Here is a 57,671-nt window from a genome sequence, read left to right on the forward strand (position 1 = left end):
ACCGCTGCCGACCTGCCTGATTGAACCGGACCCAGTGACTGGCCCCTTAAACGTCACATCATTGGAACGGTTGTAGATCAGTTCACCATTGTTGGTAATCGTCCCAACGAAATTGGTTCCACCGATCCATCCAGTTGCGCCGCCATCACCAAGCTGAAGCGTGCTTCCTGTGGCAATCAAAACGTCGCCGCGGCTACTGCTGGTGCCAGTCAGGGTGAGTTTGCCGCTGCCTACATGGGCGAAGGTGCCAACGCCAGTGATGATGCCAGAATACGTCCAGTCATCCGAGCGGTCGAAGACAATCGCGCCATAATTGAGAACATTGCCAGTGATCGATCCCGACGTTCCACCATTGCCGATCTGCAAGGTTGCGCCGCTGCTGATTTGCGCAGCGCCGAACGTATTCGCACCAGTGAGAACCTGTGTTCCGCTGAGAACACCAAAAGCACCTGCTCCAGTAATTGAGCCGCCAAATGCACCAGAATTGCGGACCTGAAGCGTCTTGCTGCCGAGGACAACTTCGCCATTTCCATCCAGCGACGCTATTTGCCCAATACCATTCGAGATGTCGAAAATGCCGTTAACAGTCACACCGCTCGAACTGTTGATGTTGCCTTGGTTGGCCAGGGCAAGTGTTCCGCCAGCTTCAATGGTCGTATGCCCGGTGTAGGTGGTACGGTCTCTCAGAGTGAGAGTGCCATCCCCAGCCTTGGTAAAATCCCCGCTGCCTCCGATCGTCTGGGCTATAGTCATATCAAACCCATTGGTGTCGATTGTGCCGCCGCCCGCATCCAGCGTAATGACCCGACTCGAGGCGGGGTTGAAGCTGGCACCAAGTTGCATGGTTCCTCCGTCGAAGGTGAGGCCGCCATTGACGTCGCCAAGGTTCGCGTCACTTGAAACCAAAATAGTGCCAGCTGAGAAATTTGTGCCGCCGCTATAGGTGTTTACCCCCGATAGTGACATGACGCCCGTGCCTTCCATGGCAACGGACCCCGTGCCAGTGATCACGTTTGCTACCTCGAATGAATCCGAACGTTTGAAGGCCAAATCGCCATAATTCGCTACTGTACCAGAGCCGAGGGCACCAGAAGTGCCTCCGTTGCCTATCTGAAGACGACCCTGAGAAATCTTAGTCGTTCCGTCGAAACCGACGAGGTCGCGAGCCAAAACAATACCTTCAACTCCGGTATAGGATTGGATCTTGACCTCGATTTCCCCGGAAATAGAAGAATTCCAACTTGACGCAACTGAATAATATTCAAGCAATGGATCCAGAACGGCCACAATCACAGGGTTAGGAGCACCTGAATATACATGCAACCCAGCGTTCGGATTCGACGGGTCATAACTACCTTGATACAGCTGACCGTATGCATTGAAAGAGGCGTCAGCAGTCGTGTCAATATAGGTTAGTCCGTTACCGACGACCGAGAAAGGAAGCTGAATATAGCTGCTCGGCCCTCCGAAAAGACCTTGGTGTAGTGGCTGGCCAGTTGTGTCGCCAGTAAAAGAAATACTGACTGCCTGCGCAAAGGCGGGGGCTGCGACCAATATACAAGTGCTAGCCAGCAACATTGCTGAAATACGTGCAGTTGTGGTTGCGAGATTGCGCGGCTTCGAAAGCGGACTCATTATACCCCCAGTAAAACTCCTATAAAAACCTGACAAAAATCATGGCGTCAACCAAAAACATGATCGGTGACTAATCTTTACACGTCTAATATATTAGGTATTTCGAACATAATGCTATGCATACACCTCACAGAGATACTCGGCGTGTCATCATGTCGACGCTGCCAACCGTCCCGAACGGGATCGGTTCGCATGCGTCTCTTGCGGCTTTGCCGCCGATCATGTTGCGGCGCAGTTTCTCTATCTAGGTCGAAAAACCGAGCCGGAGGACTTCCGGGGATGGCCTGTGAATCGACCGGGAGACTGGTCAGGAAACAAGAAGAAGCCCTGTCCTTCAGGGCCGGGCGAAGTCACTTGACCCAGCCAGAGATACGTAACCTCGTTGTCAGCGGCGTCCACGATCGTGGGCTGGAAAAATACTTCTTGGATAGTGCAGAGAGCCTCAAACCAGAAGATAGCGATTGGAGCCAGCTATTCAGATGGCTTTATGGACGAGGAAATGGAAGTCGAGATGCTGCTGCGGCTGGAACATTGGATCGCGACACATCCCGTCCCAGCCTTCAAAGGCGATCCCTATCGATCAGGCAAGCCATCAAGTTCTTGGTGAATGGGCACTTCCCATACTGTGAATGGCTCAATGATGACCTCGCAGGCTTGTCCGCGAGGACGCTTCCAACCTGATCAGATGTTTGGATTACAAATACGCGCCCTGCTTTCCGACTGGATCAGTCGGAATCCGATGTCGTCGGCGGAACAGCTATCTCGCGGGGATGCTCTTAGACTTCGCAGGCTTGGTCTCTGATGCAGGCTTCCGACCGAGGCCAAATTTTTTGGCCAAATCAGAGCGGGCCGAAGCATAATTCGGAGCAACCATCGGATAGTCTGCAGGGAGACCCCACTTCACTCGATACTCCTCAGGCGTCATCCCAAGTATCGAAAGATGACGGCGTAGCGATTTGAACTTCTTGCCGTCGTCCAGGCAGATGATGAAATCGGGTGTGACCGACTTCTTGATGGGGACTGCAGGCTTCAGTGACTCTTCGGCAGGAACCACTGTGCCGCTTGAAAGCTTGCTCAAGGAGGCATGAATTTCAGAGATCAGGGATGGCAGCGTGGATTGCGGAACAGCGTTATTGGAAATGTAAGCCGCTACAACGTCCGAAGTCAGTCGGACAATGTCTTCGTTGCGTTCGCGTTCGTCGACGGTCACTGATCTCTCCATAGAAAGCGAGGTTGCTTGCCTTTATCGACCTCCCATGATTTCGCAACCTTAAAATGTAGTCGGCCTCTCCGTGAAATCCGTGGAAGCAGATCATCTGCGCTACTTTTGCGACCTGATTTGGATATAGGATGCACTTCGAAAGGGGCATTGGGTGAAGAACGAAGGTCCGATCAGGTATCCATCCGCAGCGATAAGGACATTGAGAAACGAGATAGCCGAAGCTATCTCGAAATTCAGTGCTAATGACGTCCCGGGTCTTTGCAAACGCCTCGGCTTGCGCGAAGGGGATCGAGATGAAGCTTTCCAGAGCAAGTTCAAATTTGCAGAACGACGACTTCTGGAGAAATCAGCGACCGATCTCCTGCCCATAGCCGCGAGCTTGCTCGAAGAAGTGGACTCCTACAGCCTGTCCGAAGCATTGGCGAAGATCGAAGACCATAATAAAGTTTCCATTTCCGAACTCACTCGCCGACGTATCATGGCGCTTTTCGACGGCAGACAATTGAGCACTGAGCTCGAGCACGTCGATTTTCTGAAGCGTATCTGGCCGTTGGACCGAATGCCCTCCCGCTATGCCGACAGATATCCAGAACGAAACCTGGAAGAGGATGTATTTCAGGCAACTGTTAGAAATGACGACTGGGATAATCGGGAGCTGTTGACGGTTGTCGGCCTGCTTTCGTGCTCGCAAAAGCAGTTCTTCCGCTTCCTCGAAGAGGTGACCAGTCCCCTGATCCAGTCGCAAGCAGTCCAGGCAGCACTTGCCGCCGAGATTAATGAACAACTCAGGCATGACGGGTATCGCCTCGCAACCGTGCGAAGACTGTCGGGTAGCCCCGTCTACGAGGTCCAGCCCGCTGCGATTGGTAGCCCCGCTGACCGAGCCATCTCGGAGGCGCTCACCGCCTTCGATCCGGATACCGTGCATCCCAGGTGGGAGCAGGCCCTCGATCGGCGGGACACGGATCCCGAGGGGGCGATCACCCTGGCCCGTACGTTGCTCGAGGACGTTTGCAAATGGATCATCGTCGAGGCAGGCCAGGAGTACGGGGAGAAGGACGACCTTCCAGTTCTGTACAGGAAGCTGGCGAAAATCCTGAAACTGGCCCCCGATGATCATACCGAGATTGTCTTTAAGCAGATCCTCGGGGGCTGCCAGTCGGTGGTCGAATCCCTTGGGTCATTGCGAAACAAGATTTCAGATGCCCATAGCCGCGGCCCGAAACGGGTGAAACCCGCCTCCCGTCATGCCCAGCTCGCCGTCAATCTCTCGGGGACAATGGCGACCTTCCTGGTTTCGACGTGGGACGCCAGAAAGTCTGATCCAACAAAGGAGGCGGTGGGGCTGCCTGCCGGACCCGAATGATTATCAACGTTCCCACGGCCGATGACCTGCGAACGATTAGCCTTCGCCTATATTTCAAGGCGTGGGCTGAGATCGTCGAGATCGTATCGGAATGGTATGAGTACAGCGGGTTGCTGAACCTTCCCAAATGGCTGCCAGAAGAAGGCCGATATGACGATGCACCCGAGGTCGATGAGGATAAGGCTTGGCAAGCCTATCTGGATGCCGCGCAGAGCGACTTTCAGGGCGTGTACACGATGGTTCAACAGAGCCAAGAGATCGGTCTGAAAGCTCTTGTTTGCGAGGTTAGTCCGTTCCTGCTGTTGAAGCGGCACGAGGCAAAGGCCGTCGATGCTGCAACCCACACATACGACTTTACCGATTTCCAGACCGTCGATGCTGCCGACTTGATCAGGGTCTGTAACACGTTTTGCAACAGGATCATCTCCTCCGAGTTCCAGCTCCAGTTCGAGGAAATTAGGAAAAGTCGCAACAAAATCCACCATCTCGGCATACACAACAGCCCCATCGATCCCGCCTTCATCATCGACGCGCTGCTTGTCCAATACCGCGAGCTTTACACGGGACGAAGATGGCTCGGGGACCGCCGCCATTTCGCGGCAATGCATAGATGGTCGGCGATCGACGTCGATAGCGGAGATTGGAGTGAACTGACGCAGGTTTTCCGCGAATTGTGGCACATCTTGCCGATACTGCCTGAGGCCCAATTCATGACGATCATGCGCCACGGTCCGGAGGAGCCCCGTTACATCTGCCACGCTTGTGGGGACGAAGCACATCTTGGGGAGCGTGAGCCATACCCTGGGGACATTCCGACCGCCTGCATCACAGAAGATGGAATGCAGGTTCACTGCGTCGTCTGGGACAAGGCCTATAAAATCAGGAAGGAACCATGCCCCGACGACTGTGACAGCCAGTTAGTCAGCGACGAGCCCAGATTCGACGGATGCTGCATGCTTTGCGGGTGAAGCAAGGTAGACGTCGAGTTCGATAGAAGACAGAAGACGGAACGAAGGGGACAGTGTGGAGGACATCAGGAAACCCTAATTCGCCCCCGACTTCCGCCATTTCGCAGCCAGGAAAAATTTCCTCTCCAGGGAATTGAGGACAGCGACTGTTCGCGATATGTTCTCCTTCTATGTCAGTAGCAATCACCACCCATGTCGTTCCTGTTCCAATTTCCTCGAAGGGGACAACTGTTCCCGTATCGGGCACGCTTGTGCCCGCGGGATTCCCGTCGCCTGCTGCAGACGACCTCGAGGACGAGATCGATCCCATTGGATGGATCGTCCGGCACCCGTCTGCGACCTTCTGGTGGCGAGTTTCGGGCGACAGTCTTGTCGACGAAGGCATCCATGACGGAGATCTGATCGCTGTCGATCGAGCAGGCAAAAAACGCATCGGCCGCGTCGTCCTGGCAGTCGTTGATGGCGCGGTAACACTCAAGAAGCTGGCGAAACGGGATGGACGCTACTGGCTCGACCCGAAATCCAAGGGAAGAGACTTCACGCCTATCCTGGTGACAGAAACCACCGAAATATGGGGCGTCGTCGCAGGTATAGTGAGGCGCTGCCCAGTAGACTGATGAGCGCCAGTAGGTAAGTTGGGGACGGAACAAGGGGTATTTTCATGAAATCAATATTTTATTCGGTTATTTTTATTGCAGCAACGATGACTGGTGCGCTGGCGGAATCTCAGATGTGGGTGACAGGTGATCGCGCTAATCGCCGAACGTGCCCATCAACTGAGTGCGGGGTAGTCGGGAGACTTTTCTTCCGAGAATCCGCAAAGGTCGTTGAAACCAAGGGCGGCTGGGGCCGCGTTTCGAGGTACTACGACGCTTCGTGCGTTGGTGGACGATCACAATACGTGGATTCTGGACGCGCCGATTGCACAGCTGACAACGGCATTGTCGATAGCCAGTTCGCCGAGTGGATCAAACTCGACCTCCTGTCAGAAACCCGCCCCGCGGACCCCGGTGCAAATGCCAGTGGGACAGCCAAGTTAGTCGCCCAGTCCGACGACTTCCAACGATATGAAGGCCAGTTCGTGACGGCTGCCGAAAACCTGTTGGCATCTGGCCAGTGCACAGCCAAGGACTTCACCGAAATGGGTGGCTGGGTGAAATCCACCAACAAGGGTCACGGCATTTATTTCGCATACTGCGGTGGCGGTGCGGATCGCATCTATCTGGACGTCTCCACAGGTCGGACCTACCGCTAGAAAGGCATCTATTCGATGCCCGACCCAATCGCGCTCATCGACTGCAACAATTTTTACGTCTCATGCGAGCGGGTTTTCGATCTGAAACTTGTGGGCGTGCCTGTAATCGTGCTGTCCAACAACGACGGCTGCGCCGTCGCCAGGTCCGAGGAGGCGAAGGCCCTTGGGATCAAGATGGGGGTCCCACTCTTTCATATCCGCGACAAGGTCAAGGAACATGGGATACGGACTCTCTCGAGCAATTATACCCTCTACGGGGATATGAGCCGTCGGGTCGTCGACGCCCTAAGCGGTTTCTCACCCAACATTGAAGTTTACTCAATCGACGAGTCTTTCGTGGACTTGTCGGGTTTCCAGTCGGCTGTAAAACAGGCAACCGCAATGCGCGCAACCGTACGTGAACTGACTGGGATCCCCACCTGCGTCGGGATTGCGCCGACAAAAACAATGGCGAAACTGGCCAACTATGCCGCGAAGAAGAACCCCATCTTCGGCGGCATTTGCGATTTCACCGACGCACGAGTGGCAGCATGGTCCATGGAGCGGATCGCAGTCGGCGAAGTGTGGGGCGTTGGTGCCAAAACAGAGGTCAAGCTGCGGGAGGTCGGGGTAGACACGGTCGCCAAGCTGCGAGCCATGCCGATGCCTTTGGCTCGAAAAATCGGCACCGTCGTCCTCGAGCGCATCGTTGCAGAGCTCCAAGGCGTTCGCTGTCTCGATCTCGAAGAAGTGGCCCCGCAACGCAAGGGCATGGCAGTCACTAGGTCAGCTGGGGAGCCCATGAGTACATTCGACACCCTCATGCAGGCAATGACGTCCCACGCATCCCGGGCGGCCCAGAAACTCCGGCAGCATGGCCTCGTTGCAGGCCAGGTTACGGCCTTCTTTCACACGAATTCATTTTCGGCCACGGCTCCGCAGCATTCGGCATCGAGAACCGTTCGCCTGAGGCCGATGACGAATAACACCTTCGATCTCGTCCAAGCCGTCAGCTTATGCGTTCAAAAAGCGTGGAAAGGCGACCGCAGTGGCAATGGCTACGGCTACACCAAAGCTGGCGTGATGCTTGACGACCTCATCAACGAGGAAGATGCCCCGCAGATGCTGTTCGAATTCGAGCGGCCGCGGGACGCTCGCCTGATGACAGCAATGGATGCCGTTAACGATCGCTATGGCAGGAAGACCATGGTTTTGGGTTCTGAAGGCTTCAAGCGAGGGTTCGAAGCGAAGGCTGAGATGAGGTCGCCGAGATACACGACCAGAATTTCCGAGATTCCTGTCGTGTGTGTATGACCAAAAGTAGAAACGGTGAGGGAATTTTGACATATCCCACGATTGCCGTTTATAATGATGAATTAGATCACTATGAATTGATTTATTCTTGGCCGACAGGGCACAATTGGTTTCACAACATATCTTTAGGGGAACCATATGATGCTCAAACTTATTCTAATAGCAACAACCGCGGCAATCTCAACTTCAACTGCTTTCGCAGCTGAGCCACTTTTTGTTTACCGATACAAGCCTGGCGTTATTTCGCTTACTTCGATCACACCGTCTGAACCCGAAATTCCCGAGGAACCTGAAGAGCCTTTCAATTGGTGGTCGATTACTTCGCCGCTGGAAGATGCCTTTTATGTAGATGGCAACGGAGATGGGAAAATCGGCATAGGAGATGCATTCGCTTATTCTATCAGGATAAGGAATTCCAACAAATCGACGGCCAGCAATCTAACTTTCCGAAGCAATAATATGGGAATGGAAAACGTAGTCAACTGCGGGTCTGTTGCGTATAATCAAACCTATATATGCTCTGGATCAATCGTATTTACGAAAGGTGATGTCTGTTCGATAACACTGTCATCTCGAAATGCAATGCGCGACAACGAGCAGGAGAAGGGTTATACGATCACCTTGGTAGAGGCGACTTTAAGGGGAACGAAACGCGTACTCGAAAACCATGCATCTATCACGTTGGCGAACGGTCCTGTATTTACTGACGTTGGCTGCATTGACTGAATTCTACCGTACGATGAGAGAAGCCCCCTGAACGGATCATTCAGAGGGCCTTCTGCAGGGAAAGGTGGGATCCAAACCCCTGCTTTTTTACTGGGTCATTCCATGCTGCCTTACGGCGGAATCCGAAGTTGACCCCCAATTGTCAATGAAGGCTTCAAACTTCGAATTGTCAGCATCTACCGTCTCGGCCTCGATGAGTTCCAGCCATTCGGCAATGGCAACTTCAACTCGTTCGCGCTTGTTCATGAGAACTCCCTTTTTCATGTCTCAAAGGGTAATGTATTGGGGAGGTTCAAAGGTTCCCGCGCCCGCAATAATAATTTGCGGAGGATCCAGAAACCGCTAAACGCGATCATGCTGGTGCTTACCCCCCCTCAGCTGCCTTTCGGTGAAACGGGGTCGTTTGACAGTGCTTGCAGTATTCGGCTTCCAGAACTGTTCGGCTTAAGCCGATGACGAACAACGCCTTCGATCTCGTCCAAGCCGTCAGCTTTTGCGTCCAGAAAGCTTGGAAAGTTGACCGCAGCGGGAATGGCTACGTCTACACCAAAGCTGGCGTGCTGCTTGACGACCTCATCAAAGAGGAAGACGCCCCCTCAACTCCTGTTCGAATTTAAGAAGCCGCGGGATGCCCGCCTGATGCAGGCCCTGGATGCGGTGAACGATGGCTTAGGCAAAGAAGGGCTAGTGATTGGCTCGGAGGAGGCGACCGTTTGAGGCTAAGGCCGAGACGCGCTCGCCTCGGTATAAGACCCGGCTCTCGGATTCGCCTGTGGTCAACGCGTGGGTGACGGGAACTCGAGACTGGTCTATCAGGATCGCGGGGGCATTACGTTCGGTTACTTTGGGTTTCAGGGGCTGGTTTGGTCCAACTAGCAAAAGGCAGGGCGCTGGCTGCACTCCATGACTTCCGTCCAGCTATTATTTCTGAGGGGGGAAGATGCTCGAGTGGATAGGGTTGGGAATTGGCGGCATTGCGCTCGGCTGGTTTCTGAGAGGTCGCATAGGGGCTGACCAGCCTCAAACCTTGCAGACGAACACGATCGATCTCCAGCGCAACGTTCGTGAAGCGGAGGACAGATACCTCGAAGTGCTCCGTCGGGAGATCGGAAACATGCTGATCAACCTCGACCCCGATCTGATGATAAGCAGCTACGAGAAAGGCTGGAAATACCAGAGCGAAGTGGTGAACGCCGGGAAAGAGCGTATCTCGGCCGACCTGAAATCACTGACGCTGAAACATCGGTTCTTCAGCGAGTTCGATATGCTGGGCACCAGGCACTTTGTTCCGTACGAAGAGGCGCGAAGCATGTCGAGCGACGACGATATCGTCGAGCGCTATCTTGATATTTCGAAGATGATTCTGCTCGGCCAGCTGGTCGAACCTGCACATCAGCATGCCAGACTCTTTACCGAAGAGGAATTCGACGTCCTCCGGAAAACGGTCCGCCGCTGTAAGGATCGGGCCTTCAAAGACAGGATCGAGGAAGGCGTTCAAAGGTATTACGCCTTCCGACGCGCCATCGACCGCTATGGCTCGAAAGACGCCCAAGACGGCTTCAATCCACTCGAAGAAAGAGATCTGGCGGTCTTTCGTCTTCCATCCGATGGCCCCGAAAATGTGCTTGGACTCGTTTTCAAAGGGACTGACGAATTCGCGGCATACGCCACGTTCCACGATGACGACGGCAAGATTTTCAAAACATATAACCGCTCCGACCCCACCTTCAAGAAGCGTCAGGGACTTGATGCGTGAGGGGCTAATAATCGACGCTATTGGGTCCCTTGTGGTTGCGTCGCAAAGGTTCTGGTGGCCGCTCGACGACCTCGGTAGCTAATTGAAGGGACTTAGCCGCGCATTGCTGAAAGCGGGGAAATAACGATGACGTCGTCAGCTTGCCGCTGTTTTTCCGCTTCGAAAGCCTCTCGGCCGTCCGCGCCTTGGGCTTGCGCTATAGCTTGAAAGACGTAGCGGGCCTGCGACATCGCCATACACGCGAACCTCGAAACGTCATACGGATCAATGACATCTTTACTATCTGCCATTCTGATAAGGAAATCCCTACAAGACTTCGCGACGCTTACTGGACGAGAGTCGTTGGCACACGCGAGCGGACCATTTTGAATAATGGGCGTGTCATCCTTACGGTCGATTTTCTTCCGAGCGTCTGAGACCGCCTGTAAGAGGCTCGGCTCGTTCGTTGCGTACGCCGCCCGTTCCGCCGCAAGCAGCGCCATGCGGAGGATCATCCTCCGGTCTACTCCGCGTATTTGCAGGGAAAGCTCAATCGCATCGCAGGGATCGAACGCTTTTGCCACGTCGCCTATGGTAACCAGCGTCCGAAAGTCGTTTGGATCTCTGAACCCGGAAATCAACTCGGCGTAGTTCCTCCTGAATCTTGGAGTAAGGACACCGAATGAGTCGTGCTTCGGCGCGAGAGTTTGGACCACCCGCAAGCTGACATAAAGCGGCCTATTCTGGAACTTGGCCTGCTTCACGACCGAGGCTGCCCCCGTCCCGTTGCAGGAGAAACACTTACCACCTTCTATATGCTTGTAGCGTCGTATAATTCCGGAGCCGCTACATCTGTGGCAGGAATGTTGCTCCAGTTGTGGTCTCTCATTGGAAGCTGGATTGGCAGGAGTGTTGGTTGTTCCCCGCTTGCTGTTGCGCTCCCTTGCTGCCGAGCGGGATAGCGCATCAACTACCGACACGGCATCAGCACCTGCACCGAACGTTCGCTTAAAATCGCCCATTTTTATTCCCCCACGTAGTCAGAAATCACCGCACTTCGCGTCAATAGTTAGTGATAGATGTCGACCTGATGCGCCAATTCCCAACTATATCTCTACCCCCTTGACGACTTTCACCGATGAAGACGGACATTGTGGTTCACCCATAGATCACAGAACGAAGCGGCTCGTTCTCGGATAGTCTCGTCCGGATTCAGAACCAGAAAAGTGCGGCAGCTATACGCCGTAGCCCGCACTGCAATAGTGCCAGCTCCGAGCCGACCAACCAAATGATTGACCTCAGCATCATGCCCCCCAGCTCGCCTTGTGTTGTGATGGTAGATGACGGCTGTTCTCCCCTCTGCCAGAGCCTCGGCCTCTGACAGAGGCATCTGTTTCCCGAACGCCTTCTTGCTGCGTCGTCGAGGGTTGTCATCGACCAGGCCGTTGTCAGGATCGGCGAAGACGATGTCGGCATCTGCCAGATCGGCTCGCACTCTATCAAACCATGATGTCCTCCAGGCAGGTCGAGATGCCCAGTGCATGGTGGGGGTGCTCAGCACTTCTCCCGAAAATTGGCCGTCGATCGTTCCTGTCTCTTCGAGGGCGCGAACGCTCCGCCCGTTAGCTACGACCGAGCCAAGGGCATCAAAAAGCTCTGGATCCAGATGCCGCCAGCGGGCAGGGGCCCGCAGGTAGCTGGTGTGCTTGCCGTCGGCATTGTGATTTTCGTCATCGTAGAGATACCAGGCGATGCCGAGTTTCCGACCCGCGGACAGGTGGCGGAGCAGGGCCAGCTTTACGAAATCACCGATGTCGCCTGCGTACCTGTTTTGCATCATACCTCATGGTCAACAGGATGCGCTTTGCAACGATTTCACCAGCCTCGAGACGACAGCATCAAACGCCTTGAGCTGGGCCCGATCATACTCGAGTCGGAAATATGCGGCCGCACCATTGCAGGTGGGAATCGCACGCTCGTAGAACACTCGATTGCCCTTGGTCCCCGACCAGCTCGCCCAAGCGGGGTTTTCCTTGCGGTAGGTGACTTGGAAACCGACGGTCAGGTCCTGATTTATCCGCCAATTCACTTCGCTCAGGAAATCGGCCTCGGTGATATGACCGCCCCAAACTCGCAGCGTCCCTCGACCGTCTTTTGATTTCGCAACACCTCCATCACCGTTTTCGGCTTCCGACACTTTGGAAAAACCCGGGGGTATGTCTATCCGATATCCGAAACGGGCATTCGAATAGCTATTCCACTCGGCCGCCTGCACAGTGACAATGTTCAGCAGAAGTCCAGCTATTGAGGCTCCGAATTTCCTCATTATCCCTCACGGCTGCAACGAGCTTATGCACTCGCCGTAATACGTCTGGGCGTCATGGCCCGAAGCGCTCACGGACACATTGGCAGGCGTTCTTTCGTCAAATCGAACCTGGTCGAACGGGGGCGGGAAAGTGCCTTAAAATCAGCGCCTTAGGCGTCATTGTTCCCTGAGATTGTCATTCGCCTCATGTACCTCTGAGGCTAGTCATTCTTGTACCTCGGGTCAAGCAGTGCGCATCGGTATGACGATGTGCACGACTGAACTCACGGATAATGCGTTCCTAGGATGACCGTGCCTCGCCAAATTTGACATTTGCCGAGTCGATTGCCCCCTCACCGAACGGCTAATCGCCCCCTCACCAACCAGCTAATTGACCCCTTCATCGATCGACGAATAGACTCCAGGTGAACGGGCGGGGGTGATCGTGGCACTAGACAACGGGCTGGCGAAAGCAGCGACTTCAGAAAAGACGACAGTCGCGACGCTGGTGGCTATCGCGATGGTCTTACCTGCGACAATACCCGCAGCAATTGCTGTAGCGTTGTATACCGTCGTGTTCAACTGGTTCACAGGCGGACCGTCTTTAGCTTGGATGCGGATAGTACCGTATGTGTACGAAGTCGGATCGCTATGGTTCCCGGAGCTTCTCAGGGGGATGATAGTCGGCAGCGCTGCTATTTTGACAAGTCGCTATTTTTTTCCTCGCAGTAACGTCGAAGCCGTAAAGCTCGCGACTCTTACCTTTTGGGGAGCACTTCTTATCGCGTTGCTACTATTCAGCATGATCATTCGCGGAATGACGTTCGACCTTATCGGTGTCTTGGCTTTGCTCGTTGGTTTAGGTGGCGGGCTATGGACGGGGGCTATGGACGAGCGATGAATTGTCCCTCGGCGGACGCGCAGCACGACGTAGGCGCAGTCTCGCCAAGGTTGGGCCCGCTGAGTCCTTCACCTCGCCCGTTGGTGCGACTTACATTCGGTTTCAGCACAATCCGCGCCCGCTCAGTCTCCCAGACGAGCACCGCTCGGGTCACGTTCAGGTCCCATTGGGCGCGGTGCACATCTGGGTCACCGTCTTGAGTTCCCCCGTTCGACCGCCCGCCACGCGGCCCGAGGTAGCGATGAAGGTTCCCCCTGACGTAACGCTTGAGGGCCTCTTTGGTCGCCTCCAATGCTTCCCCCGATCAGCGGCACCCGACGCCTCGACGCCACATTCTTGAGCCGTCTGCCTTCGTGCCATTCGACCTCAATGTACGGCATCTCTCCCGCGACAACCGCGTCCGCAGCACGGCGGCCTGTAACCTCGGCAAGGCGGCAGCCGGTGCCTTGCGGCATCCCACCTGAACCTGGAGAAAACCTGCCCATAAGTGAATCCGGCCCCGAAAAGCAAACTGTTTAGCGTGCCTGGATCGGCATCGAACCAGTGCATACCGGATGCCTTCCGCACCTCACGTTCGAGATATCTCTCAAGGCGACTCTCATACGAGAAGAAGCCGTATCCGATCATCGCGTCCCCCCTCCGAATCCCACCTCGGTCAAACGCTGCTCATACTGATTGCGGCAGGCAAAGCGCCAACGATGCTCTTTGAGATCGAGCGGCCAACGGATGCACGCCTGATGTCGGCCCTGGACTCGTTCAATGACCGGTGGGGGAGGAAGACGCTCGTACTTGGGTTCAGAAGGGTTCCAGAGGGGCTTTAAAGCCAAGGCAACTATGAGATCGCCAAGGTATACGACCAGGCCTTCGGAAGCTCCTACGTCATCGTGTGAGATCAGAAGTTCGCAGCTAGCCAATTGCAAACGTCATAAGCGTCTGATTTATCTTTGTTTCGTTGCGTTTGATTTCCATTCCTACACGAGGTAACGACAATTGGAGCTTCCGTCGACCGAACTGATCGAAAAGCTGGAGCAACTACTCACTGCCGAACCTGATTTTCAACGGATTGAAGATGCTCTCGATGTCTTCTGTCCCTTTGAGGCCATGGGAATGGTGCGGGCAGAAATCCGCCACGGCAATTTCCTGGCGTACATTTTGGATCCCAACAGGCCACATAGATTTGGAAGCGGCATCCTACGTCCATTCTTGATGGAAGCATTCAGGACGGGTCACACAGCTGGGCTGACCAGTGGATTAACTTCGCTGGATGCACATCTGATGGATCTCGACAGCGTGGACGTTCGTCGAGAATGGCAGAACATCGACCTTCTCATCGAGATCCCTCGGGACAAAACCGTCGTCGCTATCGAGCTGAAGATTGATGCATCCCAATCTCAGGGTCAGCTCGGCCGCTACAGAAACTGCTTAGAACGCGAGTGGCAGGGCCCTGACTGGCGGCGGGTGTTCGTCTTCCTGACGAAGAATGAAGAGAAACCAAATGACCATGCGTGGCTGTCGATGCGCATGTCAGCGGTCGTCTCCATACTTGGAAATTACCTAAGGGAACACGGCACAGGGACTTTGGCCCTACAGTCCGTCAACGCATACAAGGCAATGCTGGACAGGCATCATATGAAAGACAATGAGCTCAGGAAGTTAGCAGAGAGCATCTGGTCCCGGCATGAAGAGGCTCTCTCGTTTCTCATAAAGAACAGGCCGGATCCGCCGGATCCGCTTGGGGGTATTCTCGTTGCCATCCTAGCTGCCGGAGATGAGATCGCGGCGAAGGCCAATGAGGCATTGAAGGGCCAGCTCACAGTCATTCGAGATCACGACTCGAGCAGGATCCTGCGCTTCGCGGTCGCAAAATGGGATCCGATACCAGGAATGGTCGGAGTCAAATGGACTGCTAGCCGTCGAGCGCTTTTGTTTGAGCTAAAAGTGGAGGCTGAGGCCGTTTTTGGATATCTCTATTTGGGTCCGGGCGAAGGCCCGGAACGGGAGCGTATTTACAAAACTCTGACTGCAAGCGAGCCCAAGAAAGTTTCAAAAGGCCACATACGAATAGTACTGAGAAGCCTAGTCAACGCCGCGGATGAGTTGTCGCTCGATGACGCTGTCGAGACCATCAAGGATGGCTTCCTCGATTTTGTGGCCCGCGAAGCCCCTCGCATCGACAAGCTACTCATGCCTTTGCTAGATGAAGCGACCAATGTCTAATTGCCGGAATTCCTTCGGTGTGTGGGGTCAATGGCGTCCGAAGGGCTTCGGTTTTTCGCAGGGCCTCAGCTTCATGACCATTGTCGTGATGCTTGCCACCCCAGCGAAGGCGGAAGAAGGTGTGGTCATCGATCTAAGTTCCTCGTCGCCGGCACTGCATTTCCCAATCGGAATCGAGGGGAAGCAGGTTCACGTCATCCCAGCTTTCGAAGACTACGCCTACATGCTCTGGGACGCCTGCGACGCGATGAAGCTGTCGAGCGAAGAGTGCTTGATCTATCCGATGAACGCGGATCTCGGCGGGAATGCGATAGCAACCATTGAAAGCGGAAATAGGGTCATCGTCTATGATCGCCAACTATCTCCAAAGCTCGGATACGAGGGCGCGATGGCGGTCATCAGTCATGAGCTGGGACACCATTACTGTCGCCACATTGGAACCCCAGTGGATCCCAAGCAGGAGTTCGAGGCGGACCGTTTTGCGGGGGCCGCAATGAAGAACGCAAAGATGTCGCTCGAGGATGCTTTGGCGATGGCGACTATTTTTGATGAGCGGCCGTCACGCTCTCATCCGGCCAAGGATGAAAGAATCCAAGCTATCAAGGACGGCTGGAACGGTCCCGATGCCGCCAAGAACTGCCGACGAGGACGCTAGCGTGTTGGATCGGGGTCGCGCCGATATGCAGGTCGGACGCGAATAACAAGGCAAGATCATTGGTTGTGTTGTCGGCGTGCTGCATCGGCTTTCAGCTGGATTGGCAGCGGCAACAAAGCGCCAGACAATCAATGGGTGAGCGAAGGCAGTTAAGTGGAGGGAGAGCCACGCTTTCCTACGTGTCGTCCAGAGGCAGAGAAGCGTCAAGGACGCGGCCAACAGTGCAAGCAAAGCAATACAGTGTCCGACCCTGAGCGCGAATAACTACGCTGTTTATCCGGTCTTGGAACTGCTGCCGCGCTCGACGCGGCGCGGCGGAACGTTCCAAGAGATCGGCAATCAGTGGAGCAACTGCGGTGCGGCTATGATCCGATCGGCTTCCATGAGTTGGAAGCCTGGACCAATTCCCCTGCCGATTGGGAACGCGCTAATGCGGATGGATGTGGTTAGACATAACCTACTTCTTGCCGAGACAGCTGATCAAGTTTCCGAACGACCGTTGTCGGATGAGCTGTTCGACGCCCCGTTTTAGAAGGTAGGATCTTGCCGCTCCTCGATACGAGGGGCGGCGGTTGGCTTTAGGTTAAACGTGACGGTAGTAAGCGTCTCGACATCTTTCGCCGTCCCCTTGACCAAGGCTTTTCTGCCATCTTTGAAAAGTATCGACATTACGCGGTGCTGTTTATTGCCGCCACCGAGCGCGCCTGCAAGCAAACCAACTGGACCTAAGGCAATTGCGCCAACAGCGCCCCATCCAACTTTCCCGAGGATGGATGCCTTGTTTTGCTCGCTAACAACCTCGAAATCGGCAATCTCTGACAGCGGCAGACGATCGTAACTAAAAAACCCCTTCTGGAATACTAACTCCCGAGGGCCAATCAAAACCTGAATTCCGTCTTTCCAATCACCTGCAAGCAACTTCATGTCCACCTCCCACTCATTGGCCAATCGATACAACCTTCACCCTTGAGAGGCAAAAGATATGAACATTGGTGCGATTCGAATATTGAGCGCGATTAAATGCGCTGTTTATCCGGCTTTGCGCAACTGGTTGCTGAGCGCAGCAGCGGCTGCTGCGCAATCAACTCGGAGATGAGGGCAGAGATAAAATCGACTATCACGATCACCTCGACCAAGCCCTCTAGGCGGCAAACGACAGCTTATCGATATTGGCCCGAATGAACGTGATTAGACCTAGTGCTGAGGGAAGCCCTTGCAGTGATCCCGTTCCATCGTTCGAGTAATCGTATGGCCACTTCACCAATCTCGTCGTGACAGTCGTTCCTTTCACCATCTCGGCGACATAAGTACCGGTTACACATCCGTCAGTGTCTGTTCGCTGAGACCGACTCTTGTCGACCCGTATCTCTCCAGTTCGTCCGGGGAAGTCATGCCCGAGAAGGCATACCCAACGTGGCGATGCTCCGAAATCATACGAGATGAATATCCTTGCCTCATGCGACGTGAGACTGCAGTCGCGGCGATCGTTCATTGCATCTTTTTGACAATCGATCGACCAGCCGTTGAGAATGTCACCCGCAGGATTCGCAATGGAGCCGCTACCGTCCGGATACATGGTGTACTTAAGGCCATCAGGCGTGGTTCCCTGCCGTGATGGCCCCACCACCAACCCGGGGTTGGTTGTGGGTGGGGACGGTATTATCCGCTCGCCTGGCTGCCAGCCGTCGCTGACCGCAGGCGTCGAAGGTAATTTCGCAACGTCCTGCGCTGTCACGGAACCATTGCAGCCGCCACAGATCATTATTGCTGCCACACTGGCGGCGAGAGCTCGTTTCATCCTCTTAGCCCTAATGGCTACTGTTTGACGATGACGACTTCACGTCTGCCGCCGAGGGCGAGCACCAAGCCGATAACAATGAGTATCCCGCCAAGGAAAAACCCGATAACGGCCGACGCGCCAGTCATCAACGTTCCTGCAATTCCCGCGCCTATCGCGGTGGCTGCATCATTGTTGGAAGTGGCAACCATGTCAGTTGTGACGCGGCCCGACAGCAACAAGACCGATAGCGGCAACGCTAGAACCGAGACGCCGAGGAACAAAAAACCACGACCAAATGCTCGACGAAGCGATGGGGCAAAGAATCCCAATAGCCCGCCCACTAAGATTACGACCCAGAGCAGACCTGCCGAGCGCGTGTCGCCCGGCTGCCCGCCGAATGCAGCCGCAGCAGGTGACAGGGCAAGCCCGCTTGCCACGCCAAAAATCAGCCCAATGATAGTTCGAACAACTGCTTTAAGAATACCCATGTCCCGCCTCTAAGCAAAATCGATAAAGTATAGCTGTGGTGCGCCTATTTTGTCGCGCAACCTTGCTTCATAATCTCTAGAGTTTCTTCAAAGCCGATGATCGGAAAAACGCCGGATTTCTTGTCGGTCTGGTATGGCACCGGCGCATTGGATTTGCTGAATATTCCGATCAAGGCTTCGCTCGGTTTGGCGTCAGCAATCTTGTTGCCGCCAAACCCCTCAACTTCAGTCGACACGAAACGCACTTCCTCGATTCCGTCGCTGCCTTTAAACCTCGCCACGACATCGTTGCCGAAGGTCATCGCACTTGCTTGGAAGCCAACACGCGGCGAACCCGCCGTACACACGAGGAACACCAACGCAGGATCGATAGACATCCCCTCGGTCTTTTCAACGACCTTCCCGACAGGGAACGTCCTGCCCGCAAATGCGTCATGATGGAATTGTACCGTCCAGCCCGGCTCGGCGTTCGAAGCCGCCTGTGCAGGTATTCCAGAGGCGACGATAAACACGGCCGCCATTAACACTTTTCTGAATTTCACGATTTCCCCCAAAGCCTCTCGAAACATTCGACGAAACTGCTCGAGAGTTCAAGTACTACGCTGCCAAGTCTTCATATTCCTTGGGCGCACGTCGCTGCAGAAGGGAACGAATGGATGACCTGGCAGGTGGCTTCGCAAACGCAGCTTGCCACCAAAGTGGAGCATTGCCGACCTCTTCTGCGGTCAGGAAGCCCTCAAAGTTGTCATCGTACTCCACCTCGATTTCCGGCATTTCATGCTGGACAGCCTCGAGAATGCAAAGGGCTGCCTGGTCAGCGACATCCTGGGCAGCAGCCGCAGGAAGAGTGTCCAGCACGAAAATGTTATGGGCATCTGCGAACGCCTTGGTGACCTTCGAGGCGATGTCGTCGGCGGTCTCGCCCTGGTGGAACTTGACTGTAGCAGTGTGCCGAAGACGGCAGCCCTCGCGACGGAATTCGACCGCGACCTCGTTTAACGCCTGCGGCGGGGCGAGCGGGATTGAGTCGTTACCACTAGGATTCGAGATGTGACAATTTCCATTGAGGATTGTTAATTGGGTATTGTCACATCTCATCTCAGGTTTGGAATCCAAGCTAAAACAAGAAAATTGAAGGAAGAGGTGATGGGTGGGGTTTGTGCGTCGGGAATGAGCTTTACGCAACGTTGGATATGACCCGAAGTGCCCTTGCGACACGTCGAAGAGATCCTTCACGCGATCTGGCACGACAGCATTTTTCGCATCCATCGCCCATCGATCAAACTCATCGGGCATTACCGACGACCACTGAAACAGACTGGTCGGTTGATAACCGAACTCGGCCAGCGGAATGCTGGACAAGACAAACATTGTCAGAGGCTCATCGCCCGCCCTGTGGATCGGCCTTGCGCGCGCGAGGCACTGAACCAGTTCTTCCTCACGGATCTGCCTCAGAACGAGGTCCACCAGCTCGTCGGGATGCATAGAAACCTTTACAGTCACAGACCGTCCATCCTTCGCAACCAGTTCCTGTTCCTTGCGGTTCCACTGTTCGAGACCAGTGAGGATTTGCCGTTCGACGTTCGCGAAAATGGCCCTGGCCTGGCTTTCCACATCTAGTGGTGATGGTTCCATGCGAGCTGCGACCGCGATTGCCCGGGTGTGTTTCCATCGATCGACGCCGCGGACCCCGTTTGCATGCGCTATTGAGAACGAGCCATCGATCGCCTCGACAATCTGCTCACCCTTCTCCGATCGCCATCCCTTCGCCAGACCAGCTGTCAGCCAGGCTTCCTCGTGGAGGCTCTTATAGCCAATGAACAGCGGCCGACGATCCTTGCCATCCAATTGCTTCGCGAGGACTTCTATCTCGGTCCATTCGGCAAGCTTCTGCATGAACGAGTAGACCTCCTTCATGCGTTGATCAGATTCCCGATACATCGTCATTGACCCCGTCCGGTCGCAAACCTGCGCGATCCGAACCGAGGCGGGCAGCTCGACCTGCATCGATACGAAATCGAATTCTGGGAAGAATTGTTCGATGATGCGGTCATTTGCGGAGGCGTCGATCATCAAAACAGGCACCTTGCCGTACTTGATGTCCTTCGGCCCGTACAGATAAGCCATGTCTGCATAGCGGGTATCATGCCCCTTACCGATGGTAGCGTTCAGCTTAATGCTGAGGCCGTTCATGGTTTCTTTGTTACGCAGGGACACTTCAATGGAGAGGCGCTTCCAGAAAGCGGCAAATGCCAGGGCGTCACGGAATAATACCTTTGATGCCAAATCGCGCTGCGTCGCCTCAGGCATGCCCGCATGAATCGTCTGCTTTTCCAGGTTCAGGTATTCCAGCGCGCTCAAACCGCGGAAAAACTTGGAGGCCCGCAGCTGAAGAAGCTCGGTCTCGGAATCGACAACCTCGCCCCAAGCCGCTTTCGACTTCAGCTCCTCCTCGGTCTCGGTGAAAAATGGAACCCAGACATCGTCGACATCATCGTCTTTTGTGGGGCGGTTTTCCGCAAATGCAGCCAGGATGTCCTCGATCAGGAGCTCACTCGTTGGTACCAAACCCTCGAAGATCATCTGCTCTTCAATCGGCATTCTGGACCGTTCGATGGCCTTCCTAAGAGCTGTTTCGACAACATTAATCCCCACGGCCAAATCAACCTCATCCCTGCTCCGTGAATGCTCCCCGTTGCGGTAGCGAGCGGCATCCACTGGCAACTGGCGAGGGCGCAGCAGGTCAGTCAGGACGACCTTGCGGGCATTTGAGGAAGCCGCGACGGCAAAGCTCTCATCAATGATGACCATGTCGATGAGATCGGTCTGCCTGAGCGCCTCAATCGGGGTCGTGAGGTATGCATACGTGCCGACGACGAGACCTGGCTGGCGGTCTTTCATTTGCTGGAAATAGAGACAGGCACCCGCGAACGGGCATTCCCGCTTCTCAAAGACCTCCTTGCCTCCTTCAAATTCACCGGTTGCAACACGGGATTCACAAAGAGTCTGCGCAACACCATATCCGGCCGCAGACAGCGTTTCGGCTATGTCTGACTTCATGCACATCTGCTGCCCGCCCTGCAACTCACCTGGACGCAGAGCTGAACGACCGCGGAATGTGCGAGCGTTGATGCCAGCGGCACAGGCTTTGCCGACCAATTCGTCAGCCAGCTCGAGCGTCGGCACCAAATACAGGACACGAAGCTTCGCAAGGATCGGAGCCAGCGTCCCATCGTTATAGATATCGAAAATGCTGGTCGATTTGCCTAGCGACGCGGGCGCACGGATTGCCAGGCGGGGAGGGAGGTCGCCCTCACTGTGATATTCGACGAATGCAGTCGCGTTGCGGAAAAAGGCTGCGAGCTCACCCTTGAGGACCAAAGAAGCCGCATTGGGCTTCAAGAGGGGATAGTCAGACCTAGTTCCATATTTTTGTTTGGTTTCAGTCGGCAAAAAATTGGCATGCATTTCCTTTGGCTCCCGCAAGGGAACCGGACGCTTAAAGACTTGGAATGCCTTGCAAAAACTTGACTTATGCTGACCTGAATGCCAGACTCACGGGTGTGTAAATGCCGTGGGTTTTGTCTGGATAGAAGGGGCTGGTAATCCCTTCGCTTCTTTCAGATCGGAGCTAAAGCTCTGAAATTTAAGGAAATCCTGCTTAATTCACACTCCGGTTCATCGTTTATTCGATGGGTCGTTTGAACAGAGAGGACTGCTTCGAGAAATCGGGCAGTCCTTTTTGTTTTCAACATCCACTCCGTAAATGGTGTGGTTGATAGCGGCATGTGTCAACAGTGATTTATATTTTCGAATACTGATGTCTCGAAACCATTGGCTTGCAAGGTGTTCAGGCAGCTAAAGCAACTTGCAGATTGGCCTGCGGGAGGTGCGCGATAACCGCCGACGGTTTTCTAGTGAGCACTGCGGTCTTCTTTGGCGGAAAGTTGGTCTTCAATCTCGCCAGGTTGGCTTCGTAAGTCCGCAGGGATTGCTGCATGGACGTTCGGCGTTCGGCCATGTCTGGAACCAGTTTCTGCAGGACGTCGATGAGCCGCTCCTGCGTGCCATCATCTCGCTTCCAGACTGAAAACGAGGAGTGGGAGATCGAGCATCGATAGTGTGTGGCCAGGTGGAGAGCTAGAGGTCGCTGCCATTGGGAGCCGAACATGGCCACGGCAAGGATCTCCAGCACCCTAAATCCGTCGTCAGACTCGATCTTTCGGGTACGCATGTCGGCCGATAGTTCGGCTTCCCAAGCTGCAACGAGTTGCTCGGCACCAGTCAACGCATGGGCGAAGGCCTTCGCCTTGGCATGCATCAGATTTCCTATGGTTTCGAGCCTTGGGATCATCCTGTTTGGCCCGGGATTCACCACGCCCGCTTCCCAGCGTGCGATTGAATCGAAATCGATCGGCGTTTCCGCTTCGACGACGGCCTTCCAGCTCGGTCCAAGGATGACGGGTGCCGCAGTTTTTACGGCTCTCCAGGCTCTATTCTGATCCCACTTCAGTAACATATCGCGACCCCTCTTTGTTGTTGTCGTTGGGGCTGCTCAACTGCATTCGTTGGCTCCTCCTGTAAAGATATGCTCTCGTGCTGACCCGAAAGTGTCAACCGTGTCGAGCGCTCATAAGGGATGCCAAGCCGTTGATTTCGCATCTCGAGTCGTTGTGAAACAGTGGCCTCGACCCAGACGGGATCCTTGGACTTAGAATAGGCAACCTGGAATTCCCTCGACATCGGAGTGACTGTCCCGAAAGTGCCCCCGTTGCCGATTGAACCAATCTCGACGCAGAATCTGCCTTTGGCATCCTTGGGATAGAACTGAATGGAGGCACCATTTTCCTGTTGTAGGAAGGAAGTGTCGCCTGGGCCTCGTTGCCGGGTGAGGAACAGTTGTGCAGCCTCTTGGGCAGCCCCGAATTCCGCAGGAGTGACCGCGACGTCTGTGCCAGGATATTTGAGTTGAATGCGGCGGTTGATACGGGACAGGTCGTACCGACCTCCAACACTTTCGTATGCTCTCCAATTCGTCATATTGGAGCTCCCAGACCCGTTGTACGGGCCGCTTTGCTACTATTATTGTCGCCGGCGGCGAAATATCGAAATGGAATTCACAAATGGGTGCCGAGCGAAGGCCGAGGAGCGCCGCTCAACTGGCTAGCTAAGACCTCTTTGTCTCAATTTCCTGTTCTGCTCGAACAACGGCAACCAACATCGGCAGTTGATATCGGCAAAAACTTGATATGAGCTGCTTGAAGTGCTTTATATTCAAACCTTTGAGAGTTGCGGAAGATCGGCAAGAAATGAGCTTAATCGAGACCCCATCGCGGATTGAGCCGCTATTTTTTGAGGACAGCATCCCCGCTGGGCTCGCCGATCTCACTGTCGATCTCCAGCGTGAAGCAGGCGATCTCGGCCGCGGTCTTCATCCTGAATCTGCTGGTGAGTTGGCTGATCTCGTCAGGATGATGAACTCATACTATTCGAACCTCATTGAGGGCCACAACACCCGTCCACGCGACATCGAACGGGCATTGGCAGGTGCCGAGGTCGAACCCGAACGACGGGCTCTCGCACTCGAGGCGAAAGCCCATGTCAAAGTGCAGCGTGAGATCGACGCCATGCATCGACATGGTGAGCTGCCCAGCCCAACATCCATCGATTTCATCAAATGGATACACGGCCGCTTCTATGCGGAGATGCCCGACGAATTCCGGTTCGTTGAGCGTCCTGACGGCACAACGATGGAGATCGTGCCTGGCGAATTCCGAACCTCGGCCGACCAGGATGTCACAGTCGGCCGCCATCAGCCTCCGTCCTCCGACAGAGTGCAGACATTCTTGGAATGGTTCCAGAAGCGGTTTGCCATGGCTGAAAGGCAAGCAAGCGGCAGAATCATTGCCATGGCTTCTGCTCATCACCGACTGAACTTTATCCACCCGTTTCCAGACGGCAACGGGCGCGTGTCCCGCTTGATGTCCCATGCCATGGCACTAAAGGCAGGCATCGGAGGGCAAGGGCTGTGGTCGATCTCTCGCGGTCTCGCTCGTGGTCTAAAGGACCGTGGCGAATACAAACGTATGATGGATCACGCCGACAGTCCCCGGCAAGGCGATCGCGATGGACGTGGAAACCTGTCCGAAGCAGCGCTCAAGGACTTCTGCGCCTGGTTCCTGACTGTCGCACTCGACCAGGTCCGCTTCTCGACCACGATGTTCGACCTCGATCGCCTTGAGGATCGCTATCGCGCACTCGTGCGCGACACCTCCGACGATAAGCGTGCTCCCGATCTAATCTCGGCCGTCCTGAAGCATGGATCACTGGCTCGAGGGGAAGCGAGTTTCGTGCTCAAGACATCGGAGAGGACTGCTCGGAACACTTTGAACGAGCTGGTTAGGCAGGGCTTCCTGAAATCGGACAGCCCGAAAGCACCAGTCCGGATCGCATTTCCGTTGGATTTTCGGGAGCGCCTGTTTCCGAACTTGTTCACCGACGCTGAGGTGAATGTGCCCGAGCTGCCAGATCCGGCGCTTAGGCCTTAGACAACATAAACACGCAGCCACAGGCGAATAGAAGCGAGATCATAATCCTAGTGCGAGGACCGAGATGGTCGAGCAATGTATGCCGCGCTCGCATCCTGGACGCGCGCCGCTTGACTTAATTGAAATGAAACTTGAGACGACAATGATTACGATTAGATCTTCCCGCCGCCGCGATGGTGAGCGCGCAGTCGAAATCTGGCGGGGCGCAGTCGATGCTACACATGATTTTCTATCGCCGCAGGATCGCCTTGCCATCGACGAGATGGTGTGCGGCTTTCTGCCCCAAGCGCCGCTCTGGCTGGCCGTGGATGCTAATGATTACCCGCTCGCCTTCATGCTCATCGACAACGGACACCTAGAGGCACAGTTCGTCGATCCAGCTTGTCGCGGGACTGGAATTGGCGCTGCGCTCGTGCGCCACGGCCTTGAGCTTCATCCAAAAATGACGACCGACGTCAATGAACAGAACGGTCAAGCAGTTGGCTTCTATGAAAAAATGGGGTTCAGGCGTACAGGCCGTTCGCCTCTCGACGGGCAAGGCAGGCCTTATCCGCTCATCCACTTGGAATACACAAACTAATTTGATCGGTCGCCGATACACGATCGAGGAATCCGGAATCTCTTCCAGCTATCGGTGACAGCCAGTAAATCAAAAGGCCGCAGAAGCCGCCTTGGAGCACCCCGCAGGTGCAAGGTTGAAACCCCCAACTGAGGGACGTCGCGGCCGCGGCCGCTGGCCATCGACTAGCATCAGCCAATTGGCTACTCCAGGGAAATCCTGATGCCTAGTGTATCAGTCAGGTCTTCCGACTTCCTGAATATCCATTCGCCGGGCACCGATGGCACGGGTCGTTCCATTATTGGCCTATCGGCCTGCAACCGGTATTCGACCGCCCATGTTAGGTGAAGTCGCAGCAGGTCCAGCACAATGGATTCTGGCGGCGAGACTGGCCACTTCCCCATCCAAGAATTCACAGTCGGCAGTGCTCGCCCCGTCATGTCGGCTAACCTCTGACGCGGAAAATTCAGACCGCCAACGAGCCAATCGACCAGTCTCTTTCGGTCATCCCTCTCGAGCATTGGCGACGGGCCCGTCTCCTGCAGGCTTCGCCGATATTCCGTCCATGCTGCTTTAGCTACGTCCTGAGCTGCCAGAGCGAACCTCAGGTCCTTAGGAAGGGTGACCCTTGCAACGCCCAGATACCCAACTCGGCCTGGCAACCTGACCTTTGCACTCTCGCCTTCCTCGATCAGCCTCAGATTGTATTCGGCCAAGATTGCAGCGCGAAACTCCATCTCGGACAACGGGGTCGCAGCCTCGACGGACTTGCCGATAGCCAGCGAAGCCTGAGCCTGCGACAAAACTAGAGCGGACATCTGGTCTAAGATCTCGCGGGATGGCGCGATTGTGTGCCAGGTCGTGCTCCAGGAGGCCAAGGTGTGCTTGGATTTGCCCAGCACGGGAGCCAGTTCGCTCATTGAAAGACCCAGGCATGAAGCCAGGCGCCTGAACTCTGTTTTTCTGAGAAAGCCGCCCTCGCTCTGGCCAACGCTTACATGCTCAGCATCGAGAGCAGCTTGTTCCTCGTCGAAAGCTCGTTCAGCATCGCTCGGCCGCTTGAGTTTGATCGTCACGACGACGTCTCGGATTCTTGCTCTTCGGATTCACGCTTCTCGCGGACTTTTTTCTCATATTCTTTGCGTTTAGGCCGTCGAGCCGCGGGAGCGATTTCAACTGGGATTGGGGCGGCCCTCTTTTTCTTCGAAATATGATCGGCGATATATCGTGAAACAGTTGCCTGCGAGACCCCGAGCTCGCGCGCTATCCCAACTTGCGTCGTGCCTTTATCGAACAGCTTTCTGAGTTCGGCTATTTGTTCCTCAGACAGTGATGGGCGGCGACCGCCCTTGTTTTCGGTTGTCTTGAGGCCGAGTTTTGTTCGCTCGGATGCCAAGTCGGTTTCCATGCTCGCAAACATCTCAAGCATCCGAAGCTCAGTTGACCCAGGCGCAAAACGGGTTTCGATTTTATTGGGCCGCACCGACCAGTCGTCTGGAAAAACGCGATCTTCTAAAACAACGAGTATGACGTCTTTAGCCAGCAACGCCTTCACGATGTCGAGCAAATGCCTTGCGTCGCGTGCGATCCGATCGACACTAAAAACGTAGAGCTCAGCACCCTTCGGGATTGTCTCGAGCAACTTCTCAAGCTCTGGACGAGACCTAGCCTGTCCAGCGACTTTCTCAATGACAATGTAGTCGTTTGGTACCGCATATTGCAGGGCCATGATTTCTTGATCGGGATCAGGCTCCACTCCCGATATGCGCGCGTAACCATATCTCACGATAAACAAACCTGGTATTGAATGACGGTTTCGCATATGCTATAAGCATATTCATATCATTAGATCGGCGGTTTTCATAGGAACGGGATCGGTTATCCGGAACGAAATTTGAGCTTGAGGCTCAATTCACCTCCTTGAAATCGACGGCAACGGAGGAGGGGGTAACTGATGGCACGTAAAGGGGAACCTGATCTATCAGCCATGTTTGCGATGACCGCCTTGGGCGGCATAATGGCAGCCAATTTTGGGATGGCGGCAGCAGCAGGCCTTGGCGAGGCCATCGGCGCAACTGTCCGTGCTGCGGTCAACGCGAAGCGCGTGAAAGACTGGGAGGCCAGACTTCAGGAGAAGACGTCCAACATCCAGCACCTGCTGGGGCACCTCGACGAACAGCGTCGCTCGGGCGCGATCGGCGTCCACACCAACAAGAAGGCCGTCACGGTGTACCTCGACCTCAGCCAGCAGTTTCAGGCAGCTTTCGACAACTCGGCCGATGGCATCGACTTGTATTATGCCCTCGACGACGTCGAGCAGAATGCCCGCGGCTTGATCACCAACCTCGAGCGCGAAGCAAATTTGGAGGCGGTCGCTCGGATGAACGTACTACGCCGCCAACTCTCGGCTGGAAATCTGTCGGCGGAAGTGGCTGCTTGACGCTTGCATAGTTTGATGTCGAAACTCAGGTTCACCGATAACAAAAAGGAGGGTGAACTATGAAACGATTGTCTAATTTCTACATATGTACGATGAATCGTCTTGCCGATGGCGGAGTCTGGTTTGACTTCATATTCTGGGTATTACTATGGTTCGGCGTGATCGGGCTGTTCCGACATGACTATATAAAATCTGATCTGCATATTCCGTTTTGGATACTGCCGGAAGCATTTTTGCCAGCGGCCTGCGGGGTGATGGTTTTCAAATTTGTCTTTCTCTGCCTGCGTACGGGCGTTGGAGAGGAGCAAAAGGCACCCGCCCCGAACCCCAGCTGAAACAAGCCAGGCACCAAACAGAAAGGGCGGTTCGTAACCGCCCTTCTTCATTTCCGGCATTAGGTAGCAAAGACCACCAGATCAAACCCCAGGCAAATGCTGGGTTCCCAATCCAGTTAGGAGAGGGAATTTGAGGCTAGTTATCAATGACTTAAGGAGGAGGAGGGAAGCACTGCGTTTCGAGGCGGAAGAAGCTGAAGCCCGCATCAAGGTTCTGGCGGTAGACGTTGCCGCCAGCGAAAGGGTGATCCAGGTCTATGAACCGTCCCTTGCTCCCGATGCGACGAAGAAAGCTTTCCGGTGCAAGGAAGCCGTACAAATGCCGGAACACCTGGCCGAGATGAACAAGTCCGAAGCTCTCGCGATTACGACATTCGAAGTTCGCGCGCCCTAATTCGATGGCCTTAGACCGCGTCTTGGAATGCGGCCACCGAATTCTTGGTCGGTGGAAGGAGAGATAATATCGGAAGCATTCCGGAGAACTAAGGGGAAATCAGAATCTCTTCAGACGGCTCATCAGGTGTCCTTGAATGGTCCTCTGTTTCGTCGTCGCCAGGGGAACGGTCGGTCTTCAGGTTGCTGATCATCTGACGACAGTAATATGTCACGTACCCTGCGATTTCTGTGTAAACGCCGGATTTCAAATCGGACGCTTCCATTTCCTTCACGACACCAGGTAGCGCCTTAAGCGTCGCCGCCGACAACTCTGCTACCCTGCGCCTGACAGCGGTTGCTGAAAGCCCATTCTCTTCCGAGAACTTATCCCAGTGCCTCCCATGGATGTGCGAGCCGCGTTGCTTCTTGGCGATCTTCATTGCCAGGTTGCGGGTTACGCCAGGATAGATGTCGCCATTCATCACGTCATAGATTGGTGCCATCGACACCTCGCCTGGCCTGATGAGAATGGAATAGTTTTTGGCATGGGCATCGACGTTTCCGCACAGCACATTGAACAGCATCATGTCGAGGAAGCGTAGCTTGCTGAGCACGGCTGCCGATGTCTGGGTCAAGGCATCCATGCAATGTTTCAGGCCGGGACCGGGCTGTGCAACGTCCTTATTCCATTCGTATTTCAGATATGGCGGAAACCCCGTTGCCTGACAAAGGTCTTCCTGGTGAATGCGGCGCACCCGCCGCTGCTCGATCACACGGTCATAGCGTTCGACAAGGAGGTAATCGATGTCTTCGACGCGTCCGGTCGAAGCCTTCGCCGCAGGCAACCCAACCGCGGCTGCGAGACGAAGACAGACTGCCTCGTTTTCCACCGATGCAGGGAACTTTGTGTTCCGGGGTTTGAGGATGTGCGTGCTGGCCGCACCATCGAGCGCCAACCCGATACTTCCGTCATTGTATCTCACCACCGGAAGCTTGTCTTGCGCTCCGGCGGCCGACATGTGTACTCCGTCCTCGCCGACCAGCATCGGTCGCTCAGGAAGGCGTCGGATCACTTCGGCTAGTTCCTTTTCGCTCAATCGACGATAACGGGGCTTCAGCTCTGCGATATCGATCCCACTTTTGCGAATGTCGAGTGCGCCTGGCAGATCGCGGCCCATCTCGCCGAGCATTGCGAAGACATCCAGCTCATGAACCTTGAGTATGCTGCCGACCGTGGCGAGTGCGTGCCCTTCCGGGAGGAGGTTCAGAAACCACGGATACACGATCGAAGGCTCATGATCTTTCAGAGAGAGAGGCATAGTGGTCGAGATCGGAAAGCTGGATTTGGAATCGATCCAACTCCAGTCGTACCGGAACGCGAGATCCAGGACGGAATTGCTGCGCCGCTCTACATGCCCAACTAACTGATCCTCGAACCAGACATCGAGCTTTTCGCCCGTCATGCCATCTTCACGCGTTTCGGTTCTCATGGGTTCGGGAACTCCATGTCGTCGTCGATTTCAAGTTCAGGCTCGTCGTCCCGCTTCGATGAATGAACCGGCGCGCTGGTGGCGGTCATCTGAATTCCCAGCACATCGAGAAGGCGCAGCACCTTCCCAACCTGGCAGGTCTCTTTCCCGTTCTCGATATCGACGATGAACCTGATGCCCACATTGGCCACCAGAGCAAGGTCGGTCTGCCTAAGTTGTAACGCTTGCCGACGATCCCGGATCAGATTTCCAAGAGAATGGGTATCAGTGACGGTGTTGACGAGCATGACATCCTCAATTTCCCGATCGGTAAATAATGGCTACGAGGGAAGCTGAAGTCAAGTCGAATTTCCCGATCGGGAAATTCAACTCGTCAGCGCAGCCATTTCGGCTGAAGATTTACCGATCGGGAAATTATGCACATAGCCAAGAGTGGGACGGGGCTCATACCTAGTACGAAGGCACGAGTAGATCGGAAAGGCTTTCAATGGATAATTCAATGAAATGTCGCCACCGGGTTACATTCTAGCTGCAAATCCGCACCAATCCTAACCGCAAATTTGCAATTCTTAGCGCAATAGATGGTCTTAAATAGAGCCTACTTTTCGTTGTGAAATCAAATAATTAACATTGTTTCGGTGGCGTTTGCTACCGAATGCCGTTCATTTCTGCAGATATTCCACCTTCAATTTCCTCATCCCATCGCGAGACCAAAACTCGGTGTTGCCGCTAGCCGACCGCGAGGCTGCTGGTCATCCTTGTCCTTCTTGCGACCGCGGTTCAGGAGGCCCTCGCTCGCCATTTCCTCCACGATCGATAGGTTCGATTTTGCGAGGTGCAGACGAGTTTCCTTCGGGAGGTGACGGGTCATTGCGCCCTTAGCCTTTGCGGTCTCAGCCAGCACGAAATCTAGTGCCGCGACGGGATCCATGCTCTGAAGCGACGCGAGCGTTTTTTCATCGCAAGCACGCAGCCAGGCCTGTTGAATGGGCCGCATTTTACTGAGGTCGAAATCCTTGCGCTTGTCGGCCGCTGTGCTCGCGAAAGCCAACACGGTCTCGATCTGGCCCAACGCCATTTTATGGGCCAACGATAGCCCCGACTCCCCTGATCCAGCTGGATTGGATGCATCCTTGCCAGGCTTCGGAGGAGCTTTGGCGACCATATTGCTACCCATGCCGCCGCCAGATCCTAGCCCGAAAAATCTTAGAAGCGACATCACCATCTGAATGAATACCTCAAGCATCGCTTGTAGCGCTTTCAATGGTATCGTGGCCGTTTGCAGTGCCTTCTTCATTTTATCCTCCATTACGCAATCGATTTAACTAACGTTGGCCGATCAAACTGCAAACCACAATCAAACTATTTTTCGAATACCCCTTGCGCCGATAGCATCCTCCTCCAACAATTACGAAACGCAATACATGAATAAAAGGAGGACCCATGGATCAGCAGAACGATAAACTTTCCAGGAATCTTGCTCTCGACTTGGAGTGGACACAGCAACACCAAGACATTTTGAATGAAGCGCTCGCTATAGACGAACCTGCCGACGATCTGGACCGAGACTATGCAGCGGATTATTTAGAAGATGAGATGATTCCAAGGCCCAACTATGGTGAGTTCCGGCACGATCCCATTTCGGACACTCATTCCGTCACTCTGGCCATCCCGGAGTCCATCGATTGCGACTACGATGTCCAAGACCTGTACGATTTAGGCGTCAAAATCTCATGGGGCGAGGTCACCTTAGACTTCGATATTGATGCGAACGGCAAGCCTTCCGTCATTCATACCAATGGCAAGGATTCGTTTTCAGGACGCTTTGAAGAAGAGATGGTGCAGCATTATCGGACGGAAATCGACGAGGCTGCTCTTACATATCATGAGACAATAGCGGCCGCGGAAAGCCGTGGAGCCGATGCCGAAAATCTCAACCTTGATGACGTCCAGGCTAAGCTTGAACAGCTTGATATGACTGTCGACCGCATTAGCCCGGCCGAATTCGTCATCGACTACAGGATTGGCACCGCTGGCTATGAGGCAGGCAACGCATCCGATCCTGCCTCCGCGAACGTGGTTGCCAATCTGCAGGAGGCTTTGATTGTAGCCAACGGGATGGCAAGCATCCGTGATCGCGCTCTTGAGTTCATCCATACCGATCTCGAGACACAGCACCGGGGAAGCGAAAAAACCGAATACTGCGTGCTGTCGGCTGACGAACTCAGGCGCGTGCAATTGGCCCACAAAGGAGAGAGCGAATACCAGGAGTGGGCCACCACAACGAATAATCGCCATGTGACCGTCATTTTCACCGAGGATGGCTTAGCGGCATCTGACGCCGACGGGGCATCCTTCCGTGTCGTCAAGGAAAACTCAGGTGCTCACCTGGCCGAGGTGAAGGCCGAATTCGCCGATCAGGACATCTCCATCCAGCGCCAGTCGTCTGGAGAGATCTCGGTCGACTTCCGCCAAGGCACCTTCGGTCACGTGCGAGGCAGCGAGGGGTCGGCAGCTGTCACACAAGACGTTTCGTCCGCAGCCCAGGAGGCCAGCTCAAAGGTTGAATGGAAAACACGTGAAAAGGCCACTCTCGTAGAGCGCATAGCAGCAGCAGCAGCAAATGATCACGACTGTTCGCCCATTGAGAAGCCTAAACACGAGCAACCTGAGATCGAGGACGCTCAAAAACAACGCGCGCTAGCGGTCGCATAGATTATCGGCCAACAAATGACAAAGCCGAGCTATGCGCTCGGCTTTTTGATGCGTATCTCAATTTTATGCATTCACCATTCTTGGACAATCTCATTATATTAACAAATAACTCTTGTTACTTTCGCCGCCAGAACTCACACTTTTGTTAGACGATGTTTATTCATCGACAAATGAGTGAGGGAAACATGAAACTATTCAAAAGAGCGGCGGAAGTCGCCACCAGAGTGGATTCGGATGACGAAGTTTTGGAGCCGTCCGAGATTGACGTTCCGAACGCACTCAAATCGTCCAGAGCTGCGCAGGCAGAAGCCAACAGCGGTCGAAGGGGGAAAGGGGTTGCCTTCTTCGACGGCTTTTCGCGCGACATCGATATGGTCGCAGGTGAGGGCCAAGTGCTTTTCGTTCAAATGTCGAATTTTCTTCGGTCAACAGTGTTTTATGGGCCTGTGCTTGCAATGGGTGTTGCTGCCTTAGCGATCACCAGCTGGATGGTGTCGGCCGCCCCATTGGAATTGATGTCGACCAGGACACCAGGTAACGCCGCCAATTTGTTACAGTCGACGATCGGCTTCGACCCAAATTCTGCAATCACTCTCCCAGATGGCACGCAGGGTCATGTTCGCTGGGCATTCTTGAACAATTTGCCAGCTGCTCGTACTGGCAGTCTCAATGTGGCGGCCTTTAAGGAGGCTGTCGAACTTCATCAGGAAGTAGCTGCTGAAAACGGCGCGGCTCTCAAACAGCAGCAGAGCAAGATCACCGAAATTAGCTCCCTCGAGAGCCAATACGGCCAATTTGACACCCGTCTTTGGAAAGCATGGCAGGATGCAAAAGCTACTGTCGCTGAGGTCAAGGACACGACGCTTCCAACCGTCCCCGCGATAGGCTTCTGGAAATCCCACAGCAATACCGAGGCTATGGCCGCGACAGGCATCGTCGCGAGGTCTGCCGACGGTACTGAGTTTGTCGCCGCTGCTTATATCGATGGGGTGCCAAGCATCAACCTGATGACTGGATCAGGATGTTCGACCGTCATCGGGGCCCCTCTTTCCGAAAGCTGCTCAAGGCTCACGGCATCTGATGCAGTGCCCGAAATTGTTAGGAGCATGTACGCGCCTCCGATCGAACAGCATGTTGAAAACGCGCAACCCAGCGGCATTCCTGAGCACTGGTATCTCAATCTCCCGTCGTCAGATCAGTCAATTTCCCTAAATGATTTCGACACCACACTGATGTTCCTTCAGGAAAACCTGCGACACGAATCTAGGTTCTCGTGGAACGCAAAGGTTTGGGAGGCGGCCGCTTCACTGTCTGCCTTCCCTCAGACCGTGATCGCGCAAGGCCTTTGGAAGAATCCGAGCGCCATCAAGGCTATGGAAACTGGGACCGTCATTTCGACGACGGGCAAGCAAGACGAGTACGTGGTCGCTGCTTTTGTCGATGGCAAGCCAGCTGCAAGGCTCGTCACCCGTGGTCATTGTCGGACCATCTTCGGCCCTGAACACGGCGACTGCTCCGCTGGTGACATCAGCGCCTACGAGCAGTCGGTCAGGTCGCTGTACAATGCCCCACCTGCTTCGGCTCTGGTCGCACCATTTTCGTTCTACGGGTCTGCACCTTTCCACGGCGATGCCGCGATGGATCGTGAAGGGTATTTCGGCTTCTTCAATGCCGTGCTTCGCGATTTCAGCACGTATGGCGGATCACGCGAGGGATTGAGCAAATGGCAGGCCGTAGCAAAGCTCGACAAGCCTGCTCACATGGCTCGCCCACTGGGCTTCTTTACCAATGAAAAGAACGTGTCAGCCCTGTCGACTGGTGGTGCTGTCATCCTGCCAGAAGGCAAAGACGACACGTTCCTGGTGGCCGCTAATGTCGACGGCAATCTCAACCTGAACATCGTTGAAATCCGCGGCCGAAGCTTCGCCTGCTCGGTTGTCTTTGGGCTGCCGTATGTCGGTGAGTGCCAATACGAAGACCTCGGCCGTCACGCCGACCTACTGAAGTCGCTCTTCGCAAAGCAATAAGAACAAGGAGGAGGAACTCATGTTGAAGAAAATTAGCGAGAAAACTGCCGCCGCCAGGGACCGCTATGGTGCCTATATCGACCGCCAGATCACCAAAGGCATTCGCAGGGTCGCAAAACGCACTCTCGAGCGGAAGGGTGGGATCCAGAACAACGTCGATTACCTGCTCGCAGGCAAGGCAAAGGAGTTCGGGGAAGCAGAATTCGGCGAAATCGCCCCTTGGATGTTTTACGAGGTGCCTGCCGATATGCGCGTGCTCCCAGTGTGGGACGGTCGGCTTCCCAATGGCGATGACCCGACACTGCTGGGCTACAGGCACGTGACCGCTGCTGACATCACGGCGATGGTCCGTGAAGCTTTCTCAAAATCGTGGAAGTCCGCTAAGTTCATCGTTGCTGGCATCTCCAGCTTGGCCGTGGCAGCCAGCATCTACAAGAGCGGCATGGACATGCCCAGTTGGTCCGTTAGCGAATGGATTTGGGAACTACCCCTTGCGATGCAGTTTCACGCCGTTACGGCAAGTGCGATCGTCTGGGTAGTGGATTTTATTTCCAGGATTATTGGTACTGTAATCAACAGCGGATCATCGTTGTTAATTGGCCTCGCATTTACCGTCGCAGCGGGCGTGCTCGCTATCCCGCTTGGCATGATTTCGTCACTGAACAAGACCTGGCTTCGATACAAGCATGCCCTTACCCATCACTTGTCGCTTCCAACCCGTGAAGGCATGTACCTCTGGAAGAACACGGGAGTAGACAGAGAAAAGGTCATGGAGGCCTATGCGAAAGCAACCTACGACGCGATCGGCCGATTAAAGGACCTCCCTTTCATCAAACTCGGAACAGCAACAGGCATATTTGCCGACCGCGGCTACCGAGGGGCCTCGCAAGGCGGGAGTGTAATCGGCTGGGATGGAGAAAGCCTTCGCCAGCACATGATCTGCTTCGGCGAAACAGGCTCAGGCAAAACCCGTTTGTTCCTGATTCCGGTCTTCCGCCAGGTTTTCGAGGCCGACTGGAAAGGCCACAAGATGGGCGCTGTCATCTTTGATGGGAAGGGCGAGTTGCCGTTCGTTCTTCGCAACGCGCTTCCGCCTCATCGCAAGAAGGACTTCATCCTCATCGGCACCGAAGATGGCGCTTTCGGTATCGATCTGCTGGCTTCAATGTCACCAGTTGAGGTCTCCGACGCATTCCTAATGATCGCCACGCAGATGGCTGGCCCTGATAACTCGGGTGGTAAGTGGATTCTGGGTGCTGCCAACGCCATCAAACATGCTGCATTCATGGCAGAATTCTTGGAGAAAGATGCCCGAGGAGATATCTGGAGAGGTCGTCCATACAAGCCGTATTCGCTGCTAGGGCTACTGGCTTTGACTACGGAGCCGAGCTTGTACGAAGCAATATCGAAGAAAATCATTGATGGCTTTGACAACCAGCAGGCTGTCTATCCTGATGAGCTAGTGGGAGCTGCTCGCTTCTTCCAGGAGACTTGGAAGACGTATGCGCCAGAAACCCGTTCTTCCTATCAGTCCAACATCACCGACACGCTCGATCAGCTCAGCGGCACCAAAGAGCTCGCGACGAAATTCGCATCCGGTAAAATCGATGGCGTCAATTTTGTCGATCTGGACGAAGCGTTCGACGGCAAGATAATCGGCATCGGAATCTCAGGAACCGAGGATTCCAAGCCAGGGCTGATCATTGCAAATTGGATCAAGAGCCGCCTGTACGTCCTTGCACAGCGCCGCATTACAAAGGCTGCCAAGGCTGCGGAGATCCTGACCCGCGTCGAGGAATGCAAAGCCGTCTTCGACAAACTGAATGCTCGTAGTTTAGAGCTGACCAAGCTGCGAAACCTCCTCGATCGCGAGGTCGATAGGGGCATCCAAGCATTCAAGGCTTTATTTCCGAGCGAGAAGGGGACGCTCGACACAGCTGATATGAAGAATCTGACGATTATTGAGCTCAGAGACATTTCAATGGGGCTTCGCCAATTTACGCGCGAGGTCCGCGATCTATCCATTGCTGCACCGTCTCCAGAATTTTTGGCTAGCTGCCCGCCTGACAAAGCAGAGTCTTCTCGCCGCAACTATGGGCGCGTTCAGAAACGAATTGCTGAGCTCATTCACATTCGCGATCAGCCCACCAAGTCCTCGGTTATGGCCCTCTTCGACGAGTACCAGAGCTTCGCGACCACTGGAGAAGGTGGAAAGGCAGACAGCTCGTTCCTCAACGTCGCCCGCGCCTCCGGGGTCTTTGTAGTAGCCGCCACTCAGTCAATGCAGGCGCTATATCAGTCGCTTGGCGTAATCGCTGCCAACAACATAATGAATAACATGGTCTCGAAAGTCGTTTTCCCGACCAAAGACCCAGACACTCAGGAGTATTTCATTAAGCTCGCAGGTGTTGGCTATCGAGGTCATACCTACGCACCGAACTTCTACGCAACATTCGACCGCCTTCTTCGCATGCGAGGTGACAGCAAACCGTCACTACCAGGCATTAAGCTAATTGACGCGCTTGTCCCGAGGTTCACCGACGGTCTTCGTAACCAGAACCCACTTGCGGGTCGGTTTCAGGATATTGACGTTGGAACTCGGATGAGTACAGAGGTCGCAAAATCTGACAACGAAGCAAGTAACGCCAACGAACAGCACAATCGTTTCGTCGCAAAAGAAGATGCGATTCAGCGAGAAATGCAGACAGGTGGCGACGCTCCATACATAAACACTACCGACATGATGCAGTTTACCAAGGGTCACGCCTTGGCCTTCGTCAGCCGCGCTGGCCTTACAAAAGTTGACTTCGTAAAACTCGACTAGCACGGATTTCGCTGTCGGCCATTTGCGCCGACAGCTTTAACACCGCATTATCATCAAACGTTATTCATAAACCGATTTGAGGAGGGGCCATGGACGACCAAAAAGAACAGGAACGCAAATTCTACGAGAAGAGAGCATCCGACCAACAGGAGCTTCAAAGGCAGCAGGACGCGTTTCAAGAGCTCGAAGACTCTCGTGCCTATCATGAAAAACAGCGTGAGCAGATCATGCGCTACTTCGACAAAAAGCGTGATGACGAACTCAATCGGAAAATGGTGGAAGAGGCTCAGAAGCGCGGGGACACTCAAATAACCAAGGAGGTTGCTCAGGAGCTCCGCCAGAGGACGAGCGCCTATTTTGATAGACGTCAAAAGGACGTCGACAGCTACCAGAGCATGGATTTCCGCAAGGATATCCAGCACGGGAGCATGCAGGGTTTTGACAAGGAGGCCGCCGACATTGTCGTTAAGGGCAACGCGACGACATCGCTCGTCTTCCTGCAACAAGCCGCAAAGCTGTCACAAGAGCAGTACTACGCATTCACCGAGCGACAGGAAGCCCTTGGTCAGAGCATCGACTCCATGCGCGAAGCAGGGGACGTCAAGGCAGCTATCGTTCTGGAAGCTCGCAAGGACTACGAGGCTGCCTCCTATGAGCGGGATACCGCTGCCAGCGTCTTGGCAAAGCACGAATTCCTCTACGGTGCTGACAGCAATCAGCACCGCGAGCAGCAGGCTGAACTGCAGAAGCTTTCAGCGGCGGCCGACGAACTGAAGGCTAAATTCGATAACGTATTGGAACTGGATCGCGAGGTTGCCCACACCCTGAACGAGGAGAGCATGAAGCTCGCCCAGCTTCCAGAAGCAGATTCTGTGAATGAACGGATCGACCAGGCAGCTGCCGATTTCATTGACGATGTGCCTGTCTTTGAAGACCGCGATGCCGACGTGCCTCAGCTGGTGGATTACGACCACGAGCCGACCCGCTCAGACTATGAAACGGACATGTCCGACGAGGTCATGGAATATGAAGCGCGCCAGGACGAACTGCTGAAGGCCATGGACGAAGGTCGAGATCCATATGAGAGGGACAGTAATGCCGACCTGGATGCCTCTGTCGACAAGCATGTCGCCGAGCAGGAAGAAATTGTTGAAACCGACTCCGACGGCTCGGATGCGGTGTCCCTGTCTGACACGGACAACCGCACTTCAGAGCAAACTGGGATTGAAGAAAAGCACTCAAGCGAAATTCGTCACGAGACAGCAGCGCTTCGACCTGAAGGAGAGATGGAAAGCTCCGTCCAGACCATCGGGGTCGAGAAGACGGACGTGGTCAAGGATTACCTGCGCGAACAGGTTGCCCGAACGGAGACCGACAACAATTTCTCCCAGGCCTTCATCGATCGGATGGATGCCGCGTCCGAGAAATTGGAGACCGCCATGCGGGAAGGGGATTCACAGGCCATACTGAATGCCCAAGACGAGCAGCGTGCTAGTCGAGACGAATTCAATGGTTACATGGATGACCGAGACGAATTTTCGGCGAAGCTCACCAATCTCCGTGAAGAAGGGCAGTCCTACCTCTCTGCCGAAAATGAGACCGACCAAACCCATGCGGCCCTTGATTTCAAAAGCGCTTACAACGAGGCAGACAGCGTCGTCGAGCGGGTTAGGGCGGAGGATAAGCCATGGGCGGCCGACATGCAGTCCCAGTTGGACAACGAAGTTCAGAAACAGACCGACACCGAAAAGAACCAGATAGCCGTCGGCGACGACGGTGAGCGCGTTCCAACCAGTAGACTGGAGACTGCGGCTAGGGAGGCTGATGACGACAAGGCCCAACGCCGTGGAATCGAGTTCACATCCGAAGACGTTGCAGCGGCTCGTCGCGAAGCCGAGCGACAGGCCCAGGTCGACTCCGAGAAGCAAGGATCCGCCAGCCAGCATTGAGGCTGGTGGCTTGCATGAATCCAGGCATGATTGATGTCGGGCAATAACAAAAAGAAGGGAACAAGAATGAGAAAAACACTAGCAATCCTCTTGGCATCGGCGGTCGGACTGTCGACTGTCCCAGCTCGGGCTAACGATGATCTCATAAGGTTTGGAGTAGGGATCGGAGCTGCCGTCATCGGTGAGGTCATCAAAAACAGACAAAGTCCGCAGTCTGAGCCCCGCCGCCAGAATCCGCGCATTGATAGGTCTCAGGCACCTTCGAGCGAGCAAAAACAGCCTCGAGCACGAGCGGCATCGACAGCCCAGGCACCCACTAAGCCAAAGCGAGTTCCCGACGAAAAGGTTAAGCTGGTTCAGCAGCAGCTTTATGACCTCGGGTACACGGGAGTAGGGAAGCCCGATGGGTACTGGGGTGGCAACACCGAAAGGGCGATCCTCGCATTCCGGAAAGAACGGGGTCTTCCTGCTGTAAACACTGCCGATGATGATCTCGTGGCTGCATTGAAGTCGGCCAAGGAGGCAGGCGCAACCACTGCTGCTGTTGCCCCAGAGATGGCCAAGCCCGTCGTCGAAGAGGCAAAAGTGGTGGCTCCGCAGCCTTTCATTGCTATCGCTGAAACGCCCGTCCCTGAAATCAAATCGCCCGCGGCCGACGACTACCATGATGCAGTGATGTCAGAGGGCCCAGTAGTCGAAAGCGAGGTCGATGCGGAGTCGACCGCCTCGATTGTCTCTGAAAAGCCTCAGGCTCTGGTGGAGAAGCCTGCTGAAAAGCCAACGGTGATAGCACCCAAGGTGACTGAGGCCGAAGCGGCAAAGGGGGGCGACAAACAGGAGCCCGCATTCACAATTTCGGAAGATTTTTAAGGAGGTCCGCCATGTCAGGAGTATCAGGATCTGGGCCAAAAATCGGCACCAACGAAGCTGCCCACCTTGCACGAGTTATAGTCGTAGGTGCATTCGTCTCGGCGATCGCGTTCACGATTACCTTAGTTTTCGACATGCTGATCTTTGGCTTCAATCTTACACGGTCGGGTTTCTACGTCCCGCTATCTATCGGCAATTCCGTTGCATTGTTCGTTATGCTTACCTTCGGGTGGGCCCACGCGTTTTGGTACGCGGGCAACTCTCTGTCCCTATTGTCAAAACTTATCGGCCTCGGGTCATTTTTCGCACTATGGGGCTACATTAACTGGATCGTCGTTGCCCCACACCTCGCATGATATGGTACTAGCTGGTGGCGTTGCCGCCAGCAGTACTGACGTCCGACCCACCAGCTGTCTCGTTTTCTTCCGTACGTCATTCACCCTTAGCCGCAAATTCGTCGGCGACAACCGGTGAGATGGTCACGCCAGCAGGACAGTCGTCGTCTACAGATTTCCGAAATTCTGAGCCGCCACAGCGCATGCAGTTGTAAGAATCCAACCCTTTCTGGCGGCCGTCGCGCGCCTGCATTTCTGCAGGGAGGGCGTTAAACCAGGCATTGTAATCGGCAACATACTTTTCGGCTTGGGCCTTTGTGATAGCCCACGACACCCATCCGCAGCGTAAGCATGTGACTTCATTGCGCTGCGTCACAATTCAAAACCCTTCAGGAAGGCCAGCGTCTCCTCAATGGCCGTCCGGTAGGCTGAAAGTCGTTCCTCGAGCACAGACTTGGGGTCACCACCAAGATTGCCAGTACTGTCGGCAAAAACGATTTCGCGTCTACCATCTGGCAGCTTGACGTGGGCCACCAAGCTATCGCCTTGCCAGCCCGACCAGAGCACGGGGACATGGCCGACCACTTCATATTCAGTGACATCAAACTGCTCTTGAACAACGACGTCGAGCTGGCGCTTGAAGGCTTTTGAAATGTCACCGTACATCGGCGTTTCCCTCGATTCTACAATATCGTCCAGCTCGACATCGAAGCGCCACCTGGTGCCACCGACATTCCAGACGCCGTCCTCACCTCCGACGGGCTTACCGTCTTTGGCGTGCTCGTCGCAGGCCGTGCGGTACCAATGTCCGCTAACCGTTAGCTGGCCAGGTCGACCACAGACCTCGCATGTATGAGCAGATCGTCCTTCCGCCCTAATGCGTGCAAATTTGAGCTTTTGCTCGACGTCATTTTCGGCATCGGCACGTGCACCCATATTTGGAATTGCGAACTCGAAATTCTTGGTCGGCTGCCGATCTGGCCAAACGGGCTCGCAATATATGCGCAGCGTTCCAAATTTCTCTTTGATCTGGTCAATCCGGAAAGGGATGTCGGGAGGCAAAATTGCCTCGACCTCGGCGAAATAGCGATCCAGAATTCCGACCCAACCCGAATGACAACCGAAGGGAAACCCCTCTGGTAAAAGCCTTGGGTAGCGCTCCTGCAGGCTTCTGAACGATTCTCGGCCATCCCCTTTCACTTGCTCGACGGTGCCGATCTCATCGTAACGATAGACAAGACCGTTGAGGACGACTCTGGTTAGGGGCGTTGATGCCGCGACACCTTCGGAATGCTCATCACAAGCGACGAAAACTCGGCCGTCCGAGTGCCGTCTGACGGCACCAGGTTTTCCGCAGCGCTCGCAGGTGCGTGCTGACTGCAGTATCGCCAATGCGTAGGCCTGCCAGATTTCCAGCTCAGGCTCGCTGTCGCGGGGCAGGGATGTCTGCCATCTGATCTCTATCGAGCCGTACATTTGTTTGACTGATGTCAGAATAAAGGTTTCGTCTGCAGGCAGCACATCACGAACAGTCGCCAGAAAACGGTCCACGATGGTCGCCCACCAGAAGTCGCAGAGCATCTCAAAACCAGGCCGAACCAAAGCTGAATATTGCCGTTTGATGGTAGCGAAGGAGACCGCAGGTGCGTCACGCCCGATAATCATCGCGTTTCGCCTGATCAGTTCGACCAGTTCCTCAGCCATGTCGGAAATCACGAAGATGAGAAAACGGTAGCCCCCTTCGGAGCAAACTCTTTCCGCGAACACCTTTGCCGAGAACGCGCCTTCATCGAAATCGACAAGAACCCAAAGCTGGTCGTTCGGTGGATGGCGGTCTAGGTTTGAGACATCAGCCAGCCAATACCTCCCGTTGTTGTCGAAAGCGTATCTTTCCAGGCGCTCGGCGATCTTGGGGAGATCCGACATCACAGGTCCTCCGTATCGATAACGAGATCCCATCGGAACGCGTTTGCCTGCTCGTCGGGCGCAACTTCGAAGCCATGAGGGTTGCAAACAACGCGCGTTCTGCCAACGGTGACATCGACGGGATGATGTGTGTGGCCGCAAACCCATAGGGCAGGGGCATCGGCAGATTTCATGACATCGCCAAACGCCCGCTCACTGCTGGCGAACAGGAAATTGGCCGACGAATTCACGTAGACCGAGGGCGTGGCGGCAGGGTGCGGAAGATGATGACTGGCCACCACCGTCTTGCCTTCGAAGGGACGGGCAAGGGCAGCGTGGATGAAAGTGCGGGTTTCACGATGCATCGAGAGCATATCCGACGGGGCCAGCATTTGGGCGTCATTCATCCGAATGCGTGAGAAGTCCGAACTCATTGCCCGGGCATCGTTGAGCCGCCAATGAAAGTCCGCCTCGTCATGAATTCCCAGCTTGAAATCGGTCCATAGGGTGCCGCCGACGAAACGAACGCCGTCGAGGTCGATGCTGGTGTCATCGAGGACATAGAGAGGTTTCGACCAACCTTTGCTAGCTTCTGCCACCTGATGCATGACTGCACGATCCGACGGTAATGACCGCCCAATAATGGAAGGCTCACTGTAGAATTCATGGTTTCCAGGCACGAAGATCAGCGGCAGCCTATAGCGCTCGACGATCTCCTTTGCCTGAAGCTCGAGGCCGTCAGCCTGACAGAGATCGCCAGCGCAGACGATGATGTCCGCACTCTCAGGAGCCGATGTCGGGAACTCCACGTCTTGCATTTCCAGATGTAAATCGCTCCAGACCCATAGCTTCAAACGTTCACCACCTTCTTCCAATCAAATTCTGGATTTCCCTTGCCGTTGCCCGGTGGATTGCAGACCACTCGGGTCTGGCCGACCTGGTAGTCAAACGACGCATGCGTGTGCCCATGAATCCAGAGATCTGGCCGATGCTGCTCGATCGTATTCGAGAGATCGGATGCGAAGGCTGGATTGATCGGGCTGCCCGCAAAATCGGAGGGAATAGACAGCCGATGAGGCGCGTGGTGGGTGATAACGACCGTCTTGCCCTCGAAGGGTTTCTCGAGCTCGGCATTAATGAATGCCCGTGAGATCAGGTGCTTTGAGTAAGCGTCCTGCGGTCTCATCAGCAACTCGGTATCGTCGTCCCTTCGTACAGAATGGAATTCAGGCATTGCTTCTCGCAATTGCTCGAACGCCAGCTGTCGTGCTTGGCAATCATTGCCGCCTGAATGCAACGCGAAGTCGGTCCAGAGCGTCGAACCAATCAGGCGGATCTCACGATTGCTCTTTCGGCCGCACGTGACCACACGGTCTTCGAGCAACAAGATCCGATGATCGGCAGCCAGCTGTCTGGCGTTCGCGAGACCGCTGACGAGGCTTTCACCGAAGTAGTCGTGGTTCCCGAGCACATAAATAACTGGCAAGTGGGGCCTCAACACCCGGGCCATCCATTCGAAGGTGTCTTTCAGATTATCCGTGAGGTCGCCAGCGATCACACATAGATCGGCATCTGGAACTTGTAGCTTGTCACCGAATGTCAACAGGTCTCCGTGCAAGTGCAGATCGCTCAAAATCCATAATTTCACTCCCCAACCTCCACGACGAATCTGCGATCAAACGCCAGGTTTTCACCGTCATCGTAGCCGCGGGGGTTGCAAACGACACGCGTGCCTCCGATCTGGTAGTCACAGCTGTCGTGGATGTGGCCGTGGACCCAAAGGTTAGGGCGACCAAACTCGATGATCTCCTCGAGGTTGGAGGCAAAGGCAGCGTTCAACAGATCGCCCTTGAAGCGTGCAGGCACCGACCTGGCCGATGGCAAATGGTGAGTAATGACAATGGTCGGCCCCCCGAAAGGCACCCGCAAAGCCCGCATGATAAAGGCACGTGATTGTTGATGACGATGATATGCATCAGAGGGCAAGAACCGCTTCCATGGGTTTCGCTGTAAAGCGATCTGTCGGTGGTCATTCATCCCCGAGCTTGCGGCATGCATCGCCAAAGTCTGATTGCCTTCAATGCGATAGTCGGTCCACAGCGTCGCGCCGTTGAACCTCGCCCCGCTGAGAACGACCTGGTCGTTCTCAAGGAAATGAACATCAGGAAATTGGGCAGAAGAAGCTAACCCGTCGTCCAGTCCTTCGTTGAGGGAACCCCGATAGAATTCATGGTTTCCAGCCACGAACACGCACGGCATCGCCGGCGCGATATTCGTTGCCAGCCAGTGGATGCTGTTTGCGGGCGCACGCATGATATCGCCTGCCATTACGCAGACGTCTGCATCCGGAATTTCCAGAGGCTGGCGAAGCCCCCCGTATTCAAGGTGCAGATCGGAAAGGATCCCGAGCTTCATGGGCGGAACCCCTGTGACTCGTCGTCTGGCAGTGACCAGCCCGCATTCTTGCGTCTGCGAATTGCCTCCGCCTGTTCGCGATAGCCTGCCAGACGCCCGATCATGCGATCGACAATTTGCTCTACCCGTTCCTCTGCGTTGACAATCGACGCCTCGGCCTGGCGGACGAATTCCTCGACCGCAATGGGCTTCAAGCCTTGGTTGTCGACGCCAACATCGATCGACCCCGGCATCCCCAAAAGAGCCCCGTGGCTGTGGCCGTAAGCGAGAAACGAGCCGCGATGTTCCTGATTCCAGGTGTAGCCCGCATAGTGGCTCAGTATGATCCGCTGACCGTCGTGCTTGATTTCAGCGGCATGAGCAGGCTCCGCATCCCAAGGCAAGCGGGCGAGAGCGGGTAGGAGCCTCCCTTTGTTGTCCACGTCGTGATTTCCAATGATCAGCCGCTTTCGGCCATTTAAGCGCCGGAAGATTTGAGCCACCTCCTGGTCGCTGGCCTTCATCGCAAAGTCCCCCAGATGCCAGACGAGGTCATTGGGATGGACGACGGCATTCCACGCTTCAATCATCCCCTCGTTCATTTCTTGAACATCAGAGAATGGCCGCCTGCAGGCGGTGAGCATCAGCGGGTGCGAAAAGTGGGTGTCGGCAGTCAAAAATGAGGTCATGAAAATCTCCAGAAAACGAATGTTGGCATTGGCGGATCTGCATTCGCAGACCTGTCAGCCTGCTATTCGCTTCACAAAATTCATGAGCGCTCCTTTTTGAATATTTGACGTTTTTGCATATATCAATTGGATGGTCAAGATGCTAAGTGTCCGGAATTCTGAGCTTTCCTCTTTGCAATTCTTTGAAGGGGAGGCGGCCTGCTTATGGAGAAGCGAATTTGAATAAAACTATTCTGGCTGTCGAAAACTGGATCCAGCTCCCTGGCGGCATCGACCAAGCACTCGAGATCGCGGCCTCGTTCGATCTCGAATTCAAGACGCCAGGCGAGGCGCTCGAACGCGCCAAAAGCTACATGCTGCTTGTTTCTATGACACCGGACCTAGATGAGGATGAGCAGGCACTCTTTCTAGCGAAAGCCAGGTTCCTCTTCTGGTGCGCCGCCTCATGCGGAGAGAGCGACGCCTACAAGCTGCTCGCTCGTGAAATCCGCGCACACATGCGCACGAATATTAGCTCCAGCCACGAACAGATCGCCTCCTTTTATGAAGGTATGGTGTCTGACGAAGCGTCATTGAAGCCCAGGCTCAGGCTAAAGTCTCCGATCCGAAACGACGTCCTCGATACCGAGCATCCCGAAATCGATGATGTGGGCGACAGGCATTGCGTCGCCAAATCTATCGGCGATAGCACGTCCAATGACGGGGCCTTGCTCTCTAGACGATATCAGCGCCTCATCGGGATCGAGCTTCCTGCAGTCGGCAAGATGCCAGCGGAAGGCGAGATCCTAGCGACGCTATCCCAAGAATGGCCATGGGCTACTAAGGTCGCCGAGCACATCGAAAATGCCCTTGATGTCCTGCGATCAGTCGGCAAGGCCACTCCGAAGCTGAAACCACTCCTTTTCGTGGGACCGCCAGGCAGCGGTAAGACCGCGCTTGCCCGACGGGTGGCCGAACTCATGAATTTGCACTCGACGACCGTAGCAGTTGGTGGAACTGCTGACGGGGCAGGGCTGTCGGCTGTTACCCGCGGCTGGCAATCGACACGACCATGCGGTCCCGCTCTCGCCGCCAATGATTTCGGCTGTTGCGATCCTGCTATTATTGTCGACGAGCTCGACAAGGCCGTCGGCATTGGCAACCAGAATGGTTCTGCAGTGGGCACCCTTTTGGGAATGCTGGGCAACTCAGAATTCTATTACGATGCTTGCCTGCTGTCGGAAGTGGATCTCTCGAGAATGACTTTCATGGCCACGGCAAACAGCCTGGCAACGATTCCTGCCGCTCTGCTTGACCGCTTCACAGTTCTCGTCGTTGGCCGACCGCGGCAAGAGCACTTCGATGTCATCCTATCAGCTATGAGACGCAAAGCAGCGGCCGATCTAGTTGTCCCCTTGGCAATGCTGCCATCCTTCGACGGCGATGAATATCGGGCCCTGCAGGCGTTCTTCGGCAAAGGCGGAGGATCATTGCGAGAGTTCGCTCGAGCTTTCGACTTCGTGATGGCCGAATCCGTAAAAAGGGAGAGGGCGGCAATCCCTGCAATGATGTGTTGAAGTTCAATTGTGTCAGTTATCCGCCTTCCCAGACACTTACGGGCTGGAATTAGACCTGCCTAATCTGCATAAATACGCAGCGGAAGGTCGGGGCGTTTTTGATTTGAGATTGAAGGCTAGGAAAATTCTTGCGCTCGCAGCGCTAGGCGCGAGTGGCATCGCATTCGTCACATCGCCTCTCGCTGGGGCTGCGATGCTTGCCCTCAACTATTACGACCCATTTTCCATCACGGAATACCGCCTCAAAAGCCTATCTACCGACCAGATCGTCGAAAAGATCGAGTTAGCCATCGCCGACCAGGATTTAGATGACGCTGCAAAGCTTGTCGAAATCGGTCAGGAGCATGGGCACACCTTCGATCCTGCTCTTATCGCCCGAACTCAAGAGGATGCCGCCGATGTTGCTTGGCGCAACTCGATAGGCTTTGCCGACGGCTTTCTAAGGGGCCAGGTCTCGTCGCCGTCGAATATCGCTGGGTCACTGGTAGCCGACTATCTCGTGCTCGGCGACCTCAGGGATATTGCCGTAGAGGGAACCAAGGCGGCATCTGGAAGTGACTACCACGAGCTGACACTTGGGCTTTCGTTGGTAGGCGTTGCAACCTTGATTCCCGGGACGGGACCAGTCGATGTGGGTGCTTCCGTCGTCAAAATTGCAAACAAGGGAAAACGCCTCACGAAGCCGATGGCGAGCACAGTCGAGCGGATGGCCAAGGATTTGCTCGACGTTCCTGCACTGAAGAAAGCACTATCGAGTTCGTCGGAACCTATGTTTCGGATGCCCGCCTTCGCAGGCGTGACGGACTTGGTGTCATCGGTCTCCTACAAGGACATCGACAAGGTCGACTTCACAGAGCTGAACAAGGTGGCATCAGACCTGGTGCCCATAGATATGGGCGGTGTTAAGCGGCGGTTCTCAGGCGTCTTGAAACCCGATGCCTTGGCGGAGGTGTCAGGCCTTACATCGGCAACCGCAGCTGTGGCCTCACGGGGAGGCATAAAGGCCACGTTCAAGGCGCTCGAACACGCCGACAATCCTGCCGATCTCGCAAGGTTTGGAAAACTGGCCGATAAAACCGGCGACCGCACGTCTTCAGTGATCAGGTTGCTCGGAAAGGGCGCAATCCATCTCGGCGACCTTGTCTACACAGTCATAGCCGCAGTGGCGCTGGCAATTGCTTGGATGCTTGGTGCCGTCTGGTCGTCCATTACCTTCGTTTTAAATTTGCGCACGCTTTTCCGATGATCTGGGGGGATCCATGGCACGAAAATCGTCACTCGCACTCATGGCCGCTGGCATTGGCGGTGCGGCGGTCGCTGGATATGGCCTCTCGATGGGGCGCGACATCTACAAGTCGACCAAAAAGAATACGTCCCCCATCATCTTCCTGCTGGCAATTGTGGGAGCTATCTGTTTGCCCTTGTTCGGGGCGAGGGAACTCGTGCGCGGCCACGACCGTGGGCCATTCGGTACAATCTTCAAAACCTTAATCGGAAGCTTGCTGCTAATTATCATCGGTTTCGTGCTGGGGCTGATCTGTCTCAGCATCATTTTTAGCAACAAAGAGAATCCCGTGTCAGGGCAGGCGGCCGCCTACTTCTTCGCGGCCTGCGTAACGATGGTATTCGGTCTCATCGGCTTGCTGTGGGGGGCTATCGAACGCCCTGGCCGCCTGCGGACCATCGCTATTGCCAAGGCCAACGAACAGTTTTTGGCATCGATCGGGTTCAGGGAGACTGGTGGGGAGGACATCACGCACTACGACGAGGATGGCCAGGCACTCCGCTTTCTGGAAGGTCATGGCGACAGACTGGTCTTCATGGCGGTTGGGAGACGTGGCAAGCGCGCTTTCATCGACCTTGCGTCCGATGGCAAGATGATTGCTTACACTGGGGTGGTTTGACGAAATGACACCCAGACTTCCAGCTCTTTTGATCGCGATTGCCTGTCTCGCCGCCAGTCAGGCATTTGGTGCGACAATTTCCAGATCCGACAGTGGTCTGTGCGTTCTGAAACTCGAAGGCGACATTGTGGTCGGAGACTTTGAACGGTTTCAGAAATTGGCTGCAACCGAGTTCAAAGGGGTGGACGGCGAAAGCTCCTCCGAAGACACCATCTGCCTGAACAGCCGCGGCGGCAATCTCCTCGAGGGCGTCAAGCTCGCAGAGCACTTCTATAAATACGGCGTTGGAACCGTCATCGCCAAGGACAACGAATGCTACTCGATCTGCGCGATTATGTTCATGATGGGAATAGCACAGGGTGCTGAGGTTAATTTCGTCAATCGGAAGCTTCACATATCGGGAAAGCTCGGCTTTCATCGGCCCTATTTGGCGCTTGATTCAGACGAACTCGTCAGTGCCAGGGCACTGCCAATAGCTCATGACATGGCCTTGGAATCGACCATGAAGATCCTGATCCTGGCCAATAATCACGTGCCTTGGTCAAATTCGACCATGATGAGGCCAGACCTTGTTCAGCTGATGCTTACGCACATCGGAAACAACCTTTTCTACATCGACACCGTAGAAAAGGCGGGCCGATTTGAGGTGGAACTCTTCGGGAATGAAAAGGCCAACGGCCTTACCGAAGAGCAGGCCTACTATGCCTGCGAGAATGCGTTCCATTGGCAAGTTGGCATGATCGGTAAAGACACCGACTACCAAGCCTTCGCTAAAACGACTGGGGGGTACGGTGATCCGATCGTAAAGCTCCTGCAGGATAAGGACGGCACGAAAATATATTCGGTCACTAGCGGCGACGCGGGCTACTCGGAGGCGGGTTGCCTGATTGGTTACGGTGACGAATACGTGCAGGGTTGCGGCTACAATGGGATGTACAATGTAGCCGTGGGGCATGGCCAATGCTCCGTCGAGAACTTCAAAGAGGGTAGCGCGTTCATTCCCCGCCTCGCCACCTACAAGCCGACGCTTCCCATCACTGAACTCGGGAATGATAATAGGGCAAACAAATCTTTCGTAGGAGCGGTAGTTAAGGCGACCTGCGTCGTTGTCACTCCCACCAATGAGAAAGAGGAAGAGCCCTGTGCAGGCTCGATCACACACAATGTCTACCTCGCGGGCAAGCGAGCTGATCGCTACGAATTCACATGGCCAACGGGGAACAGGACCATCCTGCTAAGGGACGGCGACAACTTCACCGTCAATGGAAAGCCCGCATTCCTGAGCGCCGATGACAAATACACCCTCTGCGCCGTAAACATGGAATCAAAGAACAGGTTCTGCTTCAAGCTCTAGGGTTAGCCGATCCCGTCACCTGCCGATACTAACAACGAAAGAAATGAAGACCAGATCATGAGGAAATCCAGGAAGTTTGCGTTTCCAGCTGGCATCGTCCTGGGGCTTAGCCTCGTTATCGGGGACGGGCAGGCTCAGGAGGATGACCGTATTTACTACGGATCAAGGGCTGGCATGCACCTGACAACAGTTTCGAACGAGGGAATTGGCTCTGCAAACGCAGTCATTGTGGTGAAACACACACCAAAGGATGCAAAAGCGTTCTGCGTGGACTACTTGCTCGACAATTCGATGGCCTGCGTGAAGCGCACGATGAAAGAGGTAAAGGTCAGCGACCGCGTTACAGGCAACTGCGTCAAGCGGACGTGGACCGACATGTTCGGTCAGAGCTTCGCCTTTTTGGGGTCTGCAAAACAGACCGACGAGATGATGGCAGAATACAAGGTCAAGGATCTGAAAACCCGTGAAATACTCGATGGATCAAGCGCTTCTGGCTATGGGGTTGAGATGACGATTTTCAACCAACTCTGCCCAGGAATAGCAAAGTAGGTGACAATGAAGCTTTCAGCACTGATAGGCCTCATTGGCGGCTTAGTGCTAGCCAGTTCACCCGCTCGCGCGGCCGATGCAACATTCAAAGGTATTGTAGAAAACTTCGGCACGAGCGAAGCCCACTTTCGACTCGAGGGCCCGATCACGGACTCAGATGTCGACGCTATCAAGGCCGCGCTGGCCACAGCGGGCATCAACCATGAGCAAGACGTCTGGCGAAGGATAGTAGTCGAACTCGATAGCCCAGGCGGATCATATCAGGCAGGTCTCGATTTGGCGTTACTGTTTCGTCGTATGGGGCTGGCTACCAACGTAGCATCGGGTGACCGATGCTTTTCAGCATGCGCGTTGGCATTTTTGGGTGGCACCGACCTGCCGAAAGATCCGGCTCCTCCCACGGATGACGGACCCATTCCTAACCAGCCTCCCGACCGTCGACTGGAGCCAGGGGCCGCACTAGGCTTTCACGCCCCTTATCTTGATATCGGGGAATCTTCCTACACGGCGCAGAATGTCTCTGACGCTTATACCGCTGCCGTCTTGGCGATCGCACGGTTCATCGCAATTGCCGACCACCTATTTATATCGACGGCCGAGCTTCCGACTTTGCTCAAACCAACACGTGACGATCTGTATATGGTCGACAACGTGGATGCGGTGAGATTCCTCGGAATTGACTATATTGATCCTTCCCAACGGATCATCGACGACCCCAAAAAATATACGCAATCGATGATCGTGAACGCCTGCATAAATCGATACTACCATCTCCAACGCCGCAGCAGTTTTGTTGGGTTTGCAACCGCAGCATCGGTTATCGACGAGTTCATCGAGGGGTCGAAACTTCTCGAGAACGGCGAGGCGGACTTGGCCTTTGGCACCCGCCGCGTGAAACAGGGCACCTTATCGACTTGGTTGGCCTTCACACCGATCGCGAAGACCTACGATGACAAGAACTTCGTTTGGTGCCTATTTAGTCCTGGCTCCAATTCGGCTTTCTACAAATCGGCTGGCACGGTTTCGGAACTCTTTGATGAACTTGAGGTCAAAGATGACCTTTGGGAGTTCTCGCAGTCGCCTACGACAATGAAAATCGGGAATGAGGGTTCTGATCTGAGCACGTGGATGCCGGAACTTGAAATGGTTCCTCCGAACACGAAGCTGACGGATATAGCCCGTCAGATCACACGATATACCGCCACCGAAGACGTCATCTCAGCAAGGTAACAGCGGCTGCCTGGCTCTTTGGCGGCATAACGCGGGTGAGGCCGACTTTTGGCGGAAACACGTTGATGTGCTGTGTTCTCAACTAAGAAAAGTTAATAAAATCAATGAGTTAGCCGCATAATCAATATTATGGAACTGAGGAAGAAGCGTCAGGATATGCGGCATTAGGTAGCAAACGCCAAATACAAGGTATGGATCCTCACGAACACTTGCAGGGCATGCCACGAATAGTCACGGACTTCTGAATTTCCCAAGGTCCTCGCGTAGGTTCCGTGGACCTTCCCGGGACCATGCTCATCAGGCCAACCATCTTTGACACGAATACGGTACAAACCGACAGCAGTCGCCAACACGTTGGGCTGGCGCATCAAATGGATGTGATATTGATCTCTCGCATCGAGAAGATCACGTAGCGAAAGCTGGTCATATGATTGTTCGGAACGAAACGATCTAGAAGTCATATTGCTCTCCCCCTTGCCGTGCGGAAGCCAAATTGCGGACAATAGACCGCGGTCGAGCACCACACAGAGAACTGAGACTTCGGATACGCTACATTCGCCGAAATGATCGTGGCGATGAGCTTACGAAGCCTATTCTAGAAAAAATCGCAAGCCAGACTAACTGATACTGACTGCACAATATCATTGCGCTCGAAAAGGAGCAACGAGGCGGATGGCCTGGCTCAATTGCAGACACACGTGAGCTCTTAGGCTCCAATCACCACCACCCATGTTCAACTACCGTCAAAATGTAAAAACGACCGCATCTCATGTTTCGGCAAAACCGCGTGGGTACATTGACTTTGATTGGGTTGCTGTAGAGAAAGCCAATATGGGTGATGACTAAAACCATAACTAACACAGGTAGGTAAAAGTGCTTGTTAGGATTGTTCAGTTCATCTTGGGGGATCTAGGAAAGGGTTTTTTTGAGCACCCCGTTCGGAATTCTGTTTCCGTCGGTCCTTTCCGTTTCAATCTGGCAAAGTCTGGCGTCGAAGCATCGGTAGGCATCCCTGGGATGCGTGTTGGTATGGGCCCAAGGAGCAATTACGTCCACGCTGGAAAAGAAGGGTTTGTCTATAAAGGCTCGCTACCTGCACCGAAGGCAACCAAGCGTGCACCTACAGCGCTTCGACAAAAGGCTGAGGTCAATCACGGCGATGGCGTGATGCACGAAATCGAAAGCGGTTCAGTTCTCGACATGTTCCCCCAGTCGGCAGCCACGTTGCTTTCAGAAATCAACGGCAAGCAGACAAGGGTCCGGCTGAGCCGTATTGTCCTATGGCTTTGGGCAGTAGTGATGGCCTTCTGCTTTTTTTCTGGAAATCTGCAAAACTGGATGACCGTTGCCTATGTCGCTGCGCCATCTTTTCTGGCAGCAATGTTCCTCGACAAAGTCAGACGATCCGTAATCCTGCTGTACGATTTCGAGCCTGAAATCCTAGCCAAATACGAGAGCATGATCGGCACATTCAGGCGGCTCCAAGCTGCCGAAGCCATTTGGCACATTGAGGCACAAGGCAAGGGTCGCAATTGGAAGCGAAACGCAGGCGCAATTAGTCTCCAGAACCGTAACAAGATCAATGTCACACTTTCAAACCCTGACATCATAAGGTCAAACATAGACGTACCAACGATACCCGTTGGAAAGCAGGTGCTGTACTTCTACCCCGACAGAATTCTTGTCGTCGAAAACTCCAAGGTCGGGGCTGTCGAGTATGCCGAATTGAAGACCCTTCTTAAGAAGGTCAAATTTATCGAAAAAAAGGGACAAGTACCTGCCGATGCCAGAGTTATCGAACACACATGGAAGCACCCAAACAAAGACGGCAGTCGAGATCGCCGCTTCAACGACAATGAACAACTACCGGTGTGCGCCTATGAGGAACTTCACTTTACGAGCCAAAGCGGCCTGAACGAACTCATACAAGTGAGCTTGGAAGGTCGAATACTACCATTCACCACCGAGCTTTGGCACCTGGCTTCGATTGCGTTTTCGAAAAGCACCGTCGGTGCTGAGTGAAGCCAGGGAACTGACGGTGCTTTTCGGTAGGTCGGCGGCATCAGGGATAACCGCCAAATACGGTGGCGGAATCTGCCTTGAGACTGGCTCTCTCCGTACATTGAAATGGTCGGACAGATCGGCATATATCATTTCTGCGGACCATGAACGCGATACGGCCAAGACATTAGGGATGGAGTGCATGCGGGTAGCTTTGATACTGTTTTGTCTCGCGCTGTCCTCAGCGCCGTCGTGGGCCAGCAGCGCATTTGCTTGTTACGGCAAGGGGGCCGTCGGCCTAACGCAGGACGCTGATGGACATCAAATAGCGGTCCGCTTCAAACCCCAGAGCTCCTTCTCCGTCCGTATCTCGTCGGAGGAGATCTGGGGTGACAGATTTCCAAATCCGTTGGCATGTGCGCCTATCCCCGATACTGATCAAATCTCGTGCACTGGTGATGGATTAATGCTCAATTACGATCAATCAGATCAGAAATACGTCTTGACGTTCATTAAGCGAGGGACGGCGACGGCCGTCCTAGAAGCTGGGACCTGTTCGTGGTTAACCAACGACTAAGTTCGTCGAGAGGGCGGAATTGGTTCCCCTCGCAGCCTCTAGGATCAAGTCATGAGCCATATGATTGACATAGTTGAATCGCTGAAAATTCAACGTGACCAGCTGAGACGCCTCCTTGATGAACAAATAAAAATTAGCGAAGCGCCCAAGGCAACGGTTGAAGAAATGGCTTCGCAGGTTTCACAGCTAAAATCGATAGTTTCCGAGCTTGAACAGTTGATTCAGCAGCGTCATTTACCGACCTCGTCTCAGAAAGCAGCGAAGTGACGGATCGTCCGTGGGCACATGATCGCTATATCCTCGACAAAGACCATCTTGTGGTACCTGCCTCCAGCCAGACATGGACCCGTTTCATGAGAGACAGGGAAGTCGCCGGAACCTGCTACAATTTTCACTGCATCGCCGAACACATCACCGTTCACTACTGCATTTTCACTCAGTTTACTGGCCGCGATGACCGGGTGGTCGACAACGGGCCGCCGTTGGTGTTCTTCACTAACGTGTGCGAGCGTATCGAGACGGAATATTCGTTCCCTGACGGCACTTTTATTGGCCACGAACACGTCGATTTCCCCGAGGGCGATTTGCCCCGCTACTCGTCATGGGACGATGCAATGGCCGGACACGCTGCCATGGTCAAAAGGATCGAGCAGCTGGAAACGGATACCGTCGCCGCCTTTCGGGCCGCCGCCGGAATGATGAATATATGAGGTCGTGCTGGACGAATATTCGGGTCGCCCTCGCTAGCGTCGAACGGTTTCGTCCACCGCTCCTGATCTGATGGATCAAGCCTACGTCATGCTGGGTTCTAAATCTGGTGGTTTTTGCTACATAATTCCGAGAATATGATAGATCATCTCGAACTCGCCAAACGTATTTTTTCTGCGGCTAAACCATGCAAGCTAGCCACAATTCTTTTGGCATCCGCCCTTCCTGCAATTGCAGGCGACCTTTCAGGTCACGCGAAAATTATCGATGGCGACACCATTAAAGTGGGATCCATAGCAATCAGGCTTCATGGGATCGACGCACCTGAGGTTGGTCAGCGCTGCAATACCTCAAGAGGCAAGAACTGGGGTTGTGACGATGCCGCCATGGATAGGCTTGGAGAACTGGTAGCCAACGGCGTTGTCTGCAAGGGCAATGAATATGACGGCTATGACAGGCTTATTGCCGTCTGTTTCACCCCGAGCGGAACCGATATCAATAAGACACTGGTCGCGGAGGGCTACGCTTGGGCATTCAGGAAGTACTCAACTGACTACGCTTCTGACGAGGACGCGGCCCATAGACAGGGTCTAGGCGTCTGGCAGGCTGAAACACAGGCTCCATGGGATTATCGTGATGCCAAGTGGCAGGTAGCTGCACAGGAGGCCCCTAAGGGTTGTCCGATCAAGGGCAACATCTCGGCTAACGGTAGGATCTACCATGCGCCTTGGAGTCCTTGGTACAAGAAGACGAAAGTCAGTATAGACAAAGGCGAGCACTGGTTCTGCAGCGAGCGAGAGGCCTTGGACGCGGGCTGGAGAGCTCCCGCCTGGCGATGAGTTCCCGTTTGCCTGAGAGAGACTCTTGTCCGAATATGTACCAGAGGCCCTGTCTCGGCGGGAACCTATGCTCGGACCTTGATTTCGAGACCCTTCATTCGGTCAGATTCCGCATTCATTTCTTGTAATCGCAATATTTACAATATGTGATCCATCCACCTTGAAGTATTCCTCTCGTATTGTTCCGCCCGCACGTAGCAGGGTCATAAAGGGGCTCCAACCGCATACCTCGTTTTTGACCCCTGCGCGAAACTCATATGACAGGTTTACTGTTTCGAGATTCACTGAGTATGTTCTGCGCAACTCATTGCCATACGCCTCGATCGTTTTGAGCGTCGTTACATCGTCGACTTTGATCGGGGTATTCGCCTCCGACGCCATGAGTTCGATTGTCCGAGGCAGACCTTGCGTCCTGATCAAGAAGTCAATCGATTCCTCAGGAGTCATCTTTTCGGACAACTCACCATTTCCCATATTTTGAGCTTCTATTTCTATGAATTTGGATATGGATACAGTTCCGATCAAAAAGACAAGCCCAGTCACGACGCCCAACCCACCTGTCATCAAAGGTACGGTCTGTGCGCGCTTGGATGAAGCTTTAACTTTGGGAGTTTTGAACAACAACCAAAGGTTCGCGAGGGGGATGAAGGCTAGGAAGGCCGACCCATTACCCCCGCTGATGTCACGAGACCGCGCCATGGCGACCTTGCATACAAGATACCCGCCTGCGAACATTCCCCCGAAGGCAACAAGTACGAGCACCCACAGATACCCGCCCATGATGGCGGATAGTGACATTAGCCAAACCATCTGGATGGCTGTCATGGCAAACACGAAGAAGGATGAATAGGCGAAGTATGGTGCTCGGGCGAGTTCGATCTCGCTCTTTTCCCTTATGCCAGCAAGGACAGCTCCAAAGGCCATCGCGCCATAGCTGAGAAGCGTCAGCTGC

Annotated in this window: 54 protein-coding genes (1 of these 54 running past the window's edge); 32 read left to right on the forward strand and 22 right to left on the reverse strand. The window is 54.5% G+C overall.

What is annotated here, in order from left to right:
- The coding region (locus tag AC1DLV_RS22630) for an autotransporter-associated beta strand repeat-containing protein (RefSeq protein WP_476836248.1) at window positions 1-1,635 on the reverse strand (1,635 nt) is incomplete at its 3' end.
- 757 nt (window positions 1,636-2,392) lie between these two features.
- Window positions 2,393-2,845, reverse strand: coding sequence for a Ros/MucR family transcriptional regulator (locus AC1DLV_RS22635; RefSeq protein ID WP_476802394.1), 453 nt, complete (start codon window positions 2,843-2,845; stop codon window positions 2,393-2,395).
- Window positions 2,846-3,008: 163 nt separating this feature from the next.
- Here AC1DLV_RS22635 and AC1DLV_RS22640 point away from each other — a divergent pair, with 163 nt between their 5' ends.
- The 6 genes from AC1DLV_RS22640 to AC1DLV_RS22665 all read left to right on the forward strand — a co-directional run bounded on the left by AC1DLV_RS22640 (window position 3,009) and on the right by AC1DLV_RS22665 (window position 8,465).
- Window positions 3,009-4,223, forward strand: coding sequence for an abortive infection family protein (locus AC1DLV_RS22640; RefSeq protein WP_476802395.1), 1,215 nt, complete (start codon window positions 3,009-3,011; stop codon window positions 4,221-4,223).
- Window positions 4,220-5,191: a hypothetical protein gene (locus AC1DLV_RS22645; RefSeq protein WP_476802396.1), complete on the forward strand. Its 972-nt coding sequence runs from the start codon at window positions 4,220-4,222 to the stop codon at window positions 5,189-5,191. Before AC1DLV_RS22640 ends, AC1DLV_RS22645 begins: the two co-directional genes overlap by 4 nt.
- Before the next feature lie 251 nt (window positions 5,192-5,442).
- Window positions 5,443-5,808 carry a LexA family protein gene (locus AC1DLV_RS22650; protein WP_476836249.1) on the forward strand — a complete coding sequence of 122 codons (366 nt, stop codon included), beginning with the start codon at window positions 5,443-5,445 and terminating at the stop codon, window positions 5,806-5,808.
- A 44-nt stretch (window positions 5,809-5,852) separates the two neighbouring features.
- Window positions 5,853-6,446 carry an SH3 domain-containing protein gene (locus AC1DLV_RS22655; RefSeq protein ID WP_476802398.1) on the forward strand — a complete coding sequence of 198 codons (594 nt, stop codon included), beginning with the start codon at window positions 5,853-5,855 and terminating at the stop codon, window positions 6,444-6,446.
- 15 nt (window positions 6,447-6,461) lie between these two features.
- Entirely contained in the window at window positions 6,462-7,739 is a 1,278-nt protein-coding gene (locus AC1DLV_RS22660) for a Y-family DNA polymerase (protein ID WP_476836250.1), read from the forward strand.
- Between the two features lie 138 nt (window positions 7,740-7,877).
- Window positions 7,878-8,465: a hypothetical protein gene (locus AC1DLV_RS22665; protein WP_476802400.1), complete on the forward strand. Its 588-nt coding sequence runs from the start codon at window positions 7,878-7,880 to the stop codon at window positions 8,463-8,465.
- A gap of 87 nt (window positions 8,466-8,552) precedes the next feature.
- Here AC1DLV_RS22665 and AC1DLV_RS22670 read toward each other — a convergent pair whose 3' ends face one another.
- Complete coding sequence (locus AC1DLV_RS22670; protein WP_476802401.1) at window positions 8,553-8,711, reverse strand: hypothetical protein; 159 nt, start codon at window positions 8,709-8,711, stop codon at window positions 8,553-8,555.
- A gap of 206 nt (window positions 8,712-8,917) precedes the next feature.
- Here AC1DLV_RS22670 and AC1DLV_RS22675 point away from each other — a divergent pair, with 206 nt between their 5' ends.
- On the forward strand, window positions 8,918-9,082 hold the full coding sequence (locus AC1DLV_RS22675; protein WP_476802402.1) for a hypothetical protein: 165 nt from the start codon (window positions 8,918-8,920) through the stop codon (window positions 9,080-9,082).
- Window positions 9,083-9,405: 323 nt separating this feature from the next.
- Window positions 9,406-10,221: a hypothetical protein gene (locus tag AC1DLV_RS22680; protein ID WP_476802403.1), complete on the forward strand. Its 816-nt coding sequence runs from the start codon at window positions 9,406-9,408 to the stop codon at window positions 10,219-10,221.
- Between the two features lie 92 nt (window positions 10,222-10,313).
- Here the strand turns inward: AC1DLV_RS22680 and AC1DLV_RS22685 are convergent, their stop codons facing one another.
- The 3 genes from AC1DLV_RS22685 to AC1DLV_RS22695 all read right to left on the reverse strand — a co-directional run bounded on the left by AC1DLV_RS22685 (window position 10,314) and on the right by AC1DLV_RS22695 (window position 12,526).
- Window positions 10,314-11,222: a hypothetical protein gene (locus AC1DLV_RS22685; RefSeq protein ID WP_476802404.1), complete on the reverse strand. Its 909-nt coding sequence runs from the start codon at window positions 11,220-11,222 to the stop codon at window positions 10,314-10,316.
- Window positions 11,223-11,332: 110 nt separating this feature from the next.
- Entirely contained in the window at window positions 11,333-12,037 is a 705-nt protein-coding gene (locus AC1DLV_RS22690) for a hypothetical protein (protein ID WP_476802405.1), read from the reverse strand.
- Window positions 12,038-12,049: 12 nt separating this feature from the next.
- Window positions 12,050-12,526 carry a hypothetical protein gene (locus tag AC1DLV_RS22695; RefSeq protein WP_476802406.1) on the reverse strand — a complete coding sequence of 159 codons (477 nt, stop codon included), beginning with the start codon at window positions 12,524-12,526 and terminating at the stop codon, window positions 12,050-12,052.
- A gap of 424 nt (window positions 12,527-12,950) precedes the next feature.
- Here AC1DLV_RS22695 and AC1DLV_RS22700 point away from each other — a divergent pair, with 424 nt between their 5' ends.
- The 4 genes from AC1DLV_RS22700 (at window position 12,951) to AC1DLV_RS22715 (ending at window position 16,278) form a co-directional block, all read left to right on the forward strand.
- Window positions 12,951-13,406 (forward strand): hypothetical protein, encoded by a 456-nt coding sequence (locus AC1DLV_RS22700; RefSeq protein ID WP_476802407.1) that lies wholly within the window; start codon window positions 12,951-12,953, stop codon window positions 13,404-13,406.
- A gap of 759 nt (window positions 13,407-14,165) precedes the next feature.
- Entirely contained in the window at window positions 14,166-14,390 is a 225-nt protein-coding gene (locus AC1DLV_RS22705; RefSeq protein ID WP_476802408.1) for a DUF4113 domain-containing protein, read from the forward strand.
- Between the two features lie 6 nt (window positions 14,391-14,396).
- Complete coding sequence (locus AC1DLV_RS22710; protein ID WP_476802409.1) at window positions 14,397-15,623, forward strand: PDDEXK-like family protein; 1,227 nt, start codon at window positions 14,397-14,399, stop codon at window positions 15,621-15,623.
- Between the two features lie 73 nt (window positions 15,624-15,696).
- Window positions 15,697-16,278: a M48 family metalloprotease gene (locus AC1DLV_RS22715; protein ID WP_476802410.1), complete on the forward strand. Its 582-nt coding sequence runs from the start codon at window positions 15,697-15,699 to the stop codon at window positions 16,276-16,278.
- A 528-nt stretch (window positions 16,279-16,806) separates the two neighbouring features.
- On the opposite strand, the gene AC1DLV_RS22720 is transcribed toward AC1DLV_RS22715, so the two are convergent.
- The 5 genes from AC1DLV_RS22720 to AC1DLV_RS22740 all read right to left on the reverse strand — a co-directional run bounded on the left by AC1DLV_RS22720 (window position 16,807) and on the right by AC1DLV_RS22740 (window position 23,065).
- Window positions 16,807-17,202, reverse strand: a complete 396-nt coding sequence (locus AC1DLV_RS22720; RefSeq protein ID WP_476802411.1) for a hypothetical protein — start codon at window positions 17,200-17,202, stop codon at window positions 16,807-16,809.
- 891 nt (window positions 17,203-18,093) lie between these two features.
- Window positions 18,094-18,546, reverse strand: coding sequence for a hypothetical protein (locus AC1DLV_RS22725; protein ID WP_476802412.1), 453 nt, complete (start codon window positions 18,544-18,546; stop codon window positions 18,094-18,096).
- 44 nt (window positions 18,547-18,590) lie between these two features.
- Entirely contained in the window at window positions 18,591-19,088 is a 498-nt protein-coding gene (locus AC1DLV_RS22730) for a hypothetical protein (protein WP_476802413.1), read from the reverse strand.
- A gap of 55 nt (window positions 19,089-19,143) precedes the next feature.
- Window positions 19,144-22,014, reverse strand: coding sequence for a hypothetical protein (locus tag AC1DLV_RS22735; protein WP_476836251.1), 2,871 nt, complete (start codon window positions 22,012-22,014; stop codon window positions 19,144-19,146).
- A gap of 382 nt (window positions 22,015-22,396) precedes the next feature.
- Complete coding sequence (locus AC1DLV_RS22740; protein ID WP_476802415.1) at window positions 22,397-23,065, reverse strand: hypothetical protein; 669 nt, start codon at window positions 23,063-23,065, stop codon at window positions 22,397-22,399.
- A 790-nt stretch (window positions 23,066-23,855) separates the two neighbouring features.
- Between AC1DLV_RS22740 and AC1DLV_RS22745 the strand changes: the two genes are divergently transcribed.
- Complete coding sequence (locus AC1DLV_RS22745) at window positions 23,856-25,094, forward strand: Fic family protein (RefSeq protein ID WP_476802416.1); 1,239 nt, start codon at window positions 23,856-23,858, stop codon at window positions 25,092-25,094.
- 142 nt (window positions 25,095-25,236) lie between these two features.
- Window positions 25,237-25,674: an acetyltransferase gene (locus tag AC1DLV_RS22750; protein WP_476802428.1), complete on the forward strand. Its 438-nt coding sequence runs from the start codon at window positions 25,237-25,239 to the stop codon at window positions 25,672-25,674.
- A gap of 182 nt (window positions 25,675-25,856) precedes the next feature.
- Here the strand turns inward: AC1DLV_RS22750 and AC1DLV_RS22755 are convergent, their stop codons facing one another.
- Window positions 25,857-26,729, reverse strand: coding sequence for a hypothetical protein (locus AC1DLV_RS22755; protein ID WP_476802417.1), 873 nt, complete (start codon window positions 26,727-26,729; stop codon window positions 25,857-25,859).
- Window positions 26,726-27,475: a recombinase family protein gene (locus AC1DLV_RS22760; RefSeq protein ID WP_476802418.1), complete on the reverse strand. Its 750-nt coding sequence runs from the start codon at window positions 27,473-27,475 to the stop codon at window positions 26,726-26,728. The genes AC1DLV_RS22755 and AC1DLV_RS22760 overlap by 4 nt, the downstream gene beginning before the upstream one ends.
- A 165-nt stretch (window positions 27,476-27,640) precedes the next feature.
- Here AC1DLV_RS22760 and AC1DLV_RS22765 point away from each other — a divergent pair, with 165 nt between their 5' ends.
- From AC1DLV_RS22765 to AC1DLV_RS22775, 3 genes are all read left to right on the forward strand, one after another.
- Window positions 27,641-28,093, forward strand: a complete 453-nt coding sequence (locus AC1DLV_RS22765) for a hypothetical protein (RefSeq protein ID WP_476836252.1) — start codon at window positions 27,641-27,643, stop codon at window positions 28,091-28,093.
- A gap of 59 nt (window positions 28,094-28,152) precedes the next feature.
- Window positions 28,153-28,428 (forward strand): hypothetical protein, encoded by a 276-nt coding sequence (locus tag AC1DLV_RS22770; protein WP_476802420.1) that lies wholly within the window; start codon window positions 28,153-28,155, stop codon window positions 28,426-28,428.
- A 130-nt stretch (window positions 28,429-28,558) separates the two neighbouring features.
- Window positions 28,559-28,822, forward strand: coding sequence for a hypothetical protein (locus AC1DLV_RS22775; protein ID WP_476802421.1), 264 nt, complete (start codon window positions 28,559-28,561; stop codon window positions 28,820-28,822).
- Between the two features lie 88 nt (window positions 28,823-28,910).
- Here AC1DLV_RS22775 and AC1DLV_RS22780 read toward each other — a convergent pair whose 3' ends face one another.
- From AC1DLV_RS22780 to AC1DLV_RS22790, 3 genes are all read right to left on the reverse strand, one after another.
- On the reverse strand, window positions 28,911-30,293 hold the full coding sequence (locus AC1DLV_RS22780; protein WP_476802422.1) for a HipA domain-containing protein: 1,383 nt from the start codon (window positions 30,291-30,293) through the stop codon (window positions 28,911-28,913).
- Entirely contained in the window at window positions 30,290-30,580 is a 291-nt protein-coding gene (locus AC1DLV_RS22785) for a helix-turn-helix transcriptional regulator (protein ID WP_476802423.1), read from the reverse strand. Before AC1DLV_RS22785 ends, AC1DLV_RS22780 begins: the two co-directional genes overlap by 4 nt.
- A gap of 407 nt (window positions 30,581-30,987) precedes the next feature.
- On the reverse strand, window positions 30,988-31,590 hold the full coding sequence (locus AC1DLV_RS22790; RefSeq protein ID WP_476802424.1) for a hypothetical protein: 603 nt from the start codon (window positions 31,588-31,590) through the stop codon (window positions 30,988-30,990).
- Between the two features lie 146 nt (window positions 31,591-31,736).
- Here AC1DLV_RS22790 and AC1DLV_RS22795 point away from each other — a divergent pair, with 146 nt between their 5' ends.
- The 5 genes from AC1DLV_RS22795 to AC1DLV_RS22815 all read left to right on the forward strand — a co-directional run bounded on the left by AC1DLV_RS22795 (window position 31,737) and on the right by AC1DLV_RS22815 (window position 40,678).
- On the forward strand, window positions 31,737-33,008 hold the full coding sequence (locus AC1DLV_RS22795) for a hypothetical protein (RefSeq protein ID WP_476802425.1): 1,272 nt from the start codon (window positions 31,737-31,739) through the stop codon (window positions 33,006-33,008).
- Between the two features lie 185 nt (window positions 33,009-33,193).
- A complete protein-coding gene (locus AC1DLV_RS22800; protein ID WP_476802426.1) occupies window positions 33,194-35,035 on the forward strand; it encodes a hypothetical protein in 1,842 nt (613 codons plus the stop codon).
- A gap of 19 nt (window positions 35,036-35,054) precedes the next feature.
- Window positions 35,055-37,859 (forward strand): TraM recognition domain-containing protein, encoded by a 2,805-nt coding sequence (locus AC1DLV_RS22805; protein ID WP_476836253.1) that lies wholly within the window; start codon window positions 35,055-35,057, stop codon window positions 37,857-37,859.
- Between the two features lie 89 nt (window positions 37,860-37,948).
- Entirely contained in the window at window positions 37,949-39,808 is a 1,860-nt protein-coding gene (locus AC1DLV_RS22810; protein WP_476802304.1) for a hypothetical protein, read from the forward strand.
- Between the two features lie 33 nt (window positions 39,809-39,841).
- Complete coding sequence (locus AC1DLV_RS22815) at window positions 39,842-40,678, forward strand: peptidoglycan-binding domain-containing protein (protein ID WP_476802305.1); 837 nt, start codon at window positions 39,842-39,844, stop codon at window positions 40,676-40,678.
- A 707-nt stretch (window positions 40,679-41,385) separates the two neighbouring features.
- Here the strand turns inward: AC1DLV_RS22815 and AC1DLV_RS22820 are convergent.
- The 5 genes from AC1DLV_RS22820 to AC1DLV_RS22840 are packed head-to-tail and all read right to left on the reverse strand — an operon-like array spanning window position 41,386 to window position 46,001.
- Entirely contained in the window at window positions 41,386-42,939 is a 1,554-nt protein-coding gene (locus AC1DLV_RS22820; RefSeq protein WP_476802306.1) for a tudor domain-containing protein, read from the reverse strand.
- Window positions 42,939-43,793: a metallophosphoesterase gene (locus tag AC1DLV_RS22825; RefSeq protein WP_476802307.1), complete on the reverse strand. Its 855-nt coding sequence runs from the start codon at window positions 43,791-43,793 to the stop codon at window positions 42,939-42,941. Before AC1DLV_RS22825 ends, AC1DLV_RS22820 begins: the two co-directional genes overlap by 1 nt.
- Window positions 43,769-44,566, reverse strand: a complete 798-nt coding sequence (locus tag AC1DLV_RS22830) for a metallophosphoesterase (protein WP_476802308.1) — start codon at window positions 44,564-44,566, stop codon at window positions 43,769-43,771. The genes AC1DLV_RS22825 and AC1DLV_RS22830 overlap by 25 nt, the downstream gene beginning before the upstream one ends.
- Window positions 44,563-45,333 (reverse strand): metallophosphoesterase, encoded by a 771-nt coding sequence (locus AC1DLV_RS22835; protein WP_476802309.1) that lies wholly within the window; start codon window positions 45,331-45,333, stop codon window positions 44,563-44,565. The genes AC1DLV_RS22830 and AC1DLV_RS22835 overlap by 4 nt, the downstream gene beginning before the upstream one ends.
- On the reverse strand, window positions 45,330-46,001 hold the full coding sequence (locus AC1DLV_RS22840; RefSeq protein ID WP_476802310.1) for a metallophosphoesterase family protein: 672 nt from the start codon (window positions 45,999-46,001) through the stop codon (window positions 45,330-45,332). The genes AC1DLV_RS22835 and AC1DLV_RS22840 overlap by 4 nt, the downstream gene beginning before the upstream one ends.
- 218 nt (window positions 46,002-46,219) lie before the next feature.
- Between AC1DLV_RS22840 and AC1DLV_RS22845 the strand changes: the two genes are divergently transcribed.
- From AC1DLV_RS22845 to AC1DLV_RS22890, 10 genes are all read left to right on the forward strand, one after another.
- Window positions 46,220-47,557, forward strand: a complete 1,338-nt coding sequence (locus tag AC1DLV_RS22845) for an AAA family ATPase (RefSeq protein ID WP_476802311.1) — start codon at window positions 46,220-46,222, stop codon at window positions 47,555-47,557.
- A gap of 193 nt (window positions 47,558-47,750) precedes the next feature.
- Window positions 47,751-48,803 (forward strand): transcriptional regulator, encoded by a 1,053-nt coding sequence (locus AC1DLV_RS22850; protein ID WP_476802312.1) that lies wholly within the window; start codon window positions 47,751-47,753, stop codon window positions 48,801-48,803.
- A 13-nt stretch (window positions 48,804-48,816) separates the two neighbouring features.
- Window positions 48,817-49,461: a hypothetical protein gene (locus tag AC1DLV_RS22855; RefSeq protein WP_476802313.1), complete on the forward strand. Its 645-nt coding sequence runs from the start codon at window positions 48,817-48,819 to the stop codon at window positions 49,459-49,461.
- Window positions 49,462-49,465: 4 nt separating this feature from the next.
- The gene (locus AC1DLV_RS22860; RefSeq protein ID WP_476802314.1) at window positions 49,466-50,815 is read left to right on the forward strand and encodes a hypothetical protein; all 1,350 of its coding nucleotides are present in this window, start codon (window positions 49,466-49,468) and stop codon (window positions 50,813-50,815) included.
- Window positions 50,816-50,872: 57 nt separating this feature from the next.
- Entirely contained in the window at window positions 50,873-51,364 is a 492-nt protein-coding gene (locus AC1DLV_RS22865) for a hypothetical protein (RefSeq protein WP_476802315.1), read from the forward strand.
- 6 nt (window positions 51,365-51,370) lie between these two features.
- Window positions 51,371-52,594 carry a COG3904 family protein gene (locus tag AC1DLV_RS22870; RefSeq protein ID WP_476802316.1) on the forward strand — a complete coding sequence of 408 codons (1,224 nt, stop codon included), beginning with the start codon at window positions 51,371-51,373 and terminating at the stop codon, window positions 52,592-52,594.
- A gap of 873 nt (window positions 52,595-53,467) precedes the next feature.
- Window positions 53,468-54,616, forward strand: a complete 1,149-nt coding sequence (locus AC1DLV_RS22875; RefSeq protein ID WP_476802317.1) for a DUF4236 domain-containing protein — start codon at window positions 53,468-53,470, stop codon at window positions 54,614-54,616.
- A 607-nt stretch (window positions 54,617-55,223) separates the two neighbouring features.
- On the forward strand, window positions 55,224-55,439 hold the full coding sequence (locus AC1DLV_RS22880) for a hypothetical protein (protein WP_476802318.1): 216 nt from the start codon (window positions 55,224-55,226) through the stop codon (window positions 55,437-55,439).
- Window positions 55,436-55,882 carry a hypothetical protein gene (locus tag AC1DLV_RS22885; protein WP_476802319.1) on the forward strand — a complete coding sequence of 149 codons (447 nt, stop codon included), beginning with the start codon at window positions 55,436-55,438 and terminating at the stop codon, window positions 55,880-55,882. Before AC1DLV_RS22880 ends, AC1DLV_RS22885 begins: the two co-directional genes overlap by 4 nt.
- Before the next feature lie 135 nt (window positions 55,883-56,017).
- Window positions 56,018-56,719 (forward strand): thermonuclease family protein, encoded by a 702-nt coding sequence (locus AC1DLV_RS22890; protein WP_476802320.1) that lies wholly within the window; start codon window positions 56,018-56,020, stop codon window positions 56,717-56,719.
- Between the two features lie 102 nt (window positions 56,720-56,821).
- Here the strand turns inward: AC1DLV_RS22890 and AC1DLV_RS22895 are convergent, their stop codons facing one another.
- Window positions 56,822-57,671, reverse strand: the 3' portion of a protein-coding gene (locus AC1DLV_RS22895) for a hypothetical protein (protein ID WP_476802321.1). Its footprint extends 44 nt past the window's final position; only the last 850 of its 894 coding nucleotides appear in the window; its start codon lies beyond the right edge, outside the window; its stop codon occupies window positions 56,822-56,824.

The organism is Aminobacter sp. 01T433, assembly GCF_056398585.1.

Bases quoted from the DNA above. Each gene is read 5' to 3' on its own strand.
- AC1DLV_RS22810 (WP_476802304.1), top strand. From the start codon at position 37,949: ATGGACGACCAAAAAGAACAGGAACGCAAATTCTACGAGAAGAGAGCA.
- AC1DLV_RS22705 (WP_476802408.1), top strand. From the start codon at position 14,166: ATGACCGGTGGGGGAGGAAGACGCTCGTACTTGGGTTCAGAAGGGTTC.
- AC1DLV_RS22840 (WP_476802310.1), bottom strand. From the start codon at position 46,001: ATGACCTCATTTTTGACTGCCGACACCCACTTTTCGCACCCGCTGATG.
- AC1DLV_RS22785 (WP_476802423.1), bottom strand. From the start codon at position 30,580: ATGCTCGTCAACACCGTCACTGATACCCATTCTCTTGGAAATCTGATC.
- AC1DLV_RS22685 (WP_476802404.1), bottom strand. From the start codon at position 11,222: ATGGGCGATTTTAAGCGAACGTTCGGTGCAGGTGCTGATGCCGTGTCG.
- AC1DLV_RS22655 (WP_476802398.1), top strand. From the start codon at position 5,853: ATGAAATCAATATTTTATTCGGTTATTTTTATTGCAGCAACGATGACT.
- AC1DLV_RS22795 (WP_476802425.1), top strand. From the start codon at position 31,737: ATGGATCAGCAGAACGATAAACTTTCCAGGAATCTTGCTCTCGACTTG.
- AC1DLV_RS22680 (WP_476802403.1), top strand. From the start codon at position 9,406: ATGCTCGAGTGGATAGGGTTGGGAATTGGCGGCATTGCGCTCGGCTGG.
- AC1DLV_RS22890 (WP_476802320.1), top strand. From the start codon at position 56,018: ATGATAGATCATCTCGAACTCGCCAAACGTATTTTTTCTGCGGCTAAA.
- AC1DLV_RS22645 (WP_476802396.1), top strand. From the start codon at position 4,220: ATGATTATCAACGTTCCCACGGCCGATGACCTGCGAACGATTAGCCTT.
- AC1DLV_RS22735 (WP_476836251.1), bottom strand. From the start codon at position 22,014: ATGCATGCCAATTTTTTGCCGACTGAAACCAAACAAAAATATGGAACT.
- AC1DLV_RS22850 (WP_476802312.1), top strand. From the start codon at position 47,751: ATGCTTGCCCTCAACTATTACGACCCATTTTCCATCACGGAATACCGC.
- AC1DLV_RS22720 (WP_476802411.1), bottom strand. From the start codon at position 17,202: ATGAAGTTGCTTGCAGGTGATTGGAAAGACGGAATTCAGGTTTTGATT.
- AC1DLV_RS22820 (WP_476802306.1), bottom strand. From the start codon at position 42,939: ATGTCGGATCTCCCCAAGATCGCCGAGCGCCTGGAAAGATACGCTTTC.
- AC1DLV_RS22770 (WP_476802420.1), top strand. From the start codon at position 28,153: ATGAAACGATTGTCTAATTTCTACATATGTACGATGAATCGTCTTGCC.
- AC1DLV_RS22745 (WP_476802416.1), top strand. From the start codon at position 23,856: ATGAGCTTAATCGAGACCCCATCGCGGATTGAGCCGCTATTTTTTGAG.
- AC1DLV_RS22695 (WP_476802406.1), bottom strand. From the start codon at position 12,526: ATGAGGAAATTCGGAGCCTCAATAGCTGGACTTCTGCTGAACATTGTC.
- AC1DLV_RS22725 (WP_476802412.1), bottom strand. From the start codon at position 18,546: ATGGGTATTCTTAAAGCAGTTGTTCGAACTATCATTGGGCTGATTTTT.
- AC1DLV_RS22715 (WP_476802410.1), top strand. From the start codon at position 15,697: ATGACCATTGTCGTGATGCTTGCCACCCCAGCGAAGGCGGAAGAAGGT.
- AC1DLV_RS22740 (WP_476802415.1), bottom strand. From the start codon at position 23,065: ATGTTACTGAAGTGGGATCAGAATAGAGCCTGGAGAGCCGTAAAAACT.
- AC1DLV_RS22790 (WP_476802424.1), bottom strand. From the start codon at position 31,590: ATGAAGAAGGCACTGCAAACGGCCACGATACCATTGAAAGCGCTACAA.
- AC1DLV_RS22805 (WP_476836253.1), top strand. From the start codon at position 35,055: ATGTTGAAGAAAATTAGCGAGAAAACTGCCGCCGCCAGGGACCGCTAT.
- AC1DLV_RS22760 (WP_476802418.1), bottom strand. From the start codon at position 27,475: ATGCGAAACCGTCATTCAATACCAGGTTTGTTTATCGTGAGATATGGT.
- AC1DLV_RS22800 (WP_476802426.1), top strand. From the start codon at position 33,194: ATGAAACTATTCAAAAGAGCGGCGGAAGTCGCCACCAGAGTGGATTCG.
- AC1DLV_RS22835 (WP_476802309.1), bottom strand. From the start codon at position 45,333: ATGAAGCTCGGGATCCTTTCCGATCTGCACCTTGAATACGGGGGGCTT.
- AC1DLV_RS22870 (WP_476802316.1), top strand. From the start codon at position 51,371: ATGAAGCTTTCAGCACTGATAGGCCTCATTGGCGGCTTAGTGCTAGCC.
- AC1DLV_RS22865 (WP_476802315.1), top strand. From the start codon at position 50,873: ATGAGGAAATCCAGGAAGTTTGCGTTTCCAGCTGGCATCGTCCTGGGG.
- AC1DLV_RS22660 (WP_476836250.1), top strand. From the start codon at position 6,462: ATGCCCGACCCAATCGCGCTCATCGACTGCAACAATTTTTACGTCTCA.
- AC1DLV_RS22765 (WP_476836252.1), top strand. From the start codon at position 27,641: ATGTTTGCGATGACCGCCTTGGGCGGCATAATGGCAGCCAATTTTGGG.
- AC1DLV_RS22860 (WP_476802314.1), top strand. From the start codon at position 49,466: ATGACACCCAGACTTCCAGCTCTTTTGATCGCGATTGCCTGTCTCGCC.
- AC1DLV_RS22780 (WP_476802422.1), bottom strand. From the start codon at position 30,293: ATGAGAACCGAAACGCGTGAAGATGGCATGACGGGCGAAAAGCTCGAT.
- AC1DLV_RS22665 (WP_476802400.1), top strand. From the start codon at position 7,878: ATGATGCTCAAACTTATTCTAATAGCAACAACCGCGGCAATCTCAACT.
- AC1DLV_RS22670 (WP_476802401.1), bottom strand. From the start codon at position 8,711: ATGAACAAGCGCGAACGAGTTGAAGTTGCCATTGCCGAATGGCTGGAA.
- AC1DLV_RS22855 (WP_476802313.1), top strand. From the start codon at position 48,817: ATGGCACGAAAATCGTCACTCGCACTCATGGCCGCTGGCATTGGCGGT.
- AC1DLV_RS22675 (WP_476802402.1), top strand. From the start codon at position 8,918: ATGACGAACAACGCCTTCGATCTCGTCCAAGCCGTCAGCTTTTGCGTC.
- AC1DLV_RS22690 (WP_476802405.1), bottom strand. From the start codon at position 12,037: ATGCAAAACAGGTACGCAGGCGACATCGGTGATTTCGTAAAGCTGGCC.
- AC1DLV_RS22815 (WP_476802305.1), top strand. From the start codon at position 39,842: ATGTCGGGCAATAACAAAAAGAAGGGAACAAGAATGAGAAAAACACTA.
- AC1DLV_RS22750 (WP_476802428.1), top strand. From the start codon at position 25,237: ATGATTACGATTAGATCTTCCCGCCGCCGCGATGGTGAGCGCGCAGTC.
- AC1DLV_RS22880 (WP_476802318.1), top strand. From the start codon at position 55,224: ATGAGCCATATGATTGACATAGTTGAATCGCTGAAAATTCAACGTGAC.